The sequence below is a fragment of the Sphaerisporangium aureirubrum genome (assembly GCF_042658925.1).
GTDB lineage: Bacteria > Actinomycetota > Actinomycetes > Streptosporangiales > Streptosporangiaceae > Sphaerisporangium > Sphaerisporangium aureirubrum.
Window position 1 is genome coordinate 1 of sequence record NZ_JBHSRF010000074.1, and the last position, 45,340, is coordinate 45,340.

Genomic DNA, 45,340 nt, shown 5'->3' on the forward strand with positions numbered 1-45,340 from the left:
GAGTTTGCGGGACGGGGGGTGGGTGGGGGTCATTCCGGTTCCGGGAGGTTGTCGCTGAAGATTAGGACGCGGGGGGAGGGGACGCCTAGTTCTATCTTTTCGCCGGGGTGGAGGCGGTCGGGGACGCGGAAGTGGATGACGCGGCCGGATTCGGTGACGCCTTCTACGGCCATTTCGCGGCCGTGGAACTCGGCGACCTCGACCGAGAGGCGGATCGAGTTGGACTCGACGGCGCCGACGGTGAAGTCCTCGGGGCGGATCGCGGCCACGGCCGTGTCGCCGGTGAACTCCTCCTGGGGGGTGCCGGTGAGGCGCAGGCCGGGGTCGGCCAGGGTCACCTTGTCGCCGTCGCGGGCGGTGACGGGGAGGCGCAGCAGGTTGCGGTAACCCATGAAACCGGCGACGTAGGTGTTGCGCGGGTAGGTGTACACCTCCTCCGGCGAGCCGATCTGCTCGACGACGCCGCCGCGCAGCACCACGACGCGGTCGGCGAGCGCGAGCGCCTCCTCCTGGTCGTGCGTGACGTACACGGTGGTCAGCCCGAGGGACTGGTGCAGTTTGCGGATCTCGGTGCGCATCTGGAGCCGGAGCTTGGCGTCCAGGTTGGACAACGGTTCGTCCATCAGCACCAGCCGGGGGCGGATCACGATGGCCCGCGCGATGGCGACCCGCTGCTGCTGCCCGCCGGACAGCTTGCCAGGCAGCTTGTGCGCCTGGTCGGTCAGCTCGACCAGCGCCAGCGCCTCGTCCACCCGCCGCGCCGTCTCCTGCCGGGACACCCCGCGGATCGCCAGCCCGAACCCGACGTTCTTCCGCACGGTCAGGTGCGGGAACAGGGCGTAGTTCTGGAACACCATGCCGAAGCCGCGCTTCTCCGGCGGCAGCCCGTCGATGCGCTCGTCGTCCAGCCAGATGCCGCCCCCGGTGAGGGGCAGCAGCCCGGCCAGGCAGTTCAGCGCGGTCGACTTGCCGCAGCCGGACGGCCCGAGGAGGGCGATGAACTCGCCCCCCTCGATCGTGAGGTCCAGACGGTCCAGGGCGGTGGTGGTCCCGAACCGCCGGGACACCCCGTCCATCCGCAGGGCGCGGAAGCCGCCGGACGGTGCCTCGCGTTCCGTCACGCGCCCCTCGCAATGCTCGCGGGAGGGGTCATGACTTCTTCACCTTGTCGCCGCCGACCTCCTTGTCCCACTTGTCGAACGCGGCCACCAGCGCCTTGGCGTCCAGCGGCACGGCCTTGGGGTTCGACTCGATGAGCTGGTCGTACTCGGGCCGGCCGAAGTCGGCGATGGCCTGGCGGCTCTCCGGCGGGGCCATGTCCACGGTGACGCCCTTCACGGCGGGACCGGGGTAGAAGTAGCCCTTGTCGAAGGTGATGGCCTGCTGCTGCGGGGTGAGCGCGAACTTCATCAGGTCCGCCACCACGGCCAGCTTCGCGCCGGAGATGCCCTTGGGTACCACCATGTAGTGCGCGTCGGTGACCCAGGTGAAGCCGTCCAGCGTGCCCACCTTGAAGTCCTTGGGCACCTGGCCGAGCACGCGCGGGTTGATGTCCCACCCGGTGGTGGTGACGATGATGTCCCGGGTGCCCTCGCCGAGTTCCTTCATGGTCTGAGTGGTGCCGGTCGGGTAGTACTCGACGTACTGCCCGAGGTCCTTGAGGTACTTCCAGGTCTTGTCCCAGCCCGCCACCGGGTCCTTGGGGTCGGAGTCCTTCAGGATGTACGGCAGGCCCATCAGGAAGGTGCGGCCGGGGCCGGAGTTGGCCGGGCGGGCGTACGCGATCTTCTTCGGGTGCGCCTTGGCCCAGGCGAGCAGCTCCTCGGCGGTCGTCGGCGGGTCGGTCACCGTCGCGGGGTTGTACTCGATCAGCGGCCCGGAGGGGTAGTACGTGACGATGACGCCCCGGCCCTGCGCCAGGTCCAGCATCGCGGCGGCCGGCTCCAGGTACTGGCTGGTGTCGGGCAGCTTGTCGGCGTACTTACCCTTGAGGTCCACCCACAGGCCCTGCTCCAGCCCGGCGGCCAGGCCGTCGGTGCCGGTGAGCACCAGGTCGATGTCCAGGCGCTTGGCGTCCTGCTGCGCCTTCACCTTGCCGGCCAGCTCGGGGGAGGTGACCTTGGTGTAGGTGATGTTCTTGACGGCCTTGGGGTTCTGGGCCTTGTAGTTGTCGAAGATCTGCTGGGTGAGCTGCAGGTTGCCCGCCACGTCCACGATGTTCAGGGTGACCGGCTCGGCAGGCATCTTGACGTCGGCGGCGGCGGGTTCGTCGGCCCAGGCGGCGCCTCCGCCGGCCGGCTCAGGGGCGCCGCAGGCGGTCACGACCCCGAGGAGGAGGCAGCCGGCGAGCACGGACAGTCTGGGAGATCTCATGGTCCTCCTTCGACGCCCGGCGGCGGGCGCCGCGGGCGTGCGGTTGCGCCGGCGGCGGCGCCGGACGTACCTCGGGCGGCGCCACCCATCGCGCACACAAGAATGGAAACGCGTGTGAAATATGTCAATAGGTCTGCATGGCGATGTGCTGATATACCAGATATCAGCAGCGGTCCACGAAGGGAAGATCTCGATGCTGGATGAGGTCAGGCAGGCGCTCGCCTCGGTGGTGTCGGTGCCGGTGACACCGTTCGACGCGACGGGCCACATCGACGAGCCGGCCTACGCCGCCGTGGTGTCGCGCATGGTGGCGGCCGGGATCGGCGCCGTCACGCCCAACGGGAACACCGGAGAGTTCTATTCGCTGTCCGACGCCGAGCTGAACCGCGTGGTGGAGCTCACCGCGGGGGCGGCGGGGGACGCGGTGATCATCGCCGGGGTGGGGCACGACACGGCGCGGGCCGTCGATCTGGCCGGCGAGGCGGCGCGGCTCGGCGCGCATGCCGTGATGGTGCACCAGCCCGTGCACCCTTACCAATCGGAGGACGGCTGGATCGACTACCACCGCGCCGTCGCCGATGCCGTGCCCGGCCTCGGCGTCGTGTGCTACGTGCGGTCCCCCATGATCACCGTTCGTGCGATCGGGCGGCTCGCCGAGGCCAGCCCCAATCTCATAGGCATCAAGTACGCCGTGCCCGATCCGCCGCGCCTGGCCGAGATGGCCGACGAGCTGGGCGGACTCGTCTGGGTGTGCGGCCTGGCCGAGGGCTGGGCGCCGTTCTTCTGGCCGGGCGGCGCGCGGGGCTTCACCTCCGGGCTCGCCGTCATCGCCCCCGAGCTGTCGCTGGCCCTGCACGCGCGGCTGCGCGACGGCGAGTCCAAGGAGGCGATGGAGCTGTGGCGCCTGCTCAAGCCCATCGAGGACCTGCGGGCCAGGCACGCGGGCGGCAACAACGTGTCGGTGCTCAAGGAGGCCCTGGCCCAGCTCGGCGTGTGCGGCCGGGACGTGCGCCCGCCGATCTCCACCCTTCCGGACGGCGAGCGGGCCGAGGTCGCCGCGATCATCGAGGCGCTGCGGCTCGCCGAGGGGGCGGCGTGACCGCGCAGGTGGAGGGGGACAAGGGGGGTGTGGAGCAGACGGACGGCGCCATCGGGCCCGAGGTGTTCGCCGCGCTGCGGCGGGTGTCCACCGCGACGGTGACCACCCAGCTGTTCGCGCGGGGACTGCGCAACGCGTACCTCGCCGGGCTCCGCCCGCTCAACCCCTCGTGCACCCGCATGGTCGGTGAAGCTTTCACGCTGAGGAACATCCCGGCGCGTGAGGATCTGGACGTGCTGTCGGTGTTCCGGGACTACGACCACCCGCAGCGGCGGGCCGTCGAGTCGGTCGGCCCGGGGCAGGTGCTGGTGATGGACTGCCGCGGCGACACCCGCGCGGCGTCCATCGGCGGCATCCTCGCCACCCGGCTGCTGCGGCGCGGCGCGGCGGGTCTGGTCACCGACGGGGCGGTGCGTGATTCGCCGTTCTTCACCGACCTGGAGCTGCCGGCGTTCGCCGCCGGGGTGTGCGCCACCACCAACCTCGCCCGCCACCACGCGGTGGACCTCCAGGTGCCCATCGGCTGCGCCGAGGTGCCGGTCTACCCGGGGGACGTCATCGTCGCCGACGCCGAGGGTGTGGTCTGCGTGCCGCGCCACCTGGCCGCCGAGGTGGCGCGGGACGCCCTGGAGCAGGAACGGCTGGAGGAGTACATCCAGCGCCTCGTGGACGACGGCGCCCCGCTGCGCGGCACCTACCCCCCGGACGAGGAGACCCTGCGCGGCTACCGCGAGTCCTGAACGACGCGTGACGGGCACGGCGCGCTTGGGGGCGCGCCGTGCCGTCCGCTCAGCCCTGGTCCTCGCGGCGGGCCAGCAGTGTGACCGAGCGCTCGACGTGGGACCGGGTCAGGTCCTCGGCCAGGTCCGCGTCGCCCGCCTGGGCGGCGGCGAGGATGCGCTCGTGCTCGGTGTACTCCTCGCGCCAGGTGGGCCAGCGCGGCCACAGCACGGCGACCGTGCCGAGGGCGGTGAGGTCCTGCAGGTTGTCCAGCTGGGCGGTCACCAGCTCGTTCTCGCAGCCGGAGTACAGCGCGCGGTGGAACCTGCGGTTGGCCAGGCTGAGGGCCGTGGGGTCCTCGCCGGACAGCAGGTCGGCCGCCTCGGTCAGCGCCTGCCGGGCGGCGCGCGCCGTCTCGGGGCGGCGGAGCCGCGTGGCGCCCGCCACCGCCCACGGCTCCAGCAGCACCCGCAGCTCGCTGGCCTTGCGCAGGTCGGTGGCGTCCAGCACGCGCACGCTCACCCCGCGGTTGGGGCTCATCACCACCAGCCCGGTGGTGGCGAGGCCGATGAGGGCCTCGCGCACGGGGGTCTTGGACACGCCGAGCTGCTCGGCGAGCCGCCGCTCCACCAGCGTCTCGCCGGGTTTGAGACGTCCGGACAGGATGGCCGTGCGGATCGAGTCTGCGACCAGGTCGGTCCGCGTGGTGGAGCGGGCCACCGGCCGCAGGACCGGCTCGTCTGACATGTTCTGCACCGGTATATGGTCGCGCACTCACCGCTCCCGCGTGGTCACTCGGTGTCGGGTTCCGGGGCGCCACCCGACCCGGCCAGGAAGTCGAAGTCGCAGCCCTGATCAGCTTGCAGGATATGGGCGTCGAACAGCGAACCGTATCCGCGCCGGAACACCGTACCGGGCTGCTTCCACTCGGCCCGGCGCCTGGCCAGTTCCTCCTCGGGCACGTCCAGCGTGAGCAGGCGGGCCTCGACGTCCAGCGTGATCAGGTCGCCGTCCCGCACCAGCGCCAGCGGCCCGCCGACGTGCGACTCCGGCGCGACGTGCAGCACGCAGGCGCCGTAGCTGGTGCCGCTCATCCGGGCGTCCGAGATGCGCACCATGTCCCGCACCCCCGCCTTCAAGATGCGGTCGGGCAGCGGCAGCATGCCCTGCTCGGGCATCCCGGGGCCGCCGCGCGGACCGGCGCCGCGCAGCACCAGCACCGAGTCGGGGGTGACCGGCAGGTCCTCGTCGTTGATGCGCCGCATCAGGTCGCGGTGCCCGTCGAACACCAGGGCCGGGCCGGTGTGCCGCAGCAGCCAGGGCTCGGCGGCCACGTGCTTGATCACCGCGCCGTCGGGGGCCAGGTTGCCGCGCAGCACGGCGAGGCCGCCCTCCTGCGACAGCGGGTCCTCGCGCGGCCTGATCACCTTGTCGTCGTACACCTGAGCGTCCGCGATGCCCTCGCCGAACGACCGGCCGGTCACCGTGGGGCGGTCGGGGTGCAGCAGGTCGGTGACGCGGGACAGCAGCGCGGGCAGCCCGCCGGCCAGGTAGAAGTCCTCCATGAGGTAGGTCCCGCTCGGCCGCAGGTCGGCCAGGACGGGCACCTTGCGGGACGCGGCGTCGAAGTCGTCCAGCGTGAGGTCGATCCCGCGCCTGCGGGCCATGGCGATCAGGTGGATGACGGCGTTGGTGGAGCCGCCCAGCGCCAGTACGGCGGTGACCGCGTCGGCGAACGCCTCGGCGGTCAGGATGTGGGACGGGCGCAGGTCCTCCCAGGCCATGTCGACGGCGCGGCGCCCGGTCGCGGCGGCCATGCGGGTGTGCGCGGAGGACACGGCGGGGATGGCGGCGGCGCCGGTCAGCGTCATGCCGAGCACCTCGGCGGCCGACGTCATGGTGGAGGCGGTGCCCATCGTCATGCAGTGGCCGGGGGAGCGGGCGATGCCCTCCTCCAGGTCGCGCATGACCGGCTCGCCGACCAGCCCGGCGCGCTTGTCGGCCCAGTAGCGCCACACGTCGGTGCCGCTGCCGAGCACCTCGCCGCGCAGGTTGCCGGGGAGCATCGGGCCGCAGGGGAGGAATATGGCGGGCAGGTCCATGCTGATGGCGCCCATCAGCAGCGCGGGCGTCGTCTTGTCGCAGCCGCCCATGAGCACCGCCGCGTCCACGGGGTACGACCGGATCATCTCCTCGGTCTCCATGGCCAGCAGGTTGCGGTACAGCATGGTCGTCGGCTTCTGGAAACTTTCAGACAGCGAGATGACCGGCAGCTCCACGGGGTAGCCGCCCGCTTGCCACACGCCGCGCTTGACGTCCTCGGCGCGCTCGCGGAAGTGGATGTGGCAGGGGTTGAGCTCGTTCCAGGTGTTGAGAATGCCGATGACCGGCTTGCCCATGTGCTCCTCGGCGGACAGGCCCAGCTGGCGGGTCCTGGCCCGATGGTTGAAGGACCGCACGGTCTCGGTGCCGTACCAACGGTGGCTTCGCAACTGCTCGGGTGCCAGACGACGCTCCACGAACCCTCCTCGATATCCTGATATATCACGATATCGAACGGACGTCCGCTTTCTCAGCGCCGGGGTGCCGCCGTCAGGAGACCGCGGCGCGGACCGCGTCGCCGAGCAGGCCGTGGCGGGAGGGCCCGGCCAGGCCTGCGTGGTAGAGGTGGATCTCGTCGGCGCCGGCCTCCACCAGCCGCCGCACGTGCGGCACCGCCTCCTCGGGGCGCAGCGGCGGCAGCACGGTGACGTACGCCCCCACCGCGACGCCCTCGGGGACCGCGCCGCGCGTCTGGCGCACCCGCTCGGCCGAGTCCTGGCCCGGCGGCCAGCACGGCACCACGACGGCGTCCACCTCCTTGCCCACCTGCGGGGTGAGGCCGGGATTGGCGCCGGTCGCCCACGGGTCGGGGGTGCCGTGCAGCGTCACCCGCAGCCCGCCGGGCAGCGCCGCGACCACCTCGTGCCGCAGCTCGTCGGCCGCCTCGTGGCGCACCGCGAGCACCGCGGCGGCCACGGCCGGATCGAGGTCGTGCTCCCGGGAGCGCACCGCGGCCCGCAGGTCCCGCACCGTCCGCTCGGGGTCGATCCCCCGCGCGGCCCAGCCCGCCGTGCACGCCGGGCAGCAGCACACCGAGAGCATGCGCCGCGCGCGGGCGTCGTAGGCGCCGTCGGTCTTGTCGTGGTGGCCGCCGTGGTCGGCGCCGAGCTGCCCGCACGCCTCCAGCAGCACGCCGTCCAGCGGCAGGCCCCGCACCGACTCGGAGGCCAGCGTCGCGGCGTACCCGCGCACCTCGGCGTTCGAGGGGCACAGCGCCCATGGGTACCGCTGCCCGAAGCAGTTGAGCACCGCCACGCCGGGATCCGCCTCGCCGAGGCGGCTGCTGTGGGTCAGCACCACCCAGGCCGTCACCGGCACCCCCGCCTCGGCCAGCGCCGTCGCGGCCGTGCCGAAGGAGTCGGGGTCGTCCATCCAGGGCGCCGGGCCGGGGGTCAGCCGCCGCCCTGACCACGCCTCCTCCCGGGCGGGCCGGTACAGCGCGGCGTGCCTCGCGTCGAGGTACGCCCGCTCGGGGTGCCAGGGCGTCGCCGCCCTGACCGTGTGATAGGCCGCGGCGAGGTTGACCCCGTCACAGCCAAGCGCCTGTACCCGTCCGGTGAACAGTGGATCACCGATGATGTCCCACGGGTAGGCGTGCACCAGCACGCGCATTGCCATCGCCTCCCACTGAGGGGCCCTCACCAACAAATGGCGTTGTTCAGGCATACCGATTCACTACCGCCACGTCAATGCCGTGCGCACAACCCGGCACGCCACTTGGGGACGCCTGCTCCGGAGGTGGAAGCATGAAACGTGCCCCCCGGGACAGAGACGAGGCGACGCCACCACCGGTCACTCGGGCATCACCGGACGACCGCTCATCGGCAGGAGAGGACGCGAATGGGACAGCACGTGGCCAAGGAGCGGTTCTCCGAGGCGGAGTTCGCGCGTTTCGGCGCCCGCCTGGAGGACTCCCTGACCGCGCTGGACGAGGTGCTCGCCCGGCCGGGCTTCGGCGCGGGCCCGGCGACCGTCGGCGCCGAACTGGAGCTGTTCCTCATCGACGGCAACGCCCGCCCGCTGCGCCGCAACAAGGCCGTCCAGACCGCCGTGGACGACGAGCGGGTGGTGCTGGAGCTCGGCAGCTTCAACCTGGAGGTCAACCTCACCCCGCTGCCGCTGGCCGGGCGGCCGTTCACCGCCATGGAGACCGAGATCCGCGAGACGATGGCCCTGGTCGACGGGGCGGCGCGCTCGCAGGGCGGCCGGGTGGTGCCGATCGGCATCCTGCCGACGCTGTCGGAGTTCGACTTCACCCCGGACGCGATGAGCGACGAGACGCGCTACAAGGCGCTGAGCAGCGGCATGCGCCGGGTGCGCGAGGAGCCGTTCCGGGTGCGGATCGCCGGGGTGGAACGGCTGGACCTGGAGGTCGAGGACGTCATCCTGGAGAGTGCCAACACGTCCTGGCAGATCCACCTCCGCACCCCGCCGGGCGACTTCGCCGACATGTACAACGCCGCGCAGCTCGCCATCGGGCCGGTGCTCGCGGTGAGCGGCAACTCCCCGGCGTTCCTCGGCCGCGAGCTGTGGGAGGAGACCCGGATCGCGCTGTTCGAGGCGTCCGCCGACGACCGCGACCCCGAACGGCCCTGGCGGGTGGACGGCCGGGTCTGCTTCGGCTCCGGCTGGGTGCGCGAGGGCGCCGCCGAGCTGTTCGCGCTGAGCGTGCGCGAGTACGAGCCGGTGATGCCGGTGATGGACGACGAGGACCCCCTGGCGGCGGTGCGCGGCGGCGGCGTGCCGCGGCTCGCCGAGCTGCGGCTGCACCAGGGCACGGTGTGGCAGTGGAACCGCCCGGTGTACGACCCGGGGGACGGCGGTCACCTGCGCGTGGAGCTGCGCGCCCTGCCCGCGGGCCCGACCGGCACCGACATGGTGGCCAACGCCGCGTTCCTGCTCGGGCTGGTCCTGGCCACCGCGGCCGACCCCGGCTGGATCGCCGGCTTCCCCTTCGCCGACGCCTACCGCAACTTCTACCGCGCCGCGCGCAGCGGCCTGGACGCCGAGCTCGCCTGGCCGGGCCGCACCGGCTCGTGCCCCGCGCACGAGCTGGCGCTGGAGCTGCTGCCGGTGGCGTGGAACGGCCTGGTGTCGTCCGGGGTGGACGACGGCGAGGCGTCGCGCCTGCTGGACGTGATCTCCGAGCGGGTGCGCCTGCGGCGGACCGGGGCGGCGTGGCAGCGGCGCGCCCTGGCGGCCCTCGGCGCCGCGCCGGGCGTGCGCGCGGCCATGCTGGAGCGTTACCGCGAGCTGGCGTTCACCCACAAGCCGGTGCACACCTGGCCCGATCCGGTGGAGGTCCTGGACGTGCCCGAGCAGACCGGGTGAGCCCGGCTACTGGGTGTCGGGGTCGACGCCGGTCAGGGAGCTGCCGTAGCTGAGGGCCACGAGCTGGGCGACCGCGCTGTGGGCGCCGAGGGCCTCGGCGCAGCCGGCGCCGACCGACGCGGCGGCCGCGGTGATGCGCTGGACGTCGATCTCCGGGCCGATCAGGAACGGCGCCAGCGCCAGCCGGGACGCGCCGATGTTGCGCAGCCGCTGCGCCGCGTCCGCGACGCCGGGCGACGCGTCCAGCGACGCGGCCACCACGGGCAGGGTGAGCCGGGCGGCGAGCAGCACGACCGTCGCGTCCGCCGCCCGCACCGCCTCCTGGCCGCCGACCGTGGCGATGATGATGCCGTCCACCGGCGCGGCGATGTTGAACAGGCGCATGCGGTCGGCGCGGGCGAGCCCGCCGTCGGCCAGCTTGACGTGCAGCGCCTCGGCGAGCAGCGGGTGCGGGCCGAGCGGGTCGGCGATGGTGGTCATCACGCCGCTCTCGGCGACGGCCTCGCGCACCGCCCGGTACACCTGCTGGTGCGGGCCGGTGACCATGGGCACCACGATGGCGGCGGGCGCGCCCTCGGGCCGTTTGGCGGCGCAGTCGATCAGCGTCTCGGCCAGGCTGGCCTTGGGGTCGCCGAGATGGACCAGCTTCACGTCGAGTTGTGGATGATCGACGCAGACGATGGTCTTGATGGCCACGGGCACGTCACTGTCGGTGCCGGGCGCGGCCATCACCAGGGCGGGAGCCTCGGGCGGCAGGTTCGCCGGCACCGGTCGGCGGTGCCGGCCGGAGGTGGTACGGAACGAGCGCCCGCGGACCGGGAGCTCGTGTGGAGCGTGGTGACCATCGTTCACATCGGCGGATTTTACGGGGTATGCGGCAAAAGTTAAGTGAGATTCAGTGAGGTGGATTGCCGGAGGATTCCGCGGAACCGGGATGGGGACCGGGATTTTGGGCCTCGGCGCGCCGGTGGCTGTCAACCGTCCGTAATCATTCGAGATCATGACGGGGGTGACGGGTCCTGGGAGGTGGCGCCCCTGAGGCGGCACCCGCGCGGGCAGGCCCGGAAAGTTTTTTCGCCCACGGGCGTGTCACGCCCTGTGGTAACGCTTTTCAGCGCTCCACGCGGCCTACGCCGCCGACCGACCACACCGTCTCAGGGCCGGGAAGCGACTCCCCGGGGTCGGGACGCCACCAGGGGATGTAGACGATGCCGGGGTCCACCACTCGCAGGCCGTCGAAGAACGACTCGACCTCGGCCTTGCTGCGCACCTGCCCGCGGCGCGGGCCGTCCACCACGCCGGTGTCCCTGTAGATGGCGGCGAGCTTGGCGGAGGCCTCGGGCTTGGGGTCGCACACGGAGTGCGCGATGGCCACGTAGCTGCCCGGGGCCACGGCGTCGCGGTACTCGGCGACGACGCGGGCCGCCTCGTCGTCGTCGGGCACCAGGATCAGGGTGAAGTGGAGCAGCACCGCCACCGGGAGGTCGGGGTCGATGAGCGCCTCAACCCGGGGGTGGCCGAGGACGGCGCGGGTGTCGCGCAGGTCGGCCTCGATGACGACGGTGTCGTCGTTCTGCTCCAGCAGGGCCTGGGAGTGCCGCACGACCACCGGGTCGTTGTCGACGTACACCACCCGCGAGCCGGGCGCCGCCGCCTGGGCGACCTCGTGGACGTTGCCCATCGTGGGGAGCCCGCAGCCGAGGTCGATGAACTGGCGCACCCCGGCGCCGATCAGGTAGCGCACCACCCGGCTGAGGAGACGGCGGCCCTCGCGGCACATCAGCGGCAGCTCGGGGGCGACGTCCAGCATGTGGCGGGCGGCCTTGCGGTCGGCGGCGAAGTTGTCCTTGCCGCCCATGTAGTAGTCGAAGATGCGGGCGTCATTGGGAACGGTGGGATCGAACCCCAGGCGTTCCGCGCGGACGGTCTCCGCCACGATCCCCCCGTTCCACCGAAACCGACGGTGCGCCGGCGGGGAAGACGTTATCCCTCCACCCGGGGTAGCGGCTCATTTCTCGCGGCGCTGCGGTCGGCCCGGCAAGCTCAGCGGTACGACGTGACACCAGTCTGCATGCTGAATCGGTCCGGTGTCCGGCCAACCGCGGATCTCTCCGCGTACCGGGGGGCCTGCTCGACCACCTGGGGGATGTGGAATCCGGCCCAGACCGCCTTGCCCGGCGAGCGCAGCGGGGCCCAGCCCCACCGGTGGCTGAGGCCTTCCACCACCCGCAGCCCTCGTCCTCCCTCGGCGGCGAAGTCGACCTCGCGGGGGGCGGGCCGGTCCTCGCTGGGGTCGGTGACCACGCAGAGCAGGGAGTCGCGGGTGAGGGCCAGCACGATGCGCACCGGCTGGCGGGGGGGCATGGTGGCGCCCTGCTCGGGGAGGCCGTGGCGCAGCGCGTTGATGACCAGCTCGCCCATGACCAGCTCGACGTCGTCGAGTAACAGGGTCAGGCCCCAGGCGTCCAGCGTGGTGGTGGTGAAGCGGCGGGCGGTGCGGGCGGCGTACGGGTCGTGGCGCAGGTCGCAGACCGCGAGGCGTACTTCCGCGGGTGGTTGGTCTCCGCTGGAGGACCAGGGGCCCGCCGGAGACAGGACACGGTCCAGCGCCGCCAGCCATGATTCCCACTTGTCGTCGCCGACGGTAGTGGGTTTGGGGGGGTCTGTCCGGTAACCAGTCATAGGTAGGCCCTGTGAGGTTAGGTGATGCTATGGGGGATGATGAACCGCTTAATCCATAGTGCTATCCCCCACTGTGCACATGCAAGTACCGATGCACGTGCAAACGCACAGACAGTATGATGAGGTCTGCACCGGGGAGCGCCTAGATGGAGTTCTCGTGGCGGTGGGGGGCCCGACGAGAGGTTTTGTCTGTGTCGTCGGGTTTCGTCGGATTCTGACGGCGACGAAGAGGCAAGATGAACGAGATCTCCAACGGCATGCCCGCGTTCGCGCTGGACGGGGTGAGCTGGCGCAAGAGTGCCCGCAGCAACCCGAGTGGCAACTGTGTCGAGGTGGCGGCCCTGCCGGACGGCGGGGTGGCGGTGCGCAACTCTCGCCATCCGGGCGGCCCGGTACTGATTTACAGTCGTGGCGAAATGGCCGCTTTCATCCTTGGTGCGAAGAACGGCGACTTCGATGACCTGGCGTTTTGACCGGTACGGGGGTTACGGAGGGTTTAAAATCGTAGCCTAAGGGTGATGTTGGGGTATATCTCAATTGGGGAGTCGGGGGTATCGTGAACTTCTCTGTGACCGCGAGAAGTGAGACCACGATCAGTTCGACCGCCTGAAGGACGTTAGCGATGATCACTGCCCGAGCCGAAGGGGACGAGACCCCGCTCAACATGATGGCTCGGGAACGCGGCAGCTCCACGGTCCTACGCATCCTGCTCGGCTCCCAGTTGCGCCGCCTGCGGGAGAAGCACGGAATCACCCTGGAGGCCGCGGGCCACTCCATCAGAGCCTCACATTCCAAGATCAGCCGCATGGAACTGGGCAGGGTCGGCTTCCGGGCACGCGACGTCCGCGACCTGCTCACTCTCTACGGCGTCATCGACGACACCGAGCGCCAGTCGTTGCTCTCCCTCGTCGACCAGGCCAACCGCCCCGGCTGGTGGCACAACTACGACGACATCCTCCCCAACTGGTTCGAGGCGTACATCGGCCTCGAAGAGGCCGCCACCCGGATCCGCTGCTACGAGGTCCAGTTCGTCCCCGGCCTCCTCCAGACCGCCGACTACACCCGCGCCGTGGTGAGGCTGGGCCACCCCGAGGGCATCGAAGACGAGATCCAGCGCCGTGTGGACCTCCGCATGGCCCGCCAGAAGCTCCTCTACCGCGCCGGCGCCCCCCACCTGTGGGCCGTGGTGGACGAAGCCGCGTTACGCCGCCCCTTGGGCGGCCGCGACGTGATGCGAGGCCAGCTCCAGCACCTGATCAAACTGATCGCCATGCCCAACGTGACCCTCCAGATCATGCCTTTCAGCGCCGGCGGCCACGCCGCCGCGGGCGGCCCGTTCAGCATCCTCCGCTTCAGCGAACGCGATCTCCCCGACATCGTCTACCTGGAGCAGCTGACCAGCGCCATCTACCTGGACAAACGAGACGACCTGGACCGCTACCAGGCCGTGATGGAACGCCTCTGCCTGGACGCCATCCCCGTCTCGGAGACCCGCCAGACCCTCACCACCCTGCTCGACCAGCTCTGACCCTCCGCGGCATCCGGCGACCTCGCCGGATGCCGTTTTGTTTGCCCCAATACATTCCCGGCTATATGATGTCCGGCTATGGAAGGGAGGCGGTGATGACGTGACCACAGGACGGCAGGTGGCGGCCGGCCGGGGACCGGTCGGGTACGCGCTCGCTGAGGCCACGAAGGCGCACCGGGTGGAGTTGCAGTGGCGGGTGGCCGCGCTCGGGCTGCACCTCGGGCAGGAACTGCTGATCGTGGACATCCACTACAACCCCGGCACGACGCAGGCGGAGATGGTGCAGCGGATCGGCCTGGAGCAGCCCACGATCGCCAAGGCCCTCGGCCGGATGGAGCGGGCCGGCTTCGTGCGCCGGGACTCCGACCCGCAGGACCGGCGGGTGATCCGGGTGCGGCTGACGGACCGCGGCGAGGAGGCCGTGGCCGGGGTGGAGGAGGCGTGGGCCGAGGTGGAGAGGCGGACCACCGGAGGGCTCAGCGAGGCCGAGTCACGCGAGCTCATCCGCATGCTGAACATCATTCGTGACAGTCACTGAACGCGAGGAGATCGACCATGGAACTCGGACTGGCGGGAAAGGTCGTGCTGGTCACCGGCGCCAGCACGGCGATCGGCAGGGCCACCGCACTGGCCTTCGCCGAGGAGAAGGCCCACGTGGCCGTGGGCTACCACAGCAACGCACGCGCGGCCGCGGCCACGGTCGCCCTGGCCGAGCAACGGGGCGCCCGCGCGATCCCCTGGCGCCTCGACCTCGGGGACGCCAAGTCCCTGGAGGACGCGGTACGGCACGCACGGCGAGAGCTCGGCCCGGTGGACGTCCTGGTGAACAACGCCGTCCAGTGGCCCGACTGGCCCGAACCGGGGGAGACGTTCGAAACGGCCCCCGTCGAACGTTTCACCACCTCGGTGAACGCCAACCTGGTCGGCCCCTACCTGCTGGCCCGCGCGGTGGTAGGCGACATGCGCGCGAAAGGCTGGGGCCGCGTAGTCCACGTCTCCACCGGCCTCGTCGAAGACGGCTTCCCGGGAAACGTCTCCTACATCGCCGCCAAGTCAGGCCTCCACGGCCTGACCCGCGTCATGTCCCGCCAACTGGCCTCCACCGGCATCCTCACCAACGTCGTGATGCCGGGCTTCACCCCCGCCGACAAGCCCATGCCCCCGGAAGTAGTCGAAACGGCCCGCGCCGCCGCCGCCACCGGCGACGTCACCCACCCCGAAGACGTGGCCCGCATGATCGTCTTCCTCTGCTCCACCGCCAACACCAACACCACCGGCGAATCCATCCGCACCGACGGCCACTTCCTCACCCCCGCTTGAGGAATCTCGCTCGTGCCGGGCGATTCCGAACCGACGGCTACTCGGCGGACCTGGCTTGTACGTCGCGCTCGATGCGTATGTAGTGCGCGCTGTAGATCCCCAGGCCCAGGGTCGCGGCCACGGAGACGACCACGCCGGCGAGCCACGTGATGTGCCAGAACGCGGCCACGACGCCGGCGCAGGCGCTCAGGACGGCGACGGTCTTGGTAAGGGCCAGGTAGTTCGAGTAGGTGGTGTGCCGGTGCTGGGTCTGCAGTTGGTTGATCATGATGAGGAACGCCATCAGGGGTATGGAGATCGAGAAGGCCAGCACGCAGACCATGGCGGACGTGTCCAGCGACTCCACGGTGAGGAACGGTTGCACGAGGACGATGCCGAGACCGATGAGGCCGAGATAGATGAGGTTGTCCTGTTGCAGCCAGCCCTCGCTCTGCTTCCAGTCCTCTTTCATCGGTCGCCCTCTCTCGGTGAACACCCCTGCATGCGGCGTCGTCATGATCTCACCCCCAGTCCTGCCGGCGGGCTCCCGCTCCCTGTGCTCGCGCACGCTGGACACCTTCTGAAATCAAGGTCTGCAGCACCTTGATATCAGGAATCCATTTGACCTTCCGTGAGATGACCGGCCGGCCGGGGCCGGACCAGATACGCAACCTCACCCGGCCACGTTTCATCCCGGTAATGGCCGACCAGCTCACGAACCGGTCGCCGTCGCGTATCCCATCGGCGGTGACGATGATCTGATCGAAGTCGGCGTCTCCCAGCTCGGAGATCTCCGCGGCCCTGCGGGGGTAGATGGTCGCAGCCATTCGCTCCTCGACGGCCGCGATGAGATCCTCACCCTTGGCATAAGACGGTCTCCCCAGATCGAGTTTCATGCCGTCCTCGAGCACCAGGATGCACCGCTGGAAGTCTTCAAACGGGCCGATTTGATAAATCCGGGTAGTCCACAGCCGTATATAAGCGACGTCCTCCCAAGCGCAAAGGATCCGCAGCGTGGTCTTACTCGATGTGGTCAGCAGCCCGTCGGAGCACAGGTAGAGGTACATACGAGCCCTCACCCAAGCGATCAGGGCCCATGGCGAGGCCAGCCCACAGAAAACGGCACCGATCGTCCTCCCGACATCGTCACCGAACAGGAGACCCACCAGCCCGAGTCCAGCGAAAGAGAAGAATAACTCCATCTCCACGAGTACCGACTGGCGATAGCGATCAACGACCTCACCCAGGCCGGCGTCACCGGCCATCTTCTTGATCACAGCCGGGTAGTCCTTCACCTACCGCTCACCTCCATGAGCATTCCCTCGGTGTGCACCCACCCTCATTCGGCCACGAATTTCCCGGGTCCGGCCCATACGTCAGCCACAAACGACTTCATGGCCAGTCATTCCGCCCGACCGATTCCTCTGCGGCGGCCGCCATAATGAGTGCCGGCCACGACCCCATGGCGCTACATTCAGGAGACCATGTCCCGTTCATCGATCCGTCCGGCGGACACGTCGCGTCCTCGGTGGCTTCTTGTCAGGTGGGTGGCGTGCCGGTCTTTTCGACACCTGCGCGGATTCTTCGTGTGATTTCAGCCATCTCTTCGACGGTCGTGTCGACGTCGATGGTCGTCATCTGGGCCTGCCCGAACGTCTCCTCGGTCACCCACTCGCATATGGTGTCCCCATCGGCAGGATTCCTGCCGCACGCCGCCGCACCACCTCCCGGCCCGGGATCGATCTCGGTGACGATGCCGGACCTACCGAAAGCCTTCTCGATATAATCGCGGAAATCGTCCAAGAAATCTCCGGGGTCATAACCGTACATTCGGCCACCGACAAAGACGTACCTGACACCGCCGCCGTCGATGTAGACCGCGTCTTTGACGTCGTAGACCGTGCCGCCGCTGTCGGTTTCCAGTCTTTCCCTGTATGCGCGGATGCCCGGCACCCGGGCCGAGTCGTCCCGGGTGAACCCGCTGATCGACCGCGGCGTGTCGATCACGCGCGAAGGCGTGTTCGCGGCACGCCACTGGGGTGACCCCACCGGTGGGTAAGGAGGTCCTCCGTTGACGACCCAGGTGACGACCACCACCAAGGTTCCTGCCAGCAGGACAGCCGTCAGACATCCCGGATTGGCGCTGCTGCCGGCCAACTGGGGCCGCGCTTTCAGGAAGTATCGGAGAGCCAGGAGGACCCCGACGACCGCGGTCACGCTCACGGGACCCACGCCGATCCATCCCAACGGCTCGGGAACGACGTCGTCGTAGGTGATGAAGACGTTAATCCCGAAGATCGGCGCGACCACCCCGAAGGTCAAGGCCACGAGCCAGAGAAACTTACTGCGTCTCGCTTCCGCCCAGGCGTCCCCCGGCCGGCCGGCCGCGTCGGCCAGCGCGATAATCATGACCGCGTAAGCGATGATCCATAAGACCATGGGCTGATTCCCTTTCACCGGCTCAGAGCACACCATCACATTGCCGTCATGTCGAGAACGCGAGAAAGTCCGTCCAGGTTCCACGGATATATTTGGGCGGGCGGCAATCGCTGATTCGGGAGTCGCACTTTTCAAAATAGGCGGCCCAAAACCTCGTTGATATCGGCGGGGCCGGCGATGGACGTGTGGCGGAAAGGGTGCCAGGCTGCCCGCCTCCTCGGCGATCCACCTCGTAAACCCGGCTCAGTGCCCCAGCAGCACTTTGTGATCACTCCGGTACGGCGGGAGGCTTACGGCCAGGACGACGAGTTCCGCGTTTCTCGAGCAGTACCGCATCGGCTGTGTGGTGGCGGTGCCGCGCAGTCAGGCGATCAGCCGTGACCGCCGGCGCCGGTCTTGGTCCGGCGCGGAGTTGTCGCAGGGGACCGCTAGGGTCCTTGGCGAGGTGTCGGTGATTTCGGGGAGCCTACGGTGACCGTGCTGACGAGGCCGCAGGCGGCCGGCGTCGAGGCGTCCGTCGAGCAGCTGGTGTACGTCCGGGAGGACGAGTTCACCGTGGCGCGGGTGAGTGCCGAGGGGCTTGGGGGGTTCGTCGCCTCGGGGCGGGCGCTGGCGGGGGTGCAGCCGGGGGAGACGGTGCGGCTGACGGGGGAGTGGGATCAGCATCCCCGGCACGGGGGGCGGCTGGTGGTCGCCCTGTGTGAGCGGGTGGTGCCCTCCACGGTGCGGGCCATCCGGCTTTATCTCGGGTCGGGGCTGATCCGGGGGATCGGGCCCCGGCTGGCGCATGCCATCGTCAGTCATTTCGGGGAGCAGACGCTCACGGTGATCGACACGGCGCCGGAGCGTCTCACCGAGGTCGTCAACATCGGCGTCACCCGGCAGGCGCAGATCGTCGAGGCGTGGGGCGAGCAGAAGGCGATCGCCGCGCTGATGGTCGTCCTGCAGGGGTTCGGGGTGAGCCCGCTGCTCGCGGCCAAGATCTACCAGGTGTACGGCAACGAGTCGGGCGAGATCCTCGCCTCCGACCCCTACCGGCTGATCGGCCGGGTCAGGGGGATCGCCTTCCACACCGCCGACCGCATCGCGCTGCGGTCCGGCGTGCCCGAGACCAGCCCACGGCGCGTCCAGGCGGCGGTCGTCGACCGGCTCGACGCGGCGGCGGCCCGCGACGGGCACTGCTTCCTGCCGCTGCCCGAGCTGGTCGCCGCGGTGGCCGAGCTGGTCGAGCAGGACGACGACCTGATCCACCGGGCCGTGGACGCGCTGGCCGCCGAGCGCCGGGTCGTCGTGGAGGCGTCGCCGTCCGTCCCGGGCCGGACGGTGGTGTACTCCAAGGAGCAGCACGCCCGCGAGGTCGCCCTCACGGCGAACCTCCTCAGGCTCCGCCAGGCCCGCTCGACGCTCCCGATGCGCGCCTTCGCCGAGGACGAAGGGCTGGACGAGGACCAGCGGGTCGCGGTGAACCTCGCGCTGACCAGCACCGTCTCCGTCCTGACCGGCGGCCCCGGCTGCGGCAAGAGCCACACGCTGAAGGTGATCGCGGCGACCGTCCGGGCCATGGGCGGCACGGTCACCCTGACCGCGCCGACGGGCAAGGCGGCCCGGCGGCTGTCGGAGCTCACCGGCCTGCCCGCGATGACCGTGCACCGGCTGCTCGCGCGGCAGCCGGAACGCGAGGAGGGCACCCTGTTCCAGCCGTCCCCCGCCGAGGCCGACATGATCGTGGTGGACGAGGCGTCCATGCTCGACCTCCACCTCGCCACCCGGCTGACGTCCGCGATCCCGTCGGGCAGCCACCTGCTGCTGGTCGGCGACGGCGACCAGCTGCCCAGCGTCGGCCCCGGAAGCGTGCTGGCCGACCTGCTGCGCGTGGAGCGGATCCCGCGCGTCCGGCTGACCCGGGTCTTCCGGCAGGCGCAGGACAGCGGCATCGTCCGCGCCGCCCACCGCATCCGCGCCGGTGAGCTGCCCGACCTGCCCGGCCGGGGCGGCTTCTGGTTCGAGGAGCTGGACGACCCCGAGCGGGTGGCCGAGCGGGTGGTCCACCTGGCGACGGTGGCGATCCCCCGCAAGCAGAACGTCGGCGCCGACCAGGTCCAGGTGCTGTGCCCGATGCGCAGGGGTGTCACCGGCACCGCCGAGCTCGGCCGCCGGTTGCAGGAGCGGCTGAACCCCGTCCGGGAGGGCGCGGCCGAGCACTGGTCGGGCCCGTCGGTCTTCCGCGCCGGCGACCGCGTGATGCCGATCCGCAACAACTACGACAAGGGTGTCTTCAACGGCGAGACCGCCACGGTCACCGAGGTGAACCCCCAGGAGCGGCTGATCGAGATCCGCACCGACGAAGGCGAGACCGTGCGGTACTCCTTCGGCGAGCTGGACGAGCTGACCCACGCCTACGCGATCAGCGTGCACCGCTCCCAGGGCAGCGAATACCCCTTCGTGGTCGCGCCGATCGTGGCCGAGTCCGGGGGCGTGATGCTCCGCCGGGGACTGCTGTACACGCTGGTCACCAGGGCGAAGTCCTGGGTGGTGCTGGTCGGCGACCGCGAGGCCCTGGAACTGGCCGTCCACCGCCTCGGCCGCCGCAGGCACACCGGCCTGGCCCCAAGGCTCGCCCTCGGCATGGACGGCTGACCGGCCCGCGGAGCGCCGCGAAGTACGATCGTGCAATGACCGATATGACCGATACCACGCCCGGCTGGCTCAGTCCCGAAGACCTGAGGTCCGCCAGGGAGCGGATGCCGATCCTCTATATCGACGCGGTACCGGTACGGGTGGACGACAAGGGCGTCGTGACCCGGGTGGGCCTGCTGCTGCGCATCGGATCGGACGGCATGGTCAGCCGCGCCCTCGTCTCCGGCCGCGTCCTGCACTACGAACGCGTCCGCGACGCCTTGATGCGCCACCTGGAGAAGGACCTGGGCCCCACGGCCCTCCCGAACGTCCCCGCCTCCCCCCAGCCCTTCACCATCGCCGAGTACTTCCCGACCGAGGGAGTCACCCCCTACCACGACTCCCGCCAGCACGCCGTCTCCCTGGCCTACCTGGTCCCCGTAGCCGGCGACTGCCGCCCCCGGCAGGACGCCCTCGACCTGGTCTGGTTCACCCCCGAGGAGGCCGTCTCCCCAGCCGTACAACAGGAGATGACCGGCGGCCAGGGCGTCCTCCTCAAACAGGCCCTCGCCTACGCCGGCTGCCTTTACTGAACAGCTGCCGTGCGGGCGCGCTCGCCGTCAAACAGTTGCTCGCTGTTGATGTCTGCGGAGAAAACGCTGGTGAGTCGACCGCGCTTTGGCAGGATGATGTGGTGCCTCAACAGTCCGCGCGCATCCGCCGGTGGATCCTGGAGGACGACTGGCTGGAAGGCATCGTCGCTCTCCAAGGCGAGCGCTTCTACAACGACGTGTCCGCAGTGGGGCGGCAGAGGGTTGAGGTGCCGTGAGTGATGTGGCGGGACGGGCGGTGCCATTCTTCCGAAGGCTCAGGGTCCGGGACTACAAGTCCGTCGCCTCGTGTGATGTCTTGTTCGGGCCGCTCACTGTGCTGGTCGGACTCAACGCGGTAGGCAAGTCGAACATTCTCGATGCGCTGCGGTTCGTGCGTGATGCCCTGGTGCATTCCCCGGCGCGGGCGCTGTCGGCCCGGGGAGGGCTGGACTCGGTTCTGAGGCGTTCCGAGCTGGTGGACGCCCCGGAGGGACGTGACGCGGAGTCGTCGGAGGTGGCGGAGTCTTTTGCGATCTGCCTGGAGGTAGGGCTCGGTGCCGCTGATGGCGCCGCCACCTATGAGCTGGAGATCGGCCGGGATCCGGCAGGCGAGTACGAGCATCTCGTACTGCGGGAGACATGCGTGCTACACCGCCCAGAGGGGGATAGCACGTACACCACCGACCTGGGCCCCGATCGGCGTCGGTACGTCCAGGGCGGGATCCCAGGTGCGGAGCTCGGCGTCGAGGAGTTGCTGCTGCCGGTCGTCGGCCGACTGTCTCCCTACGCCACGCTGCTGAACGCGCTGGTCGCTCCGCGTTTTTACGAGCTGGACACGAGTGTGCTGCGAGCGCTGGATGAGACGAAGGCCAGACGGCGATGGCTTGGTGAGCACGGCGAGCATCTCGGGCAGGTCCTGGGGAGCCTCGCACGCGACTACCCGTCCTTCAAGGAAGTGCTGGACGGGTACATGCGGGCACTGATCCCGTCGATCCTCGGTGTCGACGAGCGACTCCAGGGGGACTACGCGACGATTCAGTCCCGCTTCTGGATGGGTGACCCGGTGGTGCCCTACTGGACGGCGGTCGCCTCGGGCACGGTCGGCCCCGGCGACCCGCACGTTCGGCTGTTCCAGCGTGAGCAGTTGTCGGAGGGGACCGTCCGGGCCGCCGGGGTGCTGGCCGCGCTGCTCCAGCCGGGTGTGCTGACCGGGGACATCCCTCTGGTGGCGATCGAGGAACCCGAGATCGCCATCCACCCGTCCAGGGTCGGAGCGCTGTTCGACGCCCTGCTGGAGGCGTCCCAGCGGACGCAGGTGATCGCGACGACGCAGAGCTCTGATTTCCTGGACACCGAGGAGTTCACGCCGTCGGCGCTGCGCGTCGTGGAGATGGCGAACGGAGCCACGGTAATCGGAGAACTCGATTCCCACACGCAGCGATATCTGAGTAAGGACCCGTCCCAGGTCGCCGAGATGCATCGGCAGGGGCAACTACGGCCTGCGGACCCGGAGGGCGAGGAGCGGTGAGCGACCGGATGCAACCCCGTCGGATCGCCTCGGTGGTGGAGGGGCACGGCGAACTGCAGGCGGCGCCCGTTCTCCTCAGGCGGCTCGCTGCGGAGATCGCCCCGAACACGTGGGTGGACTTCCCGTCGCCCTACCGGATCAGCCGCAACTCGCTGCTGGTGGCAGGTGGCATCGAGCGGGTCGTCGACCTGGTGGTCCGGGCCACCACCGGGGTCAGCGGAGTGCTGGTGTTGCTGGACGCTGACGATGACTGTCCGGCCGGCCTAGGCCCTGATCTTTTAGCCCGTGCCCAGGCGACCAGGCCGGACGTGCCGGTCGCCGTAGTGCTTCCCAACCGGGAGTTCGAGGCGTGGTTCCTGGCGGCGGCGGTCTCCCTGGCCGGATACCAAGGTCTGGCCCAGAATCTCGAGGTCCCGCCCAATCCAGAGCGTCCCAGGGGTTGCAAGGAGTGGCTGAGCAAGCATCGCACCGATGGCCAGCCGTATCGTCCCAAGAGCGATCAGGCCGGGCTTGCAGCCACCTTCGACCTGCACTTGGCACGTGCCAACTCGCCGTCCTTCGACAAGCTGTGGCGGGACGTCGAATATCTGATCAGCGGGAAGAGGTGATCTCCTGTGAGCTTTGCAGAGGGCCAAGGGGCGAGGTCCTCGGTGGCTCGGCGTCAGAAGTCGAACTCGCCCTTCTTGGCTCCGTCGACGAAGGCGTCCCAGACGGTGGCGGTGACCACGAAGGGGGGTTGGTGCGGGGCTTCGGTGTCGCGTAGGGCGACTCGTCCCTCGGGGAGGGGGGCGATCTCCAGGCAGTCTCCGCCGTTCGATCCGCTCTTGGTGGCCTTGCGCCATGGGGCGGACTTCAATTCGGCGTTCAGGTCCATAGTTTCTCCGCCTCTCTGATCAAATCTATCGAAACGTGCTAGGGTAACGCCTCGGCGCGGATGGTGTCGTATCTGCTGTGGACGGCCTTAACGTCTTCTAGCCGGTTGGAGACGTGGCCGTGAGTCGCGGAGTCGATATATACGGTATCCGCACCTTCTGGGAGTTGGGCGATCACGAACCCGCCGAGGAGGCCCGTGGTCGAGCCGACGGCTAGGGGGCACGATCTGGATGCCGACACGCGGAGACTTGATCGCTTCTAACAGGCCGGCAAGTTGGTGCCGCATGACGTCTTTCCCGCCGATGGGCCGGTGGAGGTTCCCTCGTCGAGCACGGCTCTGAACAGCGGGGCGGTGGTGCCTGTGAGGACCTCTTGTCGTTCCAGTCGCCCTGCCACCAGTTTCTCTACCTGTTCATCGGTGATGCCAGGTTCTCCGCCTATGACCACTCGTGCGTAGTTCTCGGTCTGTAGGAGGCCCGGCACGTACAGCGGTTGCCATGTGTGCAGGCTGTGGGCTTCCTTCTCGATGTCGAGCCAGTCGCGGAACCATCCGGGGGTTGCCTCACCGCTTAGGCGGGTCCATCGCCGGATCAGTTCGCCGTTGAGATCCAGGGCGGCATCGCAGCGTTGTACGAAATCACGGCTCGGGGTGCGCTGACCCCTCTCCACGAAGCCGACCAGACTCGGGCTGAATCGGATGATCTGTGCCAAGCGTTCCAGGGACAAATCAGCTCTCTTTCGATGCGCGCGAAGTTCGATACCAAAGAGCGTTAAAGGCTTAATGGGAGGATCATGACGGGTGGTTTGTGTGCTGTTTGCTGGGATCTTCCCCGTGATCCCGCTGTGGTTGGGAAGACGCGGCGGATGGTGGGGGAGGCGCTGGTTGGGCGGGGGATGGCCATTGTCGGCGCGCTCGCGGACGAGGTGGGGGTGGTGCCGATGGCCGGATCGCCGGGGAAGACCGGTTGGGCGTGCTGGCGGCTTGCCGCATCGGGGACGGCTTGAAGGCGGGGGGTCAGTGGGCGGTGCTGATCCGGGAGACGTGGTACTGGCGGATTCGCCAGGTGCCCTGGTCGTGCCGGAGGACCAGTGACAGGTGTACGGCGGCTTCCCAGCCGACGGGGTCGCGGAAGGTGACGTCGGCGAAGCCGCCGGCCGTCTGGTCGGCGATGGTGTAGGTGGAGACGACGGTGACGTCGGCGGTGCGGTCGTCCGGCACCGCCTCGTAGTAGGCGCGCACCGCGGCCCGGCCGGTGAGGACGTCGGGGCCGAAGCCCTGGAAGAGGGCGTCCGGGGTGAACAGGTCCGCCATCGCGTCCGGGTGGTGGTCGTCGAACGCGCTCTTCCATCGGTCCAGAATCTCGCGCACCGGGTCGGTCATCGGGTCGGCCTTCCGAGGAGTGGGTGTGGAACAGGGTGGGGGGAGGGTGGCCGTGGAAGCATTGGTAGCCGACCGGTCTATTAAAAAGTAGTCGACCGGTCGATATACTTGCAACATGGGACGGACCAGTGATGCCAGGGAGAAGATCCTCGCCGCCGCGAGGTCGCTCATCGAACTGCGGGGCTACTCCGCGTTAGGCGTGGCCGAGATCTGCAAGGCCGCGGGGGTGCCGAAGGGGAGTTTCTACCACTTCTTCGCGTCCAAAGAGGTGCTCGCGCTGGCCGTCATCGACGAGCACTGGGCCGTTCAGCTCCGTGACTGGACTCGCGTCCTTCGCGGTGAGGCCGAGCCGCTCCAGCGGCTGCGGCAGTTGTTCGAGGAGACCGAGGCGGCTCAGCGGGCCGGGCAGCAGAGCTGCGGGACCGTCTCGGGGTGCCTGTTCGGGAACCTGAGCCTGGAGATGAGCAACCAGACCGAGGGCATCCGCGAACGCCTCCAGCAGATCTTCGACGCGCAGGTCGAGATGGTCGGCACGGTCATCACCGAGGCCCTGGAGCGTGGCGAGGTCACCGTCTCCGACATCCGTGAGGCCGCGCGGTCCGTCGTCGCCCAGCTTGAAGGCCAGGTGCTCTTCGCCAAGCTCTACAACGACACCCAGCGGCTCGACGTCCTGTGGGCGAACTGCCTGGCCCTGCTCGGCGCCCGCATCGACCAGGACACGCCCGCCGCCGCGTGAAACCCCCGCCCCCGGCCCGGAACATTTTCATTTCGGAGGAGAGGAGGTCACCATGAGCGCTCAGGGGCCCAAGGTGGCCGTCATCACCGGGGCGTCGCAGGGCATCGGCGCCGGTCTGGTCGCCGCCTACCGCAAGCTCGGATACGCCGTGGTCGCCAACTCGCGCACCATGCCCGCGCCGCAGGATCTTGACGTCCTCGCCGTCCAGGGCGACATCGCCGATCCCGATGTCGCCGAGCGGGTCGTCAACGCGGGTGCCGAACGGTTCGGGCGCGTCGACACCCTGGTCAACAACGCCGGGATCTTCCTGTCCAAGCCCTTCACCGACTACACCGAGAAGGACTTCGCCCTGCTCATCGGGGTGAACCTCGCCGCGTTCTTCCGTGTCACGCAGCGCGTCATCCCGCACATGCTCCAGCAGGGCGGCGGCCACATCGTCAACATCACCACCAGCCTCGTCGACCACGCCAAGTCGAGCGTGCCGTCCGTGCTGGCGTCGCTGACCAAGGGTGGCCTGCAGTCCGCCACCAAGTCCCTGGCCATCGAGTACGCCGGCCGCGGCATCCGCAGCAACGCCGTCTCCCCGGGCACCATCAGGACCCCCATGCACGCCGCCGACACGCTCTACGAAGGACTGCCTCCCGTCGGACGCATCGGTGAGGTGAGCGACATCGTCGACGCGGTGATCTACCTGGAGACCGCGCCCTTCGTGACCGGCGCGATCCTCCACGTCGACGGCGGCGAGAGCGCCGGCCACTGACCCACGGGAAGAGACACGATGACTTCGCCGCTGACCGCTCTCGGAGTGAGCACGCCGATTCTGGCCGCGCCGATGGCCGGCGGCCCCAGCACGCCCGCACTGGTCGTCGCGGCGGCTCGCGCGGACGGCCTCGGGTTCCTCGCCGGTGGGTACAAGACCGCCGACGCGCTGGCCGCGCAGATCACCGAGGTCCGCTCCGAAGGCGTGAGCTTCGGGGTCAATCTCTTCGCGCCCAACCCCGACCCCGTCGATCCGGAGGCCTTCCGCCGTTACGCCCGTGCCATCGCGCCCGAGGCCGAGGCCTACGGCGTCGACGTACTGGCGGCCGGCGTCGTCGAGGACGAGGACCACTGGCCGGACAAGATCGACCTGCTGCTGTCCGACCCGGTACCGGTCGTCAGCTTCACCTTCGGCATCCCCGAGGCGCCGGTGATCGCCGCGCTGCGCGCCGCGGGAACCGTGGTCGTCCAGACCGTGACCTCCTCCGCCGAGGCCCGCCAGGCCGCGGAGGCGGGCGCCGACATGCTGGTGGTGCAGGCCTCCGCCGCGGGCGGGCACTCCGGCACGCTCACCCCGCGGCACATACCGGCGTCCATCCCGCTGATCGACCTGCTGGGACAGGTACGCGAGGCCGTTTCGCCGCCTCTGGTCGGCGCGGGCGGGCTGGCCACCCCGGACGCGGTGGCCGAGGCGCTGCGGGCCGGAGCCGCGGCCGTCGTGGTCGGCACCGTCCTGCTGCGCGCGGACGAGGCCGGTACCTCACGTCCCTACAGGGCCGCGCTGGCCGACCCGGCGCGGCGCGAGACCGTGGTGACCCGGGCGTTCACCGGCCGGCCCGCGAGAGCACTGCGCAACGACTTCACCGACCGGTACACCCACCTGGCTCCCGCCGGCTATCCCGCGCTGCACCACCTGACCGGCCCGATGCGCAAGGCCGCCGCGGCGGCGGACGATCCCGAACGCATCAACCTGTGGGCCGGTACCGGCTACCGCCACGCCACCGCGGAGACCGCCGTGCGGATCCTGCGGCGGCTGGCCTCCTGACTAGGTGGACAGGGCCGGTGTGCGGGTCACCGGCCTGCCTCCGGCGCGGGCCAGGTCGGCGAAGCGGGTGGCGTTGTGGAGGGCGGCGGCGTTCGGGTCGTTGTTGAAGTAGACGTAGACGTCCCCGGTGTCCCAAGTCTCCGTCAGACGGTGGAGCCATGAGCGGAGTGCTGCCTCGCCGTAGGAGGGCCAGGGGGTGGCTCGCCCCTGGTGGAAGCGCATGTAGCCCCAGTCCGCGGTGCGCCACAGCGGGCTCGCCGGCCTGCCGAGGACGTCGGCCCAGCACAGGGTGGCGCCGTGGGCCCTGAGGATGTCGCGGACCTCGTCCGTCCACCACGAGGGGTGGCGTGGCTCGACGGCCACCCGGACGTGGCCCGGGAAGTGGCCGAGGCATTCGTCCAGCCGCTCCGGCTCGGCGTGAAGGGTCGGCGGGAGTTGCAGGAGGACCGGCCCGAGCTTGGCACCGAGACCCTCGGCGGCGGCCATCAGGCGGCGCACCGGCTCCTCGGGTTCCTTCAGGCGCTTGATGTGGGTGAGGAAGCGGCTGGCCTTGACGGCCATCACGAAGCCGTCCGGGGTGCGGTCCCGCCAGCGCTCGAACGTGTCCCGGGACGGCAGGCGGTAGAACGCGTTGTTGTTCTCGACCGTCCCGAACGACTCGGTGTACCGCTCCAGCCAGAGACGTTGCGGCACCCCGTGGTACAGCACGTCGCGCCAGTGGGCGTACTGCCAGCCGGAGGTCCCCACGAGGATCATGCGGATACACCCCCCTCGCGGAACTGCATGCCCTGGGCGTCCCGCGCCACACCCGGAAGGGCCGCGAGACCCCCGTCGAGCTGCGCGGCGCCTGCACCTGCGCCTGGTCCGACTACTCGGCCCCCGCGGCGGATTCCGCCTCCTCGCCTTCACCGTCCGCTGAGCGGCGCCGCGTGTGCTGGGTTATTTCAGTTGTTCTGGCGGGGAATGGGCTGACACGATCGCCGGCATGCCTAAGTTCTCTTCGTATGACGGGACAGAGCTCGCTTATCACCTGCGCGGTGCGGGGGCGCCGCTGGTCTGCCTGCCGGGTGGGCCGATGCGGGATTCCGTCTACTTCGGGGATCTTGGAGGGCTGTCGGCGTATCGGCGGCTGGTGCTGCTGGATCTGCGGGGGACCGGGGAGTCGGCGGTGCCCGAGGATGTGGGCACCTATCGCTGTGACCGGCAGGTCGACGACGTCGAGGCGTTGCGGGTCCACCTCGGGCTTGAGCGGATGGACGTGCTCTCGCACTCGGGCGGGGGGAACCTCGCGGTGCTGTACGCGACCCGGTATCCCGAGCGGGTCGGCAGGCTCGTGCTGGTGGCGCCGAGTGTCCTGGCCGTCGGGATCGCCGTCACGGGGGAGGACCGGCAGGAGGTCGCGCGCCTGCGTAAGGACGAGCCCTGGTACCCGGAGGCGTCGGCGGCGCTGGAGGCCGTTGTGTCCGGCAGCGGCACGGAAGACGACTGGGAGGGCATCGCGCCGTTCTTCTACGGACGGTGGGACGGGGCGGCGCGGGAGTACCACGCCAACGACGAGACGCAGCGGAACCAGGAGGCCTCGGTCGCGTACGTCGCCGACGGTGCCTTCGACCCCGAGGCCACGCGCGCCGCGCTGGCGAGGTACACCGCGCCGGTGCTGCTCCTCGCGGGGGAGGTGGACCTGAACAGCGTGCCGAGGGCGGTGCGGGAGTTCGCGGGGCTCTTCCCGAACGCCGACCTCGTCGTGCAGGCGGGTGCGGGCCACTCCCCGTTCCTCGACGACCCCGAGCGGTTCGCGACGACCGTCGCCGGGTGGCTGAAGTGACGGCCGTCAGCCCTTGACCTTCTAGCCGCCCCACCCGGACGGCGCCCTGGGCCCCTGCCACCAGCGAGAGCATGCCGATGACCGGCCTCGTCACGGTCAGGCGCGTCGCCGCCGAGGCCGGGCTAGGGAAATCCCCAGGGGTCGCCCCGAGGTGGGAGGCGGGGGTGTGGATCTAGCGTCGGCGGGACGTGGATCCAGGAGGAGCGGGTCAGATGACGGATCTTGCTGCGTTCCGGATGAACCGTGCGCCGATGCGCGCGGTCACAGGGGACGACGAGCGTTATTTGCGGCTGGGGGACGGGGGACCATTCGTCGCCGCGTTGAAGGAACTCGGGGAGCGGCGGGCCGAGGGGCTCGCGGCCGATCACCTGGGGGAGCTGAGTCCCGACCTGGCCGGGGTGCTGGGGGACGGGCCGGTGGGGAACTGGTTCCTGCGGGTGTTGCGGGAGCTGGACGGGTGGCTGACGGAACGGGGGAACGCGCCGGAGCCGGAGGCGTTCGACGAATACCTGGCCAAACTGCTCACGATGCTGCTCGACAGGGAGATCGACCTCGATCGGTTCACGCCGGGGGAGGACGCGGACGCCGCGTGGGACGCGCTGGTGGACGTGCTCTGCGCGGCCCTGCTGGTGACGTCCGCGGGGAGGACGGCACAGCGGGCGACGCGGCTGCTGGCGGTCGGGGGGCTGGTCGCGGTGCGGCTGGAGCGGTGCGGCGCGTTCGAGTCGGCGGAGGAGGTGTACGAGCTGCTGCGGCACCGTGCGCCGTTGCTGCCGTCGCCGCCGTTCCCGGGGATACTGCCGGACCGGCGGGTGCGGCTGGTGCGGGAGGCCACGGTCAGCGACCTGTACGTGGTGCGCAGCGAGTGGCGGTGCTACGAGGCCGGGGAGATCGCCGAGATCACCAACGTGCTGGCGGGGGAGAAGCTGGAGTACCGGCGGCTCAGCATCGACGAGCACGAGCTGACCGAGCTGCGGAGCGAGGAACGCGCCACGGTCGACGAGCAGAGCGACGAGCTGCGCGAGCAGACCGAGCTGTCGGAGGAGACCCAGCGCCAGGTCCAGCTCGCCGTGCAGGCCGACGGCCAGGTCACCACCAGCGGCCAGTACGGCCCGACGCAGGTCGACACGACGGTTGGCGCCTCGGCCGACTTCTCGGTGTCGGACGCCGTGCGCCGCGCCACCCGCCTGGCCCGCGAGTCGGTGCACAAGGCCGTCGCCCGGGTGGAGAACCGGCGCCGCACCGAGCGCACCGAGCGCACCCTCAGCCGTACCGAGGTCACCGACGCGCACACCCTGGACAACCCGGGGCCGGGCCACGTGCGCGGCGTCTACCGGTGGGTGGACCGCGTCGACCGCTACCAGGTGTTCCGCTACCCCGACCGGTTACAGCTGGAGTTCCAGTTCCCGGAGCCGGGGAACGCGCTGCGCCGCCTGCTGGCCGCGCCGGACCAGGCCACGCTCGACGACCCCGGCGACTTCACCGTGACCGTGGAAGAGATCACCCGCGACAGCTGGGCGCGGCTGGCCGGCGAGCATCAGGTGCTCGGCGTGGTGGCGCCGCAGGAGGAGACCGTCACGGTGTCCGTCACCCTGCACGGCGACAGCAGCACGCTCACCAAGGGCGAGGGCACCTGGAGCCTGGCCCCGGCCTCGGTGAACGAGGAGATCGCCCTGCCGCCCGGCTACCAGGCCGAGCACGTCGAGCTGGAACTCCAGGCCAACCCGCAGCTCGGAAAGTTCGTCCGGGAGTACACCGACGCCGGCAAGGACGGCGTCGAGACGATCGACAGGTTCCACGCCATCGCGGTCACCGCTTCCCTGGCCGGTCTCACCGAGTGGGACTTCCACGGCAACGGCATCGACAACACCATCCAGGCGGACGGCACCCAGCGCAAACAGGCCACCTACGCCTGGAAACTGCCCACCGGCAAGCAGCAGCTCCCCAGGCCGGTGCGCGACCGCCTGCCGGTGACGGTCGTCGCCGCCGGGGCCGAGTCGGTGACCGCCTCCGCGCTGGTCACCTGCCGTCTCACCGAGGAGTCGTACCAGAACTGGCGGCAGGGCGTGTACGACCTGCTGCTCGCCGCTCACCAGCAGGCCGTGCAGGAGTACCGCGAGGAGCAGGCCCGGCTGGCCCTGCGGGGCGCCGCCGCGCTGCGGGAACGCTCGCCGTCCCGGCACCGGCAGATGATCCAGGAGGAGCTGCGGCGCCTGGTAATCGCCTGGCTGACCGGCGAGTCGCCGTTCAAGGGCCGCCCCGCCGTGCGGACCGCCGGGGACGGCCACCCGGACGAGCACACCGACGTGGCCGCCTCGCTGGACGCCGCCACCGAGATCCAGTTCCTTGAGCAGGCGTTCGAGTGGCAGAACCTCGTCTACGTCTGCTACCCGTACTACTGGGCGCGGCCCGCCGAGTGGGACGAACTGCGCGTCCTGGACGCCGGGGACCCGGCGCTCGCCCAGTTCCTGCGCGCCGGTTCGGTGCGCGTCGTGGTGCCCGCCCGCCCCAGCCTGCAGGAGGCGGTCGAGCACTGGCTGACGTTCCGCCAGCCCTGGAGCGGCGGCGCCCCGCCCATGCCGGACGACAAGGCGTACCTCTCGCTCGCCCAGGAGATCCGCGACCAGCTCGCGCCGCCCGCCGACGGCGAGCCCGGCGAGTCGTGGGAGGTCCGGCTGCCCACCGCGTTCCGCTGGCTCGACGAGACCGCCGAACTGCCGCACAACCCCCGCGCCACCCTGGGCCTGCCGCCGCACCAGCCCGCGAACCCGATCTGCCTGAACGGGACGGACCATGCTGGTCGTCCTTGAACCCGGGCGCACCCCGGCGACGGCCCGCCTGCCCACGGTGCCGGTGATGATCGAGCTGGCACCCGGGCGGTCCACACGGGTCGACATCGAGACGAGCGAGAGCGCCGCCGCCGAGACCGTCGACCTGCTGTACCGGGTCGGCGGGCGCGAGCTCGTCGACCAGGTGGAGGACGAGACCGCCCGGACCGCCCTGGGCCCGGCGTGCGCCCGCCAGATCGCCGTCAACCGCAGGCTCGCGCTGGACGCCCTCATCCAGATCGACGAGGTCGCGCTGGCCGTGCTGAAGGACCAGCTCGACATGGCGCGCGGCACGCTGCGCCTGTCCCGGTACGGCCTGGCCGAGGTCGCCGGGAAGCTGGCCAAACCCCCGGTCGCCAACAGCGACGAGGCGCGGGACCGCTACCGCGGGCTGCGCGCCGCCGTCGCCGGCCTGGACGCCATGCGGCGCGGGCTGCGGATGTGGAACTTCACCGTCCCCGACAACGCGCCGCACGCCCGCGCCCAGTACGAGAGCCAGCTGGGGCCGTACGTGGCGGCGTTCCGGGCGGCCACCGAGCAGTGGCCCGCGCTGGCGGTGTGCGGCGGCGAGCTGCTGACCGCCCTGGGCAAGCGGAGGGGGTCGTCGGTGCGCGCGTGGGCCCAGGCCGACGACGGGACGCCGCTGGACGACCTCATCAAGGACGCGCTCGCCGAGACCTGGACGGATCTGCTCGACAAGCAGCCGGGCTTCCTCCGGGACCAGCGGACCGGAAGCGCCAAGGCGATCAGGACCGCCGAGCTGCTCGTCGGCATCGGCGGCAGGCCGGAGAAGGTGTTCGGCACGACCCACCCGCTGTGGCGGCACCCCTTCCTCGTGCACACCGCCCTGCAACGGCTCGACCTGCGGCCCGGCGACATCGGGCACGCCGCCGCCGTGAGCGCCCTGCGGTACGCAGAGGAGGACGCCGCCGCCGGGCGGGCCGCCAAGGCGCGGGACGACGCCGTGCTCGGCTGGGCTTCCATCGGGTTCGGCGTGTTGTCCCTCATCCCGGTGATCGGCCAGTTCGCCCTGGCCGCCGCGCTGGTCGTCACCGCCGTCCGCGCGTTCAGCGAGACGGTCGAGTACGTCGACGAGCAGGCCCGCAGGCAGGCCGTCGGCCCCCTCGCCGACCGTTTCGGCTTCGCCGAGCCCGACGCCGCCGGGCTGGTCGTCACCCTGCTCGACCTCGCCTCCAGCGTGGCCCTCCCCGTCCTCGGCAAGGCCATCGGCCAGGTGCTGCGTCCCGCCGGGCGGCTGGTGGCCGCCGCCCGCGTCCAGTCCGCGCTCCAGCTCGGCGAGCACGCGGCCGACCTGGCCGGGGTCGTGGTCGACATGAACTCCGCGCTGCTGGAGAAGGAACTCCTCCGCCTCGGGCTGGACAAGGTCGAACGAGGTGGTTCCCCATGAGCCTGGGCAAGAAGGCCAAGCAACTGGCGGTGAACGCCGCCGTCCCGCATCCCCACCCGGCCAAACTCGCCGCGGCCCCGGACCCGCCGATCACCGCGAGCACGCTGTCCCACGCGTCCCCCGGCCCGGGTGCGCTCCCGTCGCCCCACCTGCCGGGCACCGTCCCGGCGGGGCTCGGCGTCCCCTCGGCCGAGGCCCCCGCGTTCCGTCCGCACGTGTCGCAGGCGCGGCTGGGGCTCACCCTGGAACGGGCGTCGGCGGCGTTGCCGCAGGGCGCGGGAGCCAGGCTCGTCGCGGCCGCCGAGGACGCGCTCGGCGGGCGGACGCTCGACCAGCTCACCGCCGCGGAGACCGGTGAGCTGCGCGCCATGCTCCAGGGCATGATCGCCAAGTCGGCGCCCGGGGCGGAGCGGCTCCAGCGTGAGCTGCGGGAGCAGATGCGCGACCTGCGCGGCGCCAAGGTGGGCGCCGACCTCGCGGTGTCCAGCGCGCCGGCGCCGGGCGGGACGTGGCTGTTCTACCACTCCCGGTCCAAGACGGACCCCGTGATCGCGGGTGAGGCCTTCGTGCCGGTCCGCCCGGACACTCCCGTCCCGGTCAAGCCCCCGGACCCGGCGAAGGCGGGCCTGGCGGGACAACCCCGCTGGCGCGGCCCGGACGGCGAGCTGACCACCGTACGCCCGCCGCTCCCGGCCACCCCGGTCCGCGCCAGGTCCGAGCTCGGCCCCCAGGCGCTGGATCTCGGTCCGGACCTGGTGCTGGCCGAGATCCGCCGCGCTCAGACCGAGGCCGCCGTCCAGGCCGCCGCCGTCACCCGCCCCCGGAAGCTGGACGCCAGAGGCCTCACAGCTTCCCGTACCGGCACCCGCATCTTCGCCATCGAACGCCACGCCTACCCCCTGAAGGGTGGCGCCTACGACGAGAAGATCGTGGTCAGGACCGTGACCGGTCCCGAGTCGGCCAGGCTCCCCGACAGCGAACTGGACAAGATCCTCCCCCCGGCCGGGAAACTGGGCGACCCCCGCTTCCAGGGCTACGCCCGCTGCCACGCCGTGGGCCCCATCCTCGGCGACGAGACCCTCGCCGGCCTCGCCTACGCGCCTCACGAGCTGTTCAACCTGCTGCAGAAGAACACCATCGAGGACTTCCTCCGCTGGAACGTCAAACGCTCCGGCCGCCTGAACGTGAAAGCCGGCTCGGACGTCACCGTCAGCGTCTACCTCCAGCACGTGGTCACCGCCAAGGGCGACACGATCCCCCTGCTCCGCGCCGCCCACTACGACGTCGACCTCGGCTCCGGCAGCCGCGCCACGGTCGTCCTGTCCGTCGACGAGGCAGGGAAGGTGGACATCGAGGTCCGCTGAACACCGGTCAGACGGCCGTGAGGGATTCGAGGAGGCCTGCGGCGGTTCCGACGTCCTCGGTCAGGGGACGGTCGGCGGGATCCGGGTTCAGCTCGCGGGCCGCCATGGCGAAGGCGGTGCCCACGAGGGTGGCCGGGGGCGGGGGGCGGTGGCGGAGGGCGCGGACGGCGGTGACCAGTTCGCAGGCGAGGACCAGGCGGTAGGCGGTCGCGGCGTGGAGGGTCTGGCGGGCGGACTGGGAGGCGAAGCTGGCGTGTTCCTCCAGGCCGCGGGACAGGACGGTGTGGCCCAGGGAGGCGGGGTGGGCGTTGGTGCGGAGGTCGGCCAGGGCGGAGGAGGCGGAGTACTCCAGGACCATGAGGCCTGAGCTGCCCGGGGGGCCCTCGGCCAGGAAGGCGGGCAGGCCGGTGAAGGCGGGGTCCATCAGGGAGGTGAGGCGGGCCGCGGACAGGTGGGCGGTGTTGAGCAAGGCCAGGCGCAGGTGGTCGAGGGTGAGGGTGAGTTTGGCCAGGTGGAAGCCGCCGTGGTGGTGGACGGTGGCGGCGGGGGCGTTGATCAGCGGGTTCTCCGGGGCGGAGTTGATCTCCAGGTGGAGGACCTGTTCCAGGGCGGACAGCGCTTCGAGGGCCGCGCCGTGCACCTGCGGGTGGCAGCGGTAGGCGAAGGGGTCCTGGATGCGGGCCGGGGCGGGCCAGGCGCCGGCCAGCAGGCGGCGCGTCTCGGCGGCGACCTCGGCGTTCCCGGGATGCGGGCGGATGGCGTGCACGTGCTCGTCGTACGGCTCGCCGCTCGCGTTCACCGCCAGCAGGGCGAGGGCCGCGACCACCTGGGCGGCGCCGAGCAGGCCTCGCAGGTCCGCCCACGCCAGGGCCGCCTGGCCGACGGTCAGGGCGCCGCTGCTGCAGAAGGCCAAGGCGTCGCCGGATCCCGGGGTGACGGGCGCCGGGGGATCGCCGTGCGGGTCCGGGATCGGCGGGCTATGGGAATCCTTGGCCCACCTCGGTGCGGGTGTCGGGAGGCTATGGGAATCCCCGGGCCACCTCGGTGCGGGTGTCGGCGGGCTCTGGGAGCCCTTGGGCCGCAGGCTTGGCGTGGGTTCCGGTCGTGTGGAGGCCCAGGGGCGTTCGCCGATGAGGGTGAGGGCCGTTTCGGCCAATGCCGTCAGGTCGCCGGTGCCGAGGGAGCCGAGCTCGTGGACCTCCGGGAGGTGGCCGGAGTTGAGGGCCTCGGCCATCGCCTGGGCGAACGCGGGGTCGGTGCCGCCGCCACCGGAGAGGATCTGGTTGGCGCGTACGGCGAGCATCGCGCGTACGTGGTCCGGTGGCAGGGGCGGGCCGATCCCGGCGGCGTGGCTGCGGAGCAGGCGCAGGCCGTGGGCGTCGTCGGCGGCCTCCTGGGTGCGGTTGGCGCCGACGCCGGTGGTGCGGCCGTAGACGGGGCGGCGGGCGGCGATCTCCTCGGCGGCCTTGCGGGCGGCGGCGGCCCGGTCGAGACCGCCGGGGTCCAGCCGTACCGGCAAGGCGGTGCGCGCGATGTCCGCGATGTCGGCGGGACGGATGCGGGCACCGTCCAAGGTGATGATGCGTGACGCCATTACGATGAGCCCCTTTGGCCCACCTTACGTGGAAATATCGGCTGACATGGGGCTTCGTGTGGCCGACGCGAGCTGAGGCCCGGGAGACGGCTTCGGGTGAACCACCACGCGACGGCCAGGTTGGGCACCCGAGGAGGCACCCGGGGGTCTTCCCGGGGGCCGCCGGGGCCGCGGGCTTCCCGCCTTCCGGATGCGCGGGGAGATCGCGGGCACGTAACCGGATGCGCGGGGAGATCGCGGGCACGTAATTCGTCATCCGGGTTTCGTCGCACAATTTCCAGCCCGGCGAAGAACGCGGGCCCGCGACGGTCATCGCCGCCATGGAAAAGGGTTTCCCGGCTTTCGCCGGGCCGGGTTCGGTTTCCGGACGCGGCCGGCCGGTCGATTAAGGGAAGCCGGTCAGGGCGGGTGGACCGGCGGGAATGGCCGGTTGACATGTTTTCATGCGGCGACCATCATGCATGAAAGCATTCATGCGTGACGGTGGACGGGAGACGCGATGAGCCGGCCGACGGACCCTGCCGTCGAGGACGCGTCGCGGGTCGCCGGGCGGCTTCAGGAGATCGTCCGCGGGCACCGGCTGTCGCCGTCGCAGCGGCGGATCGTGCGCTACCTGCTGGAACGTCCGCGGGAGGCGGTGTTCCTCACCGGGAACGACATCGCCGAGGCGGTCGGGATCAGCCAGCCGTCGGTGACGCGGTTCGCGTTCGCGCTGGGGTTCAGCGGGTTCCCCGAGTTCCGGGACCACCTGCGCGCCGCGCTGCGGGACGGGCGGCAGGCCGAGCCGCCGGGGCTCAACCCCGTGCAGGCGATGGTCGACTCCGAGGTGCGTAACCTAGAGTTGTTGCGGGACGGGCTGGCCGACACCGGGCGGCTGGCGGAGGTCGGGGCCGCGCTGGCGGCGTCCCGGCCGTTGCCGGTCGTCGGGCTGCGGGTGTCGGCGCCGCTGGCGCACCTGTTCGGGTACCTCGCGGCCAAGGCGCACCCGGACGTCCGGGTCGTCGACGCGCCGGGATCTGTCCTTGCGGACCGGCTCAGCCGGGCCGCCGACGCGGGCGCCACGTGGGTGCTCGCCTTCGGGCTGCCCCGTCACCCGCGCGAGCTGCTCGAAGGGCTCGTGTGGGCCCGGGGCGCGGGGCTGCGGGTGGCGCTGGTCACCGACCAGTCGGTCGGCGCGCTCGTCGAGCAGGCGGACGCGGTGCTGGTGGCGCCGGTCAGCTCCCACTTCGCCTTCGACTCCCAGGCCGCGCCCACGGTGCTGTGCGCGGCCCTGGTGCATTCGATGATCGGCGCGCTTCCCGTGCGGGAGCAGGCGTCCATCGAACACTTCGAGGACGGCGCCGCGCGACGCCGGCTCTTCCTGTCCGACTGAAGGAGATGACCCGATGAGCGACCAGGCCCGCCGGACGATCCGGTCCCCGAGAGGCACCGATCTGTCCTGCCTCGGGTGGCAGCAGGAGGCGGCGTACCGCATGCTGCACAACAACCTGGACCCCGAGGTCGCCGAGCACCCCGACAAGCTGGTCGTGTACGGCGGGACCGGGAAGGCGGCGCGGGACTGGCCGTCGTTCGACGCCATCGCGCGGACCCTCCAGGGGCTGAAGGGCGACGAGACGCTGCTGGTGCAGTCGGGGCGGCCGGTCGGCGTGCTCCAGACGCACGAGTGGGCGCCCCGGGTGCTGATCGCCAACTCCAACCTCGTGGGGGACTGGGCCACCTGGGAGGAGTTCCGGCGGCTGGAGGCCCTCGGGCTGACCATGTACGGCCAGATGACCGCCGGTTCGTGGATCTACATCGGCACCCAGGGCATCCTGCAGGGCACCTACGAGACGTTCGCCGCCGTGGCCGCCAAGCGGTTCGGCGGCACGCTGGCCGGGACGGTCACCCTGACCGCCGGGCTCGGCGGCATGGGCGGGGCCCAGCCGCTGGCCGTCACCATGAACGGCGGGGTGGCGCTCTGCGTCGAATGCGACCCCTCGCGGATCGCCCGGCGCATCGAGCACCGCTACCTCGACGTCCAGGCGGACAACCTGGAGGACGCGCTGCGGCTGGCCGCCGAGGCCCGCGCCGAGCGGCGTCCCCTCTCGATCGGCCTGCTGGGCAACGCCGCCGAGGTGCTGCCGGAGATCCTCGCCATGGACGCGCCCATCGACATCGTCACCGACCAGACCTCGGCGCACGACCCGCTGTCGTACCTGCCGCTCGGCATGGCGTTCGACGACATGCCCGGTGAGGCGGCCAAGGACCCCGCCGCCTTCACCTTGCGTGCCCGCGAGTCGATGGCCCGACACGTGGAGGCCATGGTGGGCTTCCTGGACAAGGGCGCCGAGGTCTTCGACTACGGCAACTCCATCCGGGGCGAGGCCAAGCTGGCCGGGTACGCGCGCGCGTTCGACTTCCCCGGCTTCGTGCCCGCCTACATCCGTCCCCTGTTCTGCGAGGGCAAGGGCCCGTTCCGCTGGGCCGCCCTGTCCGGCGACCCCCGGGACATCGCCGCCACCGACCGCGCCGTCCTGGAGCTGTTCCCCGAGAACGAGTCGCTGGCGCGCTGGATCAAACTGGCCGGGGAGCGGGTCGCGTTCCAGGGCCTGCCCGCCCGCATCTGCTGGCTCGGCTACGGCGAACGCGACCGCGCCGGCGTCCGCTTCAACGAGATGGTCGCCTCCGGCGAGCTGTCCGCCCCCGTCGTCATCGGCCGCGACCACCTGGACGCCGGCTCCGTCGCCTCCCCGTACCGCGAGACCGAGGCCATGCTCGACGGCTCCGACGCCATAGCCGACTGGCCCCTGCTCAACGCCATGGTCAACGTGTCCTCCGGCGCCACCTGGGTCTCCATCCACCACGGCGGCGGCGTAGGCATCGGCCGCTCCATCCACGCCGGCCAGGTCGCCGTCGCGGACGGCACCCCTCTCGCGGCCCGCAAGCTGGAACGCGTACTGACCAACGACCCCGCCATGGGCGTGATCCGCCACGTCGACGCGGGCTACGAACAGGCGGAGACCACGGCCACCGAACGCGGCGTGACCATCCCGATGTCGAACAGCGATCCTCGATGAGCCCGGCGACCGATGCGCCGGTACGCGCGCGGTTCGAGGCCGTCTGGCGGGAGCTCGCGGTCATCGGGGACGGCGGGGCGGCCGGGTATCACCGGTTCGCCTGGACGGCGGTGGACCTGGAGTTGCGGGAATGGTTCGCCGGACAGGCCGCCCTGCGGGGCATGCCCTGTGAGCGGGACCGTAACGGCAACCTGTGGGCCTGGTGGGGCACGCCGGGTCCCGGGGCCGTGGTCACCGGGAGCCACCTGGACAGTGTGCCCGGCGGCGGGGCGTACGACGGGCCGCTGGGGGTGGTGTCGGCGTTCCTCGCGGTCGACCTGCTGCGGGAGCGCGGCGTGACGCCGTCCCGGCCCATCGCCGTGGTGGACTTCGCCGACGAGGAGGGCGCCCGGTTCGGGGTGGCCTGCGTCGGCAGCCGCCTGCTCACCGGCGTCCTCGACCCCGGGGACGCCCGCGCACTGCGGGACGCCGACGGGATCACGCTCGCCGAGGCGATGAGCGCCGCGGGCGCCGATCCCGGAGCGATCGGCCGCGACGACGAGGCGCTGTCCCGCATAGGCGCCTTTGTCGAGCTGCACATCGAGCAGGGCCGCGGCCTGGTCGATCTCGGTGCACCCGTGGGTGTCGCCGCGGCGATCTGGCCGCACGGCCGCTGGCGCTGCACCTTCCACGGCGAGGCCGACCACGCGGGCACGACCCGCCTGGCGGACCGCCGCGACCCGATGCAGCCGTTCGCGTCCACCGTCCTCGCCGCCCGCGACGTCGCCGGGCACCTCGGCGCCCTGGCCACCTTCGGCAAGGTCCACGTCACCCCCAACGGCACCAACGCCATCCCCTCCCGCGTCGACGCCTGGCTCGACGCCCGCGCGCCCGACGAGGCCACCGTCCACGAGACGGTGTCCGCGATCACCCGGGCGGCCGAGAAGGCCGCGGCGGGGCACGGTGTGCGGGTGGAGGTGCACCCCGAGTCGTACACGCCGCTGGTCGAGTTCGGCGTCCCCTTGCGCGACCGCCTCGCCGCCACCCTGGGCGGCGCCCCCGTCCTCCCCACCGGCGCCGGGCACGACGCCGGCATCCTCTCCTCCCACGCGCCCACCGCCATGCTGTTCGTCCGCAACCCCACCGGCACCAGCCACAGCCCCGCCGAGCACGCCGGCACCGGCGACTGCGTGACGGGGGTGACGGCGCTCGCCGACGTCCTGGAAGACCTCACCCGCACCTGACCGGTGCCGGATTCGCCACGTCGCCCCGGAGCAGGCGGGGAGCGTGGCATGCTGGTCACTTTCTTCCCCTTAGAGGCACTTGACAGTGGGGCGGTGCCCGCAGGGGAATGGCGAAACGGCGAGCGGGGGAACTACGTGGCGGTGACCGTGTACTACGCGGATCATGCGTGGCTGGGCGGGGACGGGGTCGTGGCGGGGGTCGTCGTCGAGGTGACGGGGGAGGCCATCTCGGACGTGCGGCAGGAGGCCGGCGGGCCGCCGCCGGGGGCCGTGCACCTGCGGGGAGTGACGATCCCGGGAATGGCGAACGCGCACTCCCACGCCTTCCACCGGGCCCTGCGCGGTCGCACCCAGCGGGACCGGGGGACGTTCTGGACGTGGCGCGAGCAGATGTACCAGGTCGCCGCGAGGCTGACGCCCGAGCTGTACCACCGGCTGGCCGTCGCGGTGTACGCGGAGATGGCCCTGGCCGGGATCACCTGCGTCGGCGAGTTCCACTACCTGCACCATGACGCCGAGGGCCGCCGCTACGCCTCCCGCAACGCCATGGGCGAGGCCCTGGTCGCCGCCGCGGCCGACGCGGGCATCCGCATCACGCTGCTGGACGCCTGCTACCTGACCGGCGGCTTCGACGTCCCCCTCGCGGGCCCGCAGACGAGGTTCACCGACCTGAGCGCCACCGCCTGGGCCAACCGCGTCGACGACCTCCTGGACGACGTCACCACCCGCGGCGAGGCCACCGGGAGCCCGTTCGGCGGCCACGCCCGGGTCGGCGCCGCCCTGCACTCCGTCCGCGCCGTCCCCGCCGACGAGATCGGCATCGTGGCCGGCTGGTCCCGCGCCCGCGGCGTCCCCCTGCACTTCCACCTCTCCGAGCAGACCGCCGAGAACGACGCCTGCAAGGCCGCCCACGGCCGCACCCCCACCGAGCTGCTGGCCGACCACGGCGCCCTCGGCCCCGCCTCGTCCGCCGTCCACGCCACCCACCTGACCCCCGCCGACATCTCGTTGCTGGGTGCCGCGGGCACCACCGTCTGCGCCTGCCCCACCACCGAACGAGACCTGGCCGACGGCATCGGCCCCCTCCGCGACCTCGCCGACGCCGGCACCCCCCTCTCCCTCGGCAGCGACAGCCACGCCGTGATCGACCTGCTGGAGGAGGCCCGCGCCGTGGAGCTGGACGAACGCCTCGCCACCCGCCACCGCGGCCACTGGCAGGCCATCGACCTCCTCCGCTCCGCCACCGAAACCGGCCACGCCTCCCTGGGCTGGACCGAGGCGGGCCAGATCCGCCCCGGCGCCCCCGCCGACCTGGTCACCGTCTCCCTCGACTCCGTCCGCCTCGCCGGCGCCCACCCCACCACCCTCCCCGAGTCCCTGATCTTCGCCGCCACCGCCTCCGACGTCCGCGAGGTCGTGGCCACCGGCCGCCACATCGTCTCGGGCGGCCGCCACCTGCTGGCCGGCGACGTCCCGGCCCTCCTGGCGGCGGCCATCGGCGAGGTCACCCGGGCCGAGTAGACGGCGGCGGCCGTGCCTACGGCCGCCGCCACCGCAGCAGCAACCGCAGCACGTCCAGCGCCGCCTTCCGCCGCTGCGGCTTGCGCGACCAGACGGCGGGGAGGATGACGGCGAGGCAGAGGAAGATCCCCACCGCGACCACGAGAAACCCTAAAATCACCGGGTGGACCACGGCGTAGAGCGTGTTGTACATGGGACCCTCCAAGTCCCCGGGGCCACCTGCCGCGGCCCGTTCCCGGGAACCGTCTCGCCCTCCGGCCCCCTCATCCCGCGATCCCGTCCAGGTCCGGAATATCCGGATGTTCGCACAGGCCGGCGCGGTGTGTCCGGTGTCCGCGCCGTACTCCACGAGACACCGGACAGATGACGCCGCTCGCTGAGTTCTGCGCTCGATTATCCGGACTGGTCGACGAGTCCGGAATCAAGCAGGCGGCCCTCGTCGAACCTACCGGCCGCAGCAAACAGGCGCTCAGCTCCGTGCTCAGAGGCGAGATCAAACGGGCCCCCGACTGGGCCGTGGTGTGGGCCGTCGTGGAGACGTGCGCCAAGCACGCGGAGAAGCACGGCAGGATCCTCGGCGTGTCGGTCGACAAGTCGTACTGGCGGCAGGAGCACGCGCTGCTGGAACGAAGCCTCGACCGGACCGAGGAGAAGACCCCCGAAGCCCGCCCCGGCCGCCCCATCGTCCAGTGGGACCCGTTCCGGCTCGGCGTCCACCAGGTGATCGCGGTGGGATCACCGACCGGCACGCGGCCCCTGCCGCCGTACATCACCCGGCGGCACGACCGCGAGTTGCAGCGCCTGCTCCAGGCCCCCGAACGCCATCCGATGATCGTGCTGACCGGTTCGTCGTGCACGGGCAAGACCCGCGCCGCCTGGGAGGCGGTGAACCGCGCACTGCCCAGGTGGCCGCTGCTGCGCCCGTTCAACGGCACCGCGCTGCTGTCCGCCGTGGAGGACGGTTTGCCGGGCCCGGTCGTGCTGTGGCTGGACGAGTTGCAACGCTACGTGGAGGGCGCGGACGCGGTCGTCACGGCCCTGGACGAACTGATCAGCGGCGACACGCTGGTGGTGGTCCTGGCCACCATGCCGGCGACGGCATGGGACACCTTCACCGCGCGACCGGCACAAGGAACGGCCGATCCGCACGCCGCCGTACGCGAACTCCTCAACGCCTGCCGTCACATCGCCGTCCCGGAACGCCTGGGCGCCGACCCGGACGCGATGCGACGGCTGGCGGAGCTCGGCGGGCGGGACGCCCGGCTCGCCTACGCGGGCAAGGCGGCCGGACAGGACGGCAAGGTCATCCAGGCCCTGACCGGCGGCCCGGAACTGGTCCGCCGGCACCGGGACGGCACGGACCCGGTGTGCGCGGGCATCGTCACCGCCGCCGCGGACGCCGGGATGCTGGGCACGTCCGCTCCGGTGCCCGCCGGGTTCCTGCGCGAGGCCGCACCACACTATTTGCGGCCGGAGCAGCGGGCGGTCGGTGAAGAAACGGACTGGTTCACCGAGGGCCTGGCCGCCGCGACCTTCCAGGTGCACGGCGTCGCCGCGCTCACCGGCGTCCGCGAGCAGCCCGGCATGGGCCCGCCGGACGGTTACCGGACGCACGAATTCCTCGCACAGCACATCCACGGCGAACGCAGATGGGTGCGTGTCCCGGCGGGTGTCTGGGAGGCCCTGGCGCGCTGGGTGAGCACGGACGAGGACCGGCTGGCCGTCGCCAAGGCCGCCGGCGAGAGGAACCTGAAGCGGCTCGCCGCGACGGTGGTGCGGCCGGTGGCGGAGGCCGGTGACCACGCGGGCCTGGCGCGGATGCTCACCGCGATGGCGGACCATCCGGATCGTGACGCGTGGGTCCGGTACGGGGCCGCGCGGGACGACGGGTCGTGTCAGTGGGAGATGGCGGAGCGGGCGCGGGAGGAGGAGCGTGACGCGGACGCGGCGTATTGGTGGCGCCGGCTGGTGGTCGCGGACGACGGCAGAGGCATGTCCGACCTCGTCGGCCGGCTGAGGGATGCCGGACTACTCGATGAGGCTCTCCAATGGCTCAGCCCTGCGGTGACGGCGGGGAGCTGGATCGCCGTCACGGCCACGGTGAAGGTCCTGCGCGCGGGTGGCCGGATCCAGGAGGCGGTCCGCCTGCTGGTGCCGCTCGCCGAGAGGGGAGACTTGGATGCCGCCGTCGCCCTGACAGGTCTGGTCGAGGACGCCGGGGAACGATGGCGCTGGCGGGTGGTGTGCGCCGAGGCGGGACACAGGTGGTCCATGGTGGACCTGGCCGCCGGGCTGAGGGAACGCGGCGATCACGCGGAGGCCGGGTCGTGGCTGGAGAAGGCCGCGGCGGCGGGGAGCAGGCGGGCGATCCGGACCCGGCAGAAACCGCTGCTGGAGGCGGGCAGGTACAACGAGGCTGCCGAGTTGTGGCGGGTTCGCGCGGATCAGGGGAGCTACACCGCGAAGTCCACCATGGCGGATCTTTTCGAGCGCGGAGGCGACCTGGACGCGGCGGAAGCGGTCTGGCGACGGCTGGCCGGGTCCGGTGACCTCTCCGCCATGCGCTCACTCGGTGAGTTGCTGGCCCGGGCGGGGAGGTGGGCGGACGCGGAACGGTGGTTGCGGCGTGCCGCGGTTGAGATCGCGGGCAAGACGGCGCTGTCTGATTTCCTGGCGGTGACCGGCCGCGGGGAGGAGGCGCTGGAGCTCTGGCGGGAGGCGGCCGAGGCGGGTGAGGAGCACTCCGTCCGCAGCTACGCCGAGCTGCTCAAGAAGGTCCGCGGCGCGGACCACGCGCGGTCCTGGCTGGAGGAACGCGCGGACACGGGTGACGTCGAGTGCATGTTCCTCCTCGCCGATCTCCAGGAGGACCCGCACGCCGCGGAGCGGTGGGTCGTCGAGGCCGCGGAAGGCGGTCACGGCCTGGCGGCCCGCGGTCAGGCTCGTGTGTTCGAGGAGCGGGGCGAGGCGGATCGTGCCATAGAGGTGCTCCGGCCTTCGGCGTCCACCGACCGCAGGTCCCGGTTGTGGCTGCGCACACATCTGGAACGAGCCGGCCGGCTGGCCGAGGCGGAAGCCGTCACGCGGGAGCTGATGGAGTTCGCCCTGCTGGGAGGCCCCTGGCTGCTGGCGGAGATGCTTCGTGATCAAGGGAAGGAGGACGAGGCCGGCGACCTGCTGCGTTATGGCATCGAGCCCGGTGGGGCGACGGCGCGGCCGTGGTCCGTGCTCCCGCCCGAGGACGATCGCTGAGGGTGTGGCCCGGCGGTGGGGGGTGGGTGGGGTGGGTGTGAGAGCGTGGATGGCGGCATGGTCGGGAACGGTGGATCGGGGGCCGGGGTGGCGTGGTTGCTCGTCGATGGGATGGGGGTGCTGGTTACCAACGATCCCGAGGTCGGGGTGGTGGAGGGCGCGGCG

Annotated in this window: 41 protein-coding genes and 1 pseudogene; 24 read left to right on the forward strand and 18 right to left on the reverse strand. The window is 71.2% G+C overall.

All coding sequences use genetic code 11. From position 1 onward, the window contains the following. Positions 1-29: 29 nt before the first annotated feature. Both ACFP1K_RS32725 and ACFP1K_RS32730 read right to left on the reverse strand, forming a co-directional pair. Positions 30-1,121, reverse strand: coding sequence for an ABC transporter ATP-binding protein (locus ACFP1K_RS32725; protein ID WP_380760682.1), 1,092 nt, complete (start codon positions 1,119-1,121; stop codon positions 30-32). A 28-nt stretch (positions 1,122-1,149) separates the two neighbouring features. After that, positions 1,150-2,373, reverse strand: coding sequence for an extracellular solute-binding protein (locus ACFP1K_RS32730; RefSeq protein WP_380760684.1), 1,224 nt, complete (start codon positions 2,371-2,373; stop codon positions 1,150-1,152). A 193-nt stretch (positions 2,374-2,566) separates the two neighbouring features. Here ACFP1K_RS32730 and ACFP1K_RS32735 point away from each other — a divergent pair, with 193 nt between their 5' ends. Next, positions 2,567-3,472 (forward strand): dihydrodipicolinate synthase family protein, encoded by a 906-nt coding sequence (locus ACFP1K_RS32735; RefSeq protein WP_380760686.1) that lies wholly within the window; start codon positions 2,567-2,569, stop codon positions 3,470-3,472. After that, entirely contained in the window at positions 3,469-4,212 is a 744-nt protein-coding gene (locus ACFP1K_RS32740; protein ID WP_380760688.1) for a ribonuclease activity regulator RraA, read from the forward strand. Before ACFP1K_RS32735 ends, ACFP1K_RS32740 begins: the two co-directional genes overlap by 4 nt. Before the next feature lie 49 nt (positions 4,213-4,261). Here the strand turns inward: ACFP1K_RS32740 and ACFP1K_RS32745 are convergent, their stop codons facing one another. The 3 genes from ACFP1K_RS32745 to ACFP1K_RS32755 form a co-directional block, all read right to left on the reverse strand. Next, on the reverse strand, positions 4,262-4,939 hold the full coding sequence (locus tag ACFP1K_RS32745; RefSeq protein WP_380760760.1) for a GntR family transcriptional regulator: 678 nt from the start codon (positions 4,937-4,939) through the stop codon (positions 4,262-4,264). A 44-nt stretch (positions 4,940-4,983) separates the two neighbouring features. Next, complete coding sequence (araD, locus tag ACFP1K_RS32750) at positions 4,984-6,711, reverse strand: L-arabinonate dehydratase (protein ID WP_380760690.1); 1,728 nt, start codon at positions 6,709-6,711, stop codon at positions 4,984-4,986. Between the two features lie 73 nt (positions 6,712-6,784). Continuing rightward, positions 6,785-7,906, reverse strand: coding sequence for a hypothetical protein (locus tag ACFP1K_RS32755; protein ID WP_380760692.1), 1,122 nt, complete (start codon positions 7,904-7,906; stop codon positions 6,785-6,787). A 228-nt stretch (positions 7,907-8,134) separates the two neighbouring features. On the opposite strand from ACFP1K_RS32755, the gene ACFP1K_RS32760 reads away from it, so the two are divergent. Beyond that, a complete protein-coding gene (locus ACFP1K_RS32760; RefSeq protein WP_380760694.1) occupies positions 8,135-9,625 on the forward strand; it encodes a glutamate--cysteine ligase in 1,491 nt (496 codons plus the stop codon). A gap of 6 nt (positions 9,626-9,631) precedes the next feature. Here the strand turns inward: ACFP1K_RS32760 and ACFP1K_RS32765 are convergent, their stop codons facing one another. The 3 genes from ACFP1K_RS32765 to ACFP1K_RS32775 form a co-directional block, all read right to left on the reverse strand. Next, positions 9,632-10,393, reverse strand: coding sequence for a sirohydrochlorin chelatase (locus tag ACFP1K_RS32765; RefSeq protein WP_380760697.1), 762 nt, complete (start codon positions 10,391-10,393; stop codon positions 9,632-9,634). 343 nt (positions 10,394-10,736) lie between these two features. Then, complete coding sequence (locus ACFP1K_RS32770) at positions 10,737-11,561, reverse strand: SAM-dependent methyltransferase (RefSeq protein WP_380760699.1); 825 nt, start codon at positions 11,559-11,561, stop codon at positions 10,737-10,739. 107 nt (positions 11,562-11,668) lie between these two features. After that, on the reverse strand, positions 11,669-12,307 hold the full coding sequence (locus ACFP1K_RS32775; protein ID WP_380760701.1) for an ATP-binding protein: 639 nt from the start codon (positions 12,305-12,307) through the stop codon (positions 11,669-11,671). Between the two features lie 236 nt (positions 12,308-12,543). On the opposite strand from ACFP1K_RS32775, the gene ACFP1K_RS32780 reads away from it, so the two are divergent. The 4 genes from ACFP1K_RS32780 to ACFP1K_RS32795 all read left to right on the forward strand — a co-directional run bounded on the left by ACFP1K_RS32780 (position 12,544) and on the right by ACFP1K_RS32795 (position 15,155). Beyond that, entirely contained in the window at positions 12,544-12,780 is a 237-nt protein-coding gene (locus tag ACFP1K_RS32780; protein ID WP_380760703.1) for a DUF397 domain-containing protein, read from the forward strand. A 149-nt stretch (positions 12,781-12,929) separates the two neighbouring features. Then, positions 12,930-13,835 carry a helix-turn-helix domain-containing protein gene (locus tag ACFP1K_RS32785; RefSeq protein WP_380760705.1) on the forward strand — a complete coding sequence of 302 codons (906 nt, stop codon included), beginning with the start codon at positions 12,930-12,932 and terminating at the stop codon, positions 13,833-13,835. Between the two features lie 100 nt (positions 13,836-13,935). Next, the gene (locus ACFP1K_RS32790) at positions 13,936-14,373 is read left to right on the forward strand and encodes a MarR family winged helix-turn-helix transcriptional regulator (RefSeq protein ID WP_380760707.1); all 438 of its coding nucleotides are present in this window, start codon (positions 13,936-13,938) and stop codon (positions 14,371-14,373) included. Positions 14,374-14,390: 17 nt separating this feature from the next. Continuing rightward, positions 14,391-15,155: an SDR family NAD(P)-dependent oxidoreductase gene (locus tag ACFP1K_RS32795; protein ID WP_380760709.1), complete on the forward strand. Its 765-nt coding sequence runs from the start codon at positions 14,391-14,393 to the stop codon at positions 15,153-15,155. Between the two features lie 37 nt (positions 15,156-15,192). On the opposite strand, the gene ACFP1K_RS32800 is transcribed toward ACFP1K_RS32795, so the two are convergent. From ACFP1K_RS32800 to ACFP1K_RS32810, 3 genes are all read right to left on the reverse strand, one after another. After that, positions 15,193-15,651, reverse strand: coding sequence for a hypothetical protein (locus ACFP1K_RS32800; protein ID WP_380760711.1), 459 nt, complete (start codon positions 15,649-15,651; stop codon positions 15,193-15,195). 4 nt (positions 15,652-15,655) lie between these two features. Next, positions 15,656-16,429, reverse strand: coding sequence for a DUF6585 family protein (locus ACFP1K_RS32805; RefSeq protein WP_380760713.1), 774 nt, complete (start codon positions 16,427-16,429; stop codon positions 15,656-15,658). Between the two features lie 244 nt (positions 16,430-16,673). Beyond that, on the reverse strand, positions 16,674-17,543 hold the full coding sequence (locus tag ACFP1K_RS32810) for a hypothetical protein (RefSeq protein WP_380760715.1): 870 nt from the start codon (positions 17,541-17,543) through the stop codon (positions 16,674-16,676). 501 nt (positions 17,544-18,044) lie between these two features. Here ACFP1K_RS32810 and recD2 point away from each other — a divergent pair. The 5 genes from recD2 to ACFP1K_RS32835 all read left to right on the forward strand — a co-directional run bounded on the left by recD2 (position 18,045) and on the right by ACFP1K_RS32835 (position 22,918). Then, positions 18,045-20,210 (forward strand): SF1B family DNA helicase RecD2, encoded by a 2,166-nt coding sequence (gene recD2, locus ACFP1K_RS32815; RefSeq protein WP_380760717.1) that lies wholly within the window; start codon positions 18,045-18,047, stop codon positions 20,208-20,210. Positions 20,211-20,245: 35 nt separating this feature from the next. Beyond that, positions 20,246-20,782, forward strand: a complete 537-nt coding sequence (locus tag ACFP1K_RS32820; protein WP_380760719.1) for an NUDIX hydrolase family protein — start codon at positions 20,246-20,248, stop codon at positions 20,780-20,782. Between the two features lie 101 nt (positions 20,783-20,883). Further along, the gene (locus tag ACFP1K_RS32825) at positions 20,884-21,018 is read left to right on the forward strand and encodes a hypothetical protein (RefSeq protein ID WP_380760720.1); all 135 of its coding nucleotides are present in this window, start codon (positions 20,884-20,886) and stop codon (positions 21,016-21,018) included. A gap of 98 nt (positions 21,019-21,116) precedes the next feature. Then, positions 21,117-22,310, forward strand: a complete 1,194-nt coding sequence (locus tag ACFP1K_RS32830; RefSeq protein ID WP_380760762.1) for an AAA family ATPase — start codon at positions 21,117-21,119, stop codon at positions 22,308-22,310. Next, complete coding sequence (locus ACFP1K_RS32835; protein ID WP_380760722.1) at positions 22,307-22,918, forward strand: DUF4276 family protein; 612 nt, start codon at positions 22,307-22,309, stop codon at positions 22,916-22,918. Before ACFP1K_RS32830 ends, ACFP1K_RS32835 begins: the two co-directional genes overlap by 4 nt. 53 nt (positions 22,919-22,971) lie before the next feature. On the opposite strand, the gene ACFP1K_RS32840 is transcribed toward ACFP1K_RS32835, so the two are convergent. From ACFP1K_RS32840 to ACFP1K_RS32855, 4 genes and pseudogenes are all read right to left on the reverse strand, one after another. Beyond that, complete coding sequence (locus ACFP1K_RS32840; RefSeq protein ID WP_380760724.1) at positions 22,972-23,184, reverse strand: DUF397 domain-containing protein; 213 nt, start codon at positions 23,182-23,184, stop codon at positions 22,972-22,974. Positions 23,185-23,222: 38 nt separating this feature from the next. Continuing rightward, positions 23,223-23,423 (reverse strand): Scr1 family TA system antitoxin-like transcriptional regulator, encoded by a 201-nt coding sequence (locus tag ACFP1K_RS32845; protein ID WP_380760726.1) that lies wholly within the window; start codon positions 23,421-23,423, stop codon positions 23,223-23,225. A gap of 13 nt (positions 23,424-23,436) precedes the next feature. Beyond that, positions 23,437-24,020 (reverse strand): annotated as a pseudogene (locus ACFP1K_RS32850) (helix-turn-helix domain-containing protein); the annotation flags it as partial. A gap of 178 nt (positions 24,021-24,198) precedes the next feature. After that, positions 24,199-24,564 carry an SgcJ/EcaC family oxidoreductase gene (locus ACFP1K_RS32855; protein WP_380760728.1) on the reverse strand — a complete coding sequence of 122 codons (366 nt, stop codon included), beginning with the start codon at positions 24,562-24,564 and terminating at the stop codon, positions 24,199-24,201. Positions 24,565-24,679: 115 nt separating this feature from the next. On the opposite strand from ACFP1K_RS32855, the gene ACFP1K_RS32860 reads away from it, so the two are divergent. The 3 genes from ACFP1K_RS32860 to ACFP1K_RS32870 are packed head-to-tail and all read left to right on the forward strand — an operon-like array spanning position 24,680 to position 27,104. Further along, positions 24,680-25,300 carry a TetR/AcrR family transcriptional regulator gene (locus ACFP1K_RS32860; protein ID WP_380760730.1) on the forward strand — a complete coding sequence of 207 codons (621 nt, stop codon included), beginning with the start codon at positions 24,680-24,682 and terminating at the stop codon, positions 25,298-25,300. Positions 25,301-25,352: 52 nt separating this feature from the next. Continuing rightward, on the forward strand, positions 25,353-26,060 hold the full coding sequence (locus ACFP1K_RS32865) for an SDR family NAD(P)-dependent oxidoreductase (RefSeq protein ID WP_380760732.1): 708 nt from the start codon (positions 25,353-25,355) through the stop codon (positions 26,058-26,060). An 18-nt stretch (positions 26,061-26,078) separates the two neighbouring features. Beyond that, on the forward strand, positions 26,079-27,104 hold the full coding sequence (locus tag ACFP1K_RS32870; RefSeq protein WP_380760734.1) for a nitronate monooxygenase: 1,026 nt from the start codon (positions 26,079-26,081) through the stop codon (positions 27,102-27,104). Here ACFP1K_RS32870 and ACFP1K_RS32875 read toward each other — a convergent pair whose 3' ends face one another. Then, the gene (locus tag ACFP1K_RS32875; protein ID WP_380760736.1) at positions 27,105-27,860 is read right to left on the reverse strand and encodes a DUF72 domain-containing protein; all 756 of its coding nucleotides are present in this window, start codon (positions 27,858-27,860) and stop codon (positions 27,105-27,107) included. It abuts the gene before it with no gap. 229 nt (positions 27,861-28,089) lie between these two features. On the opposite strand from ACFP1K_RS32875, the gene ACFP1K_RS32880 reads away from it, so the two are divergent. From ACFP1K_RS32880 to ACFP1K_RS32895, 4 genes are all read left to right on the forward strand, one after another. Beyond that, the gene (locus ACFP1K_RS32880) at positions 28,090-28,929 is read left to right on the forward strand and encodes an alpha/beta fold hydrolase (protein WP_380760738.1); all 840 of its coding nucleotides are present in this window, start codon (positions 28,090-28,092) and stop codon (positions 28,927-28,929) included. Between the two features lie 212 nt (positions 28,930-29,141). Further along, complete coding sequence (locus ACFP1K_RS32885) at positions 29,142-31,739, forward strand: hypothetical protein (RefSeq protein ID WP_380760740.1); 2,598 nt, start codon at positions 29,142-29,144, stop codon at positions 31,737-31,739. Then, the gene (locus tag ACFP1K_RS32890; protein WP_380760742.1) at positions 31,723-33,165 is read left to right on the forward strand and encodes a hypothetical protein; all 1,443 of its coding nucleotides are present in this window, start codon (positions 31,723-31,725) and stop codon (positions 33,163-33,165) included. The genes ACFP1K_RS32885 and ACFP1K_RS32890 overlap by 17 nt, the downstream gene beginning before the upstream one ends. Next, complete coding sequence (locus ACFP1K_RS32895) at positions 33,162-34,529, forward strand: polymorphic toxin type 4 domain-containing protein (RefSeq protein ID WP_380760744.1); 1,368 nt, start codon at positions 33,162-33,164, stop codon at positions 34,527-34,529. Before ACFP1K_RS32890 ends, ACFP1K_RS32895 begins: the two co-directional genes overlap by 4 nt. Before the next feature lie 7 nt (positions 34,530-34,536). Here ACFP1K_RS32895 and ACFP1K_RS32900 read toward each other — a convergent pair whose 3' ends face one another. Further along, a complete protein-coding gene (locus tag ACFP1K_RS32900; RefSeq protein WP_380760746.1) occupies positions 34,537-36,123 on the reverse strand; it encodes an aromatic amino acid ammonia-lyase in 1,587 nt (528 codons plus the stop codon). A 499-nt stretch (positions 36,124-36,622) separates the two neighbouring features. Between ACFP1K_RS32900 and ACFP1K_RS32905 the strand changes: the two genes are divergently transcribed. From ACFP1K_RS32905 to ACFP1K_RS32920, 4 genes are all read left to right on the forward strand, one after another. Further along, positions 36,623-37,495 (forward strand): MurR/RpiR family transcriptional regulator, encoded by an 873-nt coding sequence (locus ACFP1K_RS32905; RefSeq protein WP_380760748.1) that lies wholly within the window; start codon positions 36,623-36,625, stop codon positions 37,493-37,495. Between the two features lie 13 nt (positions 37,496-37,508). Further along, complete coding sequence (hutU, locus tag ACFP1K_RS32910; protein WP_380760750.1) at positions 37,509-39,179, forward strand: urocanate hydratase; 1,671 nt, start codon at positions 37,509-37,511, stop codon at positions 39,177-39,179. Continuing rightward, positions 39,176-40,402 carry an allantoate amidohydrolase gene (locus ACFP1K_RS32915; RefSeq protein ID WP_380760752.1) on the forward strand — a complete coding sequence of 409 codons (1,227 nt, stop codon included), beginning with the start codon at positions 39,176-39,178 and terminating at the stop codon, positions 40,400-40,402. The genes hutU and ACFP1K_RS32915 overlap by 4 nt, the downstream gene beginning before the upstream one ends. 93 nt (positions 40,403-40,495) lie before the next feature. Continuing rightward, positions 40,496-41,923, forward strand: coding sequence for a formimidoylglutamate deiminase (locus ACFP1K_RS32920; protein WP_380760754.1), 1,428 nt, complete (start codon positions 40,496-40,498; stop codon positions 41,921-41,923). Positions 41,924-41,939: 16 nt separating this feature from the next. Here the strand turns inward: ACFP1K_RS32920 and ACFP1K_RS32925 are convergent, their stop codons facing one another. Beyond that, positions 41,940-42,116, reverse strand: coding sequence for a hypothetical protein (locus ACFP1K_RS32925; protein ID WP_380760756.1), 177 nt, complete (start codon positions 42,114-42,116; stop codon positions 41,940-41,942). A 170-nt stretch (positions 42,117-42,286) separates the two neighbouring features. Between ACFP1K_RS32925 and ACFP1K_RS32930 the strand changes: the two genes are divergently transcribed. After that, positions 42,287-45,175, forward strand: coding sequence for a tetratricopeptide repeat protein (locus tag ACFP1K_RS32930; RefSeq protein WP_380760758.1), 2,889 nt, complete (start codon positions 42,287-42,289; stop codon positions 45,173-45,175). Positions 45,176-45,340 lie beyond the last annotated feature (165 nt).

What these genes read in the sequence shown, in the direction of transcription:
- ACFP1K_RS32730 (WP_380760684.1), bottom strand. Translation starts at nt 2,373, where the DNA reads ATGAGATCTCCCAGACTGTCCGTGCTCGCCGGCTGCCTCCTCCTCGGG.
- ACFP1K_RS32735 (WP_380760686.1), top strand. Translation starts at nt 2,567, where the DNA reads ATGCTGGATGAGGTCAGGCAGGCGCTCGCCTCGGTGGTGTCGGTGCCG.
- ACFP1K_RS32745 (WP_380760760.1), bottom strand. Translation starts at nt 4,939, where the DNA reads ATGTCAGACGAGCCGGTCCTGCGGCCGGTGGCCCGCTCCACCACGCGG.
- ACFP1K_RS32755 (WP_380760692.1), bottom strand. Translation starts at nt 7,906, where the DNA reads ATGCGCGTGCTGGTGCACGCCTACCCGTGGGACATCATCGGTGATCCA.
- ACFP1K_RS32760 (WP_380760694.1), top strand. Translation starts at nt 8,135, where the DNA reads ATGGGACAGCACGTGGCCAAGGAGCGGTTCTCCGAGGCGGAGTTCGCG.
- ACFP1K_RS32775 (WP_380760701.1), bottom strand. Translation starts at nt 12,307, where the DNA reads ATGACTGGTTACCGGACAGACCCCCCCAAACCCACTACCGTCGGCGAC.
- ACFP1K_RS32780 (WP_380760703.1), top strand. Translation starts at nt 12,544, where the DNA reads ATGAACGAGATCTCCAACGGCATGCCCGCGTTCGCGCTGGACGGGGTG.
- ACFP1K_RS32785 (WP_380760705.1), top strand. Translation starts at nt 12,930, where the DNA reads ATGATCACTGCCCGAGCCGAAGGGGACGAGACCCCGCTCAACATGATG.
- ACFP1K_RS32795 (WP_380760709.1), top strand. Translation starts at nt 14,391, where the DNA reads ATGGAACTCGGACTGGCGGGAAAGGTCGTGCTGGTCACCGGCGCCAGC.
- ACFP1K_RS32800 (WP_380760711.1), bottom strand. Translation starts at nt 15,651, where the DNA reads ATGACGACGCCGCATGCAGGGGTGTTCACCGAGAGAGGGCGACCGATG.
- ACFP1K_RS32810 (WP_380760715.1), bottom strand. Translation starts at nt 17,543, where the DNA reads ATGATTATCGCGCTGGCCGACGCGGCCGGCCGGCCGGGGGACGCCTGG.
- ACFP1K_RS32820 (WP_380760719.1), top strand. Translation starts at nt 20,246, where the DNA reads ATGACCGATATGACCGATACCACGCCCGGCTGGCTCAGTCCCGAAGAC.
- ACFP1K_RS32840 (WP_380760724.1), bottom strand. Translation starts at nt 23,184, where the DNA reads ATGGACCTGAACGCCGAATTGAAGTCCGCCCCATGGCGCAAGGCCACC.
- ACFP1K_RS32855 (WP_380760728.1), bottom strand. Translation starts at nt 24,564, where the DNA reads ATGACCGACCCGGTGCGCGAGATTCTGGACCGATGGAAGAGCGCGTTC.
- ACFP1K_RS32860 (WP_380760730.1), top strand. Translation starts at nt 24,680, where the DNA reads ATGGGACGGACCAGTGATGCCAGGGAGAAGATCCTCGCCGCCGCGAGG.
- ACFP1K_RS32865 (WP_380760732.1), top strand. Translation starts at nt 25,353, where the DNA reads ATGAGCGCTCAGGGGCCCAAGGTGGCCGTCATCACCGGGGCGTCGCAG.
- ACFP1K_RS32870 (WP_380760734.1), top strand. Translation starts at nt 26,079, where the DNA reads ATGACTTCGCCGCTGACCGCTCTCGGAGTGAGCACGCCGATTCTGGCC.
- ACFP1K_RS32875 (WP_380760736.1), bottom strand. Translation starts at nt 27,860, where the DNA reads ATGATCCTCGTGGGGACCTCCGGCTGGCAGTACGCCCACTGGCGCGAC.
- ACFP1K_RS32880 (WP_380760738.1), top strand. Translation starts at nt 28,090, where the DNA reads ATGCCTAAGTTCTCTTCGTATGACGGGACAGAGCTCGCTTATCACCTG.
- ACFP1K_RS32885 (WP_380760740.1), top strand. Translation starts at nt 29,142, where the DNA reads ATGACGGATCTTGCTGCGTTCCGGATGAACCGTGCGCCGATGCGCGCG.
- ACFP1K_RS32890 (WP_380760742.1), top strand. Translation starts at nt 31,723, where the DNA reads ATGCTGGTCGTCCTTGAACCCGGGCGCACCCCGGCGACGGCCCGCCTG.
- ACFP1K_RS32895 (WP_380760744.1), top strand. Translation starts at nt 33,162, where the DNA reads ATGAGCCTGGGCAAGAAGGCCAAGCAACTGGCGGTGAACGCCGCCGTC.
- ACFP1K_RS32900 (WP_380760746.1), bottom strand. Translation starts at nt 36,123, where the DNA reads ATGGCGTCACGCATCATCACCTTGGACGGTGCCCGCATCCGTCCCGCC.
- ACFP1K_RS32905 (WP_380760748.1), top strand. Translation starts at nt 36,623, where the DNA reads ATGAGCCGGCCGACGGACCCTGCCGTCGAGGACGCGTCGCGGGTCGCC.
- hutU (WP_380760750.1), top strand. Translation starts at nt 37,509, where the DNA reads ATGAGCGACCAGGCCCGCCGGACGATCCGGTCCCCGAGAGGCACCGAT.
- ACFP1K_RS32915 (WP_380760752.1), top strand. Translation starts at nt 39,176, where the DNA reads ATGAGCCCGGCGACCGATGCGCCGGTACGCGCGCGGTTCGAGGCCGTC.
- ACFP1K_RS32925 (WP_380760756.1), bottom strand. Translation starts at nt 42,116, where the DNA reads ATGTACAACACGCTCTACGCCGTGGTCCACCCGGTGATTTTAGGGTTT.
- ACFP1K_RS32930 (WP_380760758.1), top strand. Translation starts at nt 42,287, where the DNA reads ATGACGCCGCTCGCTGAGTTCTGCGCTCGATTATCCGGACTGGTCGAC.